38 protein-coding genes and 1 pseudogene are annotated in these 49996 nt (G+C 69.5%); 15 read left to right on the forward strand and 24 right to left on the reverse strand.

Annotated elements, in window-relative coordinates:
• The 10 genes and pseudogenes from ABD172_RS15275 to ABD172_RS00340 all read right to left on the reverse strand — a co-directional run.
• Positions 1-602 (reverse strand): annotated as a pseudogene (locus tag ABD172_RS15275) (AMP-binding protein); the annotation flags it as partial.
• Between the two features lie 48 nt (positions 603-650).
• Positions 651-1805 carry an acyl-CoA dehydrogenase family protein gene (locus ABD172_RS00300; RefSeq protein WP_344305892.1) on the reverse strand — a complete coding sequence of 385 codons (1155 nt, stop codon included), beginning with the start codon at positions 1803-1805 and terminating at the stop codon, positions 651-653.
• 35 nt (positions 1806-1840) lie between these two features.
• A complete protein-coding gene (locus ABD172_RS00305; RefSeq protein WP_344305893.1) occupies positions 1841-3727 on the reverse strand; it encodes an acyclic terpene utilization AtuA family protein in 1887 nt (628 codons plus the stop codon).
• 12 nt (positions 3728-3739) lie between these two features.
• Positions 3740-4522 (reverse strand): enoyl-CoA hydratase/isomerase family protein, encoded by a 783-nt coding sequence (locus ABD172_RS00310; RefSeq protein ID WP_344305894.1) that lies wholly within the window; start codon positions 4520-4522, stop codon positions 3740-3742.
• Complete coding sequence (locus ABD172_RS00315) at positions 4519-6642, reverse strand: ATP-binding protein (RefSeq protein ID WP_344305896.1); 2124 nt, start codon at positions 6640-6642, stop codon at positions 4519-4521. The genes ABD172_RS00310 and ABD172_RS00315 overlap by 4 nt, the downstream gene beginning before the upstream one ends.
• 7 nt (positions 6643-6649) lie before the next feature.
• The gene (locus ABD172_RS00320; protein ID WP_344305898.1) at positions 6650-8263 is read right to left on the reverse strand and encodes an acyl-CoA carboxylase subunit beta; all 1614 of its coding nucleotides are present in this window, start codon (positions 8261-8263) and stop codon (positions 6650-6652) included.
• Between the two features lie 229 nt (positions 8264-8492).
• Positions 8493-9713 carry an allantoate amidohydrolase gene (locus ABD172_RS00325; RefSeq protein WP_344305899.1) on the reverse strand — a complete coding sequence of 407 codons (1221 nt, stop codon included), beginning with the start codon at positions 9711-9713 and terminating at the stop codon, positions 8493-8495.
• Positions 9714-9795: 82 nt separating this feature from the next.
• The gene (locus ABD172_RS00330; RefSeq protein WP_344305900.1) at positions 9796-10383 is read right to left on the reverse strand and encodes a hypothetical protein; all 588 of its coding nucleotides are present in this window, start codon (positions 10381-10383) and stop codon (positions 9796-9798) included.
• A 75-nt stretch (positions 10384-10458) separates the two neighbouring features.
• The gene (locus ABD172_RS00335) at positions 10459-10770 is read right to left on the reverse strand and encodes a putative quinol monooxygenase (protein WP_344305902.1); all 312 of its coding nucleotides are present in this window, start codon (positions 10768-10770) and stop codon (positions 10459-10461) included.
• 109 nt (positions 10771-10879) lie between these two features.
• A complete protein-coding gene (locus ABD172_RS00340) occupies positions 10880-11503 on the reverse strand; it encodes a TIGR03086 family metal-binding protein (RefSeq protein WP_344305903.1) in 624 nt (207 codons plus the stop codon).
• 97 nt (positions 11504-11600) lie between these two features.
• On the opposite strand from ABD172_RS00340, the gene ABD172_RS00345 reads away from it, so the two are divergent.
• Positions 11601-12554: a helix-turn-helix domain-containing protein gene (locus ABD172_RS00345; protein WP_344305904.1), complete on the forward strand. Its 954-nt coding sequence runs from the start codon at positions 11601-11603 to the stop codon at positions 12552-12554.
• A gap of 50 nt (positions 12555-12604) precedes the next feature.
• Here ABD172_RS00345 and ABD172_RS00350 read toward each other — a convergent pair whose 3' ends face one another.
• Together ABD172_RS00350 and ABD172_RS00355 are read right to left on the reverse strand one after the other, a co-directional pair.
• Positions 12605-13144, reverse strand: coding sequence for a hypothetical protein (locus ABD172_RS00350; RefSeq protein ID WP_344305905.1), 540 nt, complete (start codon positions 13142-13144; stop codon positions 12605-12607).
• A 217-nt stretch (positions 13145-13361) separates the two neighbouring features.
• Positions 13362-13943, reverse strand: coding sequence for a bactofilin family protein (locus tag ABD172_RS00355; RefSeq protein ID WP_344305906.1), 582 nt, complete (start codon positions 13941-13943; stop codon positions 13362-13364).
• 262 nt (positions 13944-14205) lie between these two features.
• Here ABD172_RS00355 and ABD172_RS00360 point away from each other — a divergent pair, with 262 nt between their 5' ends.
• From ABD172_RS00360 to ABD172_RS00370, 3 genes are all read left to right on the forward strand, one after another.
• Complete coding sequence (locus ABD172_RS00360) at positions 14206-14745, forward strand: DUF1697 domain-containing protein (protein WP_344305907.1); 540 nt, start codon at positions 14206-14208, stop codon at positions 14743-14745.
• Positions 14742-15278 (forward strand): dihydrofolate reductase family protein, encoded by a 537-nt coding sequence (locus ABD172_RS00365; RefSeq protein ID WP_344305908.1) that lies wholly within the window; start codon positions 14742-14744, stop codon positions 15276-15278. Before ABD172_RS00360 ends, ABD172_RS00365 begins: the two co-directional genes overlap by 4 nt.
• 193 nt (positions 15279-15471) lie before the next feature.
• Positions 15472-16866 (forward strand): ArgE/DapE family deacylase, encoded by a 1395-nt coding sequence (locus ABD172_RS00370; RefSeq protein WP_344305909.1) that lies wholly within the window; start codon positions 15472-15474, stop codon positions 16864-16866.
• 177 nt (positions 16867-17043) lie between these two features.
• Here ABD172_RS00370 and ABD172_RS00375 read toward each other — a convergent pair whose 3' ends face one another.
• From ABD172_RS00375 to ABD172_RS00415, 9 genes are all read right to left on the reverse strand, one after another.
• Positions 17044-17793 (reverse strand): GntR family transcriptional regulator, encoded by a 750-nt coding sequence (locus ABD172_RS00375; protein WP_344305910.1) that lies wholly within the window; start codon positions 17791-17793, stop codon positions 17044-17046.
• A 25-nt stretch (positions 17794-17818) separates the two neighbouring features.
• Positions 17819-19504, reverse strand: coding sequence for a dipeptide ABC transporter ATP-binding protein (locus ABD172_RS00380; RefSeq protein WP_344305911.1), 1686 nt, complete (start codon positions 19502-19504; stop codon positions 17819-17821).
• 6 nt (positions 19505-19510) lie between these two features.
• The gene (locus tag ABD172_RS00385) at positions 19511-21325 is read right to left on the reverse strand and encodes a gamma-glutamyltransferase family protein (RefSeq protein ID WP_344305912.1); all 1815 of its coding nucleotides are present in this window, start codon (positions 21323-21325) and stop codon (positions 19511-19513) included.
• A 5-nt stretch (positions 21326-21330) separates the two neighbouring features.
• The gene (locus tag ABD172_RS00390; protein WP_344305913.1) at positions 21331-22323 is read right to left on the reverse strand and encodes an ABC transporter permease; all 993 of its coding nucleotides are present in this window, start codon (positions 22321-22323) and stop codon (positions 21331-21333) included.
• A complete protein-coding gene (locus ABD172_RS00395; RefSeq protein WP_344305914.1) occupies positions 22323-23282 on the reverse strand; it encodes an ABC transporter permease in 960 nt (319 codons plus the stop codon). The genes ABD172_RS00390 and ABD172_RS00395 overlap by 1 nt, the downstream gene beginning before the upstream one ends.
• On the reverse strand, positions 23279-24961 hold the full coding sequence (locus tag ABD172_RS00400) for an ABC transporter substrate-binding protein (protein WP_344305915.1): 1683 nt from the start codon (positions 24959-24961) through the stop codon (positions 23279-23281). Before ABD172_RS00400 ends, ABD172_RS00395 begins: the two co-directional genes overlap by 4 nt.
• A gap of 318 nt (positions 24962-25279) precedes the next feature.
• The gene (locus ABD172_RS00405) at positions 25280-25978 is read right to left on the reverse strand and encodes a VOC family protein (protein WP_344305917.1); all 699 of its coding nucleotides are present in this window, start codon (positions 25976-25978) and stop codon (positions 25280-25282) included.
• 49 nt (positions 25979-26027) lie between these two features.
• A complete protein-coding gene (locus ABD172_RS00410) occupies positions 26028-26723 on the reverse strand; it encodes a VOC family protein (RefSeq protein ID WP_344305918.1) in 696 nt (231 codons plus the stop codon).
• Positions 26724-26835: 112 nt separating this feature from the next.
• Positions 26836-30534 carry an efflux RND transporter permease subunit gene (locus ABD172_RS00415; RefSeq protein WP_344305919.1) on the reverse strand — a complete coding sequence of 1233 codons (3699 nt, stop codon included), beginning with the start codon at positions 30532-30534 and terminating at the stop codon, positions 26836-26838.
• A 573-nt stretch (positions 30535-31107) separates the two neighbouring features.
• Here ABD172_RS00415 and ABD172_RS00420 point away from each other — a divergent pair.
• The 7 genes from ABD172_RS00420 (at position 31108) to ABD172_RS00450 (ending at position 40125) form a co-directional block, all read left to right on the forward strand.
• Complete coding sequence (locus ABD172_RS00420) at positions 31108-32859, forward strand: TIGR04028 family ABC transporter substrate-binding protein (RefSeq protein ID WP_344305920.1); 1752 nt, start codon at positions 31108-31110, stop codon at positions 32857-32859.
• Positions 32856-33956 (forward strand): ABC transporter permease, encoded by a 1101-nt coding sequence (locus tag ABD172_RS00425; protein ID WP_344305921.1) that lies wholly within the window; start codon positions 32856-32858, stop codon positions 33954-33956. Before ABD172_RS00420 ends, ABD172_RS00425 begins: the two co-directional genes overlap by 4 nt.
• Positions 33953-34843 (forward strand): ABC transporter permease, encoded by an 891-nt coding sequence (locus ABD172_RS00430; RefSeq protein ID WP_344305922.1) that lies wholly within the window; start codon positions 33953-33955, stop codon positions 34841-34843. The genes ABD172_RS00425 and ABD172_RS00430 overlap by 4 nt, the downstream gene beginning before the upstream one ends.
• Complete coding sequence (locus ABD172_RS00435; protein WP_344305923.1) at positions 34840-36717, forward strand: dipeptide ABC transporter ATP-binding protein; 1878 nt, start codon at positions 34840-34842, stop codon at positions 36715-36717. Before ABD172_RS00430 ends, ABD172_RS00435 begins: the two co-directional genes overlap by 4 nt.
• Positions 36718-36740: 23 nt before the next feature.
• Positions 36741-37826 carry a putative FMN-dependent luciferase-like monooxygenase gene (locus ABD172_RS00440; protein WP_344305924.1) on the forward strand — a complete coding sequence of 362 codons (1086 nt, stop codon included), beginning with the start codon at positions 36741-36743 and terminating at the stop codon, positions 37824-37826.
• Positions 37827-37904: 78 nt separating this feature from the next.
• The gene (locus ABD172_RS00445) at positions 37905-39221 is read left to right on the forward strand and encodes an alkylhydroperoxidase domain protein (protein WP_344305925.1); all 1317 of its coding nucleotides are present in this window, start codon (positions 37905-37907) and stop codon (positions 39219-39221) included.
• A gap of 181 nt (positions 39222-39402) precedes the next feature.
• A complete protein-coding gene (locus tag ABD172_RS00450) occupies positions 39403-40125 on the forward strand; it encodes an SDR family NAD(P)-dependent oxidoreductase (protein ID WP_344305926.1) in 723 nt (240 codons plus the stop codon).
• A 254-nt stretch (positions 40126-40379) separates the two neighbouring features.
• Here ABD172_RS00450 and ABD172_RS00455 read toward each other — a convergent pair whose 3' ends face one another.
• Both ABD172_RS00455 and ABD172_RS00460 read right to left on the reverse strand, forming a co-directional pair.
• The gene (locus ABD172_RS00455; RefSeq protein ID WP_344305927.1) at positions 40380-41810 is read right to left on the reverse strand and encodes an MFS transporter; all 1431 of its coding nucleotides are present in this window, start codon (positions 41808-41810) and stop codon (positions 40380-40382) included.
• 881 nt (positions 41811-42691) lie between these two features.
• Positions 42692-44119 carry a DHA2 family efflux MFS transporter permease subunit gene (locus ABD172_RS00460; RefSeq protein WP_344306160.1) on the reverse strand — a complete coding sequence of 476 codons (1428 nt, stop codon included), beginning with the start codon at positions 44117-44119 and terminating at the stop codon, positions 42692-42694.
• Positions 44120-44505: 386 nt separating this feature from the next.
• Between ABD172_RS00460 and ABD172_RS00465 the strand changes: the two genes are divergently transcribed.
• The 4 genes from ABD172_RS00465 to ABD172_RS00480 all read left to right on the forward strand — a co-directional run bounded on the left by ABD172_RS00465 (position 44506) and on the right by ABD172_RS00480 (position 48306).
• The gene (locus ABD172_RS00465; RefSeq protein ID WP_344305928.1) at positions 44506-45489 is read left to right on the forward strand and encodes an aldo/keto reductase; all 984 of its coding nucleotides are present in this window, start codon (positions 44506-44508) and stop codon (positions 45487-45489) included.
• A gap of 84 nt (positions 45490-45573) precedes the next feature.
• The gene (locus ABD172_RS00470; RefSeq protein ID WP_344305929.1) at positions 45574-46020 is read left to right on the forward strand and encodes a VOC family protein; all 447 of its coding nucleotides are present in this window, start codon (positions 45574-45576) and stop codon (positions 46018-46020) included.
• A gap of 44 nt (positions 46021-46064) precedes the next feature.
• A complete protein-coding gene (locus tag ABD172_RS00475) occupies positions 46065-46961 on the forward strand; it encodes a dihydrodipicolinate synthase family protein (RefSeq protein WP_344305930.1) in 897 nt (298 codons plus the stop codon).
• A gap of 10 nt (positions 46962-46971) precedes the next feature.
• Positions 46972-48306 carry an FAD-dependent oxidoreductase gene (locus ABD172_RS00480; RefSeq protein ID WP_344305932.1) on the forward strand — a complete coding sequence of 445 codons (1335 nt, stop codon included), beginning with the start codon at positions 46972-46974 and terminating at the stop codon, positions 48304-48306.
• A 22-nt stretch (positions 48307-48328) separates the two neighbouring features.
• Here the strand turns inward: ABD172_RS00480 and ABD172_RS00485 are convergent, their stop codons facing one another.
• Positions 48329-49903 carry a SulP family inorganic anion transporter gene (locus tag ABD172_RS00485; RefSeq protein WP_425546628.1) on the reverse strand — a complete coding sequence of 525 codons (1575 nt, stop codon included), beginning with the start codon at positions 49901-49903 and terminating at the stop codon, positions 48329-48331.
• Positions 49904-49996: the final 93 nt, after the last annotated feature.

Consider the following 49996-nt stretch of genomic DNA (forward strand, 5'->3'; position numbering starts at 1 on the left):
CCGGCTCCGCTCGCCACGAGCTCTGCGAACCCCAGCACCTGGCGGTCGGTGGGCACCGGCTGGGAGGCGAGGGCCGCCTCGGCGTCCCCGGACTGCGGACCGGAGATCACGACGACGTCGGTGACCGCGGGACAGTCCGCGAGCGGCGGGACGAAGAGGCCGGCGAGCTTCGCCTCGAAGACGATGCCGCGGGACTCGGAGTGGGTGAGGACGTGGACGATCTCGTGGCTGCGCCAGCCGAGGTTGAGCGGCACCGCGACGACGCCGATCTTCGCGCACGCGTAGTAGAGGACGAGGAACTCCGCGCAGTTCTCGGTGCCGATGGCGAGCGCATCGCCCCGGGTGTAGCCCCGCCCGAGGAGCGCGTGGGCGAAGGCGCTCACCTCGTCGTTGAACTGCCGGTACGTGAGGCTGCGGTCACCGTCGACGATCGCCGGGTGGTCGGGGAAGCGGTCGGCGGTGCGGGTGAGGCTGTCGCCGACGTTGATGCGGTGGATGAGATTGGAAACGAGGTCGTCGGTGAATGTGGGAGCCGGGCCCTTGCCGGTGGCGGGGCGGTCGGCGGAGGTGCTCCCGGGTGTGGTCCTGGGACCGAACGCCATTGTTCCTCCAGTGATGGGTGTTCTTCGGGTCGGATCAGTACGAACGGTTCAGTACGAACGGGGCAGCCCGAGCGAGTGCTGGGCGACGTAGTTGAGGATCATCTCCCGGTTGATGGGGGCGATCCGCAGGAGGCGGGCGAGGCCCCAGTAGGGCATGAGACCGAACTCGGTCGCGAGGCCGTTGCCGCCGTGCATCTGGATGGTGGCGTCGATCGCATGGAGCGCGGCCTCCGCCGCGGCGTACTTCGCCATGTTCGAGGCCTCGCCCGCGGGCTGACCGGCACTGTGGAGGCTCGCGGCCTTCTGCGTCATGAGGGCGGCGAGTTCGATCTCGACCTTCGCGGCGGCGAGCGGGTGCGCGACGCCCTGGTGCGCGCCGATCGGCTGGCCCCACACATTGCGCTCATTGCCGTAACGGGACGCCTTGTCGAGGGCGAACCGGCCGATACCCACACAGATCGCCGCACCCGTGATGCGCTCGGGGTTGAGGCCGTGGAACACCTGCTTGAGCCCGTCGCCCTCGGAACCGACGAGCGCACTCGCGGGGACCCGGACGTTGTCGAAGTGGAGGATGTACTGCCACTCGGGCAGGCCGATGGAGATCGGCAACGGCGTCTTCTCGAGACCGACGGCGTCCGTGTCGACGAGGAAGAGCGACAGCTGCGCCTTGCCCGTTGCCTCGTCGACGCCGGTGCGGGTGACGACGAGGAGCGCCCCGGCGACGTCCGTGCCGGAGATGAAGTGCTTCGTCCCGGTGAGGACCCAGTCGTCGCCGTCGCGGCGGGCGGTCGTCGAGATCTTGTGCGAGTTCGAGCCGGCGTCCGGTTCCGTGATCGCGAAGACGACCTTGTCGGTGCCGGCCGCCATGGGTGGCAGCCACCGCTGCTTCTGCTCCTCGGTGCCGTATGCGCTCAGCACCTCACCGGAGATCGCGGAGGACACGAGGGTGAGGAGGAGCGGGGTCCCGGCGGCTGCGGACTCCTCGCACACGAGGGCGAGTTCCTCCATCCCGGCACCGCCCCCGCCGTACTCCTCCGGGATGTTGATGCCGATGAAGCCGTACGTGCCGAGTGCCTCCCACACCTCCTCGGTGGGTTCGCGCTTCTCCGCGCGTTCGACGTAGTAGTCCTGGCCGAACTCGGAGCAGATGTTGCGGACGGCCTCACGGAGCGCGAGGTGTTCTTCGGGAGTCGTGAAATCCATGGGTTCTCATCCGTTCGGGAGAGGGTGGGTGTGGGTCAGTCGAGCAGCGACACCGGTACGTCGACGTACCGGGAGCGGATGTATTCGCCGATCGCCTTCGCCTGCGGGTCCTGCCGGGTCGAGGAGGCGACGCCCTCGCCCAGCACACCGCGGACGACGAAATTGAGCGCGTTGAGGTTCGGCAGTTCGTAGCGGTCGACGACGAGGGGTGCGGCCTCCGGCATGAGCTCCTGGAACCGCTCCGCCGTGATCGCCTCCGCGAGCCACGCGTACTCGCGCGGGGTGCGTGTGTAGAGGCCGATGTTCCCGTTACCGCCCTTGTCGCCGGAGCGTGCCGCGCAGATCGTGCCGAGCGGGACCCTGCGGGTCTCCTCACCTGCGAAGACACCGGCCGTGGCGCCTGAACCGGCCGAGGCGCCCCCGGCCTCTGCGGAGCCCGCGCCTCCCGAGCTGGCGGCACCCGCCGAGGCGCGTGTCACCTCGGCGGCCCCCGGCACCTCCCAGGTCCGATCCGCAGGATCGACCGGGAACGACCCGGTGCGCGCCGGGTGGTCGATGACCTGCACGGTGCCGTCGGGGAGGACGACGCGGTGCTCGACCGCGGAGGCGTCGACGAGGGTGGGCCAGTAGACGCCGTAGTTGCGGGCGTCGGCGGGCGGGTTCGCCGTGTAGAAGCCCGCGTACCCGCCGAGCATGAGCGCGGTGACGGCGCTCGAGAACCGGCGGCCGACCTTCGCCCTGTCCCGGTCCTTCACGGTGACGGTGAGGCGGGCGGTGGCGAGCACCTGGTCGGGTGCGTCCTCGCGGTCGGTGCGGTCGAGGCGGACGTCGACCTCCTGGAACTGCTCCCGGCCGCCGAGTTCGGCGAACAGCATGGTCTCCGCGCGGCGGGCCTTCTCCTCGATGTCGAGGCCGGTGACGAGCATCGTCGCGGTGTTCATGAACCCGCCGTCGAGGTTCATCGCGACCTTGAGCGTGGGCGGCGGGGGTGTACCACGGGTGCCGGAGAGCCGGACCCGGTCGGGGCCCTCCTGCGTGAGCTGCAGGGTGTCGAAGTGGGCGACGACGTCGGGGTTGCCGTACTCGGGTGTCGCCGTCTCGTAGAGGAGCTGGGCGGTGACCGTGCCGATGTTGACGACGCCGCCGGTGCCCGGGTGCTTCGTGATGACACTGCTGCCGTCGGCCTCGATCTCCGCGATCGGGAAGCCCGGGTACCGGTCGTCCGGGAGGTCCTGCCACCACGAGTAGTTGCCGCCGCAGGCCTGTGCGCCGCACTCGATGACGTGCCCGGCAGCGACGGAACCGGCGAGCGCATCGAGGTCCTCGGGCGTCCAGCCGTGCCACCATGCGGCGGGACCGGTGACGAGCGAGGCGTCGGTGATGCGCGGGGTGATGACGACATCGGCGCCGGCGGCCAGGCCGGCCGCGACCCCGAAACCGCCGAGGTACGCGTTCGCGGTGATCGGGTCCGTGGCCGAGGACGAGAGCGGCTTCCCGGTGTCCATGTGGGTGAACGGGACACCCTGCTCGCGCAGCGCGGGCAGACGCGGGATGAGGTCGTCGCCCTCGACGTGGGCGACCTTCGCCCCCAGGCCGAGGCGGTCCGAGATCTCCTGGATCCGGGCCGCCAGCCCGGCCGGGTCGAGTCCGCCGGCGTTGGAGACGACCTTGATGCCCTTGTCGATGCAGGTGCCGAGCACGTCCTCCATCTGCGTGAGGAACGTCGAGGCCCAGCCGCCGCCCTTCCCCTTGTTCCGGGACTTCCAGAGGATGAGCATCGTGAGTTCGGCGAGATAGTCCCCGGTGAGGACGTCAATGGGTCCGCCGTCCACCATCTCGCGGGCGGCGGAGAGGCGATCGCCGTAGAAGCCGGAGCAATTGGCGATGCGGATGGGTCTTGTGGGGTCGGGTGTGGTGGTCATGGTTCCTCCGGTTCAGCGTCCGCTCCAGCGCGGTGCACGTTTCTCCTTGAAGGACAGGGGTCCTTCCTGGGCGTCGTCGCTCAGGTAGACGGGTTCCCATATCTCCTCGGCGACCTCGAAGGCGCGTTCCCGCGGGTGCGAGGCCATCTCGTAGACCATCCGTTTGCCGGCGGCGACGGACAGCGGTGCGTTGCGGGCGATCGTCTCCGCGAGGTCCTGGACGTGACTCACGAGGTCCGAGGCGGGGACGACGTGGTTGACGAGGCCCACCTCCCGGCACCGTTCGGCTGGCAGGGGTGCGGCGGTGAGGAGGAACTCGAGTGCGATCCGCGGGGGCACGAGCCAGGGCAGGGGTGCCGCCCACGGGGCGCCTCGGCCGACCCGCGCCTCGGTGATGCCGAAGGTCGCGTGGTCGGCGGCGACGACGAGGTCCGCGCACTGGGCGAGAAGGAACCCGCCGGCGAGCGCGACGCCGTTCACCGCGGCGATGAGCGGTTTGCCGAGGTCCATCGTGCGGCCCGGTTGCGGGATCCAGTCGGGGGCCGGGACCTTCAGCGCGGTGTCGGACATCTCCTTGAGGTCACCGCCGGCGCAGAACGCCTTCTCCCCCGAACCGGTGAGGACGACGACCTTCGCGGTGTCGTCCGCGGCCGCGTGCTCGTAGGCGGCGCGGAGTCCCTCGCGGACCGCGTGATTGAGGGCGTTGCGGGCCTCGGGGCGTTCGATCGTGATCCACGCGGCGGGACCGCGGTTCTCGTAGGTGACGACGCCCTCGAAGGTGAGGAGTTCGGTCATGACGCGGTCTCCTGTCCTTCTGCCGCGGCGTCGGCCGGGTCCTCGACGACGATGAGCAGCTGCCCGTTGTCGACCGCGGTGCCCACGGACACGGGGAGGTCGACGACGGTGCCGTCGGCGCTCGCCCGGATCGCGTGTTCCATCTTCATCGCCTCCATGACGAGGAGGACGTCGCCCTTCGTCACCTGCGCCCCGATCTCGGTCTCGACGCGGACGACGGTGCCGGGCATGGGTGCGGTGAGGGATCCGGCGCGGACGTGGGCACTCGGATCGGGGAACCGCGGGACCTCCGTGAGGAGGACCGATTCCTCGGGCAGGTCCACGACGACGCGTCCCGGTTCCGGCTTGAGGGTCTGTGTTGCCGGGCGGACGGTCGTGCGGATGCGGCGGCGCACCCCGTCGACGAGGAGGTCGACAACGGCCTCGTTCCCGGCGACGTCCGTGACCGCGAGGAGCCGGGCGTCGACGGGTTCGCCGTCGACCCGGAACAGCGGGGACCGGCCGAAGGAGTACTCGACCTCGATCTCCCGGCCGTCCGCGGTGGCGTACGACCGGCTCTGCGGCAGGGACGGGTTGCTGCGGAAACCGCTCGGGATCGTCGCGAGGGCGCGCGCCTGCGCGCGGGACGCGTGCGCGGCGGCGAGCGCCGCCGTGAGGGCCGCGAGTCGGATCCGCTCCTCGGGCACGGAGCCGAGGAGCGCCTCGGGCGTGTGTTGCTCGAGGTAGTGGGTGCTGATCTCGCCGCGCCCGTACGCCTCCTCCTCGAGGATCGCGACGAGGAGGGCGCGGTTCGTCGCGATGCCGTGGATGCGGCTGCGGCGCAGGGCCTGCGCGAGGCGCGCGGTCGCCTCGGCGCGGTTCTCGCCGGAGGCGATGACCTTGGCGATCATCGGGTCGTAGTGCGGGGAGATGAGGTCCCCGGCGGCGACGCCGGTGTCGACGCGGATGCCCGGGAGGCCCGGGATCTCGAAGGTGTGGAGGGTGCCCGCCTGCGGGAGGAATCCGTTGGCGGGGTCCTCGGCGTAGAGGCGCGCTTCGACCGCATGGCCGCGCAGCGGCGCTCCCGAGGCGAGGGCGGCGGGCAGGGGCGCGCCCTCCGCGACCTCGACCTGGAGGCGCACGAGGTCGAGTCCGGTGACGAGTTCCGTCACCGGGTGCTCCACCTGGAGGCGCGTGTTCACCTCGAGGAAGAAGAACCGGCCGTCCGGGCCGAGGAGGAACTCGACGGTGCCGGCGCCCACGTAGTCGAGGGCGGCTCCGGCGAGGACCGCGGCCTCGCCCATCCGGGCGCGGAGGTCCGCATCGAGCGCGACCGAGGGGGACTCCTCGAGAATCTTCTGGTGGCGGCGCTGGATCGAGCACTCGCGTTCGTTGAGGTGGACGACCGTGCCGTGGGTGTCGCCGAAGATCTGGATCTCGACGTGCCGGGGGTCATCGACGTAGTGCTCGAGGAACACGGTGTCGTTGCCGAACGCGGCACCGGCCTCACGGCGGGCGGAGGCGATCGCCTCGAGGAGTTCGTCCGGGTCGCGGACGACGCGCATGCCGCGGCCGCCTCCGCCGTGGCTCGCCTTCACGAGGACGGGCCAGCCGATGGCGTCGGCGATGCCCGGGATGTCCGCCTCGGGGACCCCCGTGAGGTCCTTGCCGGGGAGGACCGGGACGCCGGCGTTCTCCATGAGTTCGCGGGCGGCGAGTTTCGACCCCATGAGTTCGATCGCGCGGACCCCGGGGCCGATGAACGCGATGCCGGCCTCGGCGCAGGCGCGGGCGAAGTCGGGGTTCTCGGAGAGGAATCCGTAACCCGGGTGGATCGCATCGGCACCGGTGCGGAGGGCCGCCTCGATGACGAGGTCGCCCCCCAGGTAGGACTCCGCGGGGGTCGACCCACCGAGGGGCACGGACTCGTCGGCCTCGAGGACGAAGAGGGACTGCGCGTCGTCGTCCGAGTACACCGCGACGGTCGCGATGCCGAGGTCGCGGCAGGTGCGGAAGACACGGCGGGCGATCTCTCCGCGGTTGGCCACGAGGATCTTGCGGATCGGGGTGGTGGAACGCGGTGCCGTGGTGTCGGTGGGGTTCGGGCTGATGGTGTTCGGGCTGGTGGTGGAAGTAGTCATGTGCGCCTCACATCCTGAAGACGCCGTAGCCACGGGTGCCGGCGATGTCGTTGGAATGGATGAGGGACAGGGCGATGCCGAGGACGGATCGGGTGTCCCGGGGGTCGATGATCCCGTCGTCGAAGCCCTGACCGCTCATGGTGAGCGCGCGCTGTTCGGCCTCGACGCGGGCCTCGGTCTCCGCGCGTTGCCGGGCGTCCGCCTCCTCGTCGAAGGGACGGCCCGCTCCTTCCGCGGAGGCCTTCGCGACGATCGAGAGGACGCCAGCGAGCTGTTCGGGGCCCATGATCGCGGTCTTCGAGCTCGGCCAGGAGAAGAGGAAGCGGGGGTCGTAGGAACGACCGGACATGCCGTAGTTGCCGGCGCCGTAGGACGCACCGATGTTGAGGGTGATGTGCGGGACCTTGCTGTTCGTCACGGCGTTCACGAGTTTCGAGCCGTCCTTGACGATGCCGGCCTGCTCGTACTCGGTGCCGACCATGAACCCGGTCGTGTTCTGCAGGAAGAGGATCGGGATGTCCGACTGGTTGCACTTGAGGATGAACTCGGCTCCCTTGCGGGCCTCCTCGTTGAAGAGGACGCCGCGGGCGTTCGCGATCACGCCGATCGGGTACCCGTGGATGGAACCCCAGCCGGTGACGAGCGCGGTGCCGTAGAGCGGCTTGTGCTCCTCGAACCGGGAACCGTCGAGCACACGGGCGAGCACCTCGCGCGGATCGAAGGGGACCTTGAGGTCGACCGAGGCGATGTCGAGGAGTTCGTCCTCGTCGTACAGCGGGGGTTCGGCGAGACCGGTGGGTCCGAGTTCGGTGGGGCCGGGGCCCTTCTTTTCCCAGTGGAGGTGTTCGACGATGTCGCGGCCGAGGGAGATCGCCTCGAGTTCGTCGCGGGCGAGGTAGTCGGCCAGGCCCGTCTTCCGCGCGTGCATGTCGCCGCCGCCGAGGCTCTCGTCGTCCGCGATCTCGCCGGTCGCCATCTTCACGAGGGGCGGGCCGCCGAGGAACACCTTCGCGCCGTTCTGGACGAAGACGTTGTAGTCGGACATGCCGGGGACGTAGGCGCCGCCGGCGGTCGAGTTGCCGAACACGAGGGAGATCGTCGGGATGCCCTTCGCGGACAGGGCGCTGAGATCGTGGAAGAGGCGGCCGGCGGGGATGAAGAGCTCGACCTGTTTGCGCAGGTCGGCACCGCCGGACTCGACGAGGTTGATGACCGGGAGGCGGTTCTCCTCGGCGATCTTCATGGCCCGCAGCACCTTCTGCCACGTGTACGGGTTCATGGTGCCGCCCTTGACCGTCGGGTCGTGGGCGGTGATGACGCACTCGACGCCATTCACCACGCCGGCGCCGGTGATGACTCCCGCGCCCACGAGGTATTCGGTGCCCCAGGCGTAGACGGAGCCGAACTCGAGGAACGGGGAGTCGCGGTCGAGGAGGAGTTCGACGCGTTCGCGGGCGAGGAGTTTGCCGCGCTTCCGGTGGCGGGCGACGTACTTGTCACCCCCTCCGGCGTTCGCCTTCGCCTCCTCGGCGCGGAGTTCGGTGAGGAGTTCCTCATGGCCGGCGCGATTCTTCTGCGCCTGGTCGGAACTCGGATCGAGCGTGCTCTGCAGGACGTGCATGCGTGACCTCGTTCGGGTGGGCTGCGGCAAAAGTGCTCCTTTGCACCTCCGCTTAGTGATTCGCCGTTCACTACGGTCCACCCGTTCCGGGCACAAGTCAAGGGCCTAGTGAACATCGATTCACTAGGCCCTCGAGGAGGTTCTTCGAGCAGGGCGAGTTGTCGGCTCGAGGTGACGGTCGCTGCAGGGCGCCGGTCACTGCAGGGCGCCGGTCATTGCGCCGCGTCGGTCACTTCACCGTGAGCTCCGCAGTGAGCACGTCGGCGAGCGCGATGGCACCGAAGTCCGCATCCGCGTCCTCGGCGTACTCCTCCGGGGAGTGGGAGATCCCGGAGGGGTTGCGGACGAAGAGCATGCCAGTCGGGAGGTCCTTGGCGAGAATGCCGGCATCGTGGCCGGCACCGGACGGCAGGACGGGCGCCTCGGGAAGGACGGCCTGCATGCGAGAGGTGAGGTCGGAGTCAAAGTAGAGCGTGGGCTTGCCGGAGCCCTCGAGGGTGAAGGTGCAGCCCTCCTCGGCGGCGGCGGCTTCTCCGGCAGCACGGATCGCCTCGATGATGCCGTCGACGACGTCCTTCTCAGGGTGCCGGCAGTCGAGGGTCATGTCGACGTGGCTGGGGATGACGTTGACGCCACCGGGGTGCGCGAGGAGGCGGCCGACGGTGGCGACGCCGCCGTCCGTGGCGGCGGCCGCATCACGGACAGCCCGGACGACGGAGGCGGCAGCAACCATGGGGTCGCGGCGGAGGGAGAGCGGGGTGGCACCGGCGTGGTTGCCCTCACCCTCGACGCGCATGGTCCAGCGGCCCGAGGCGATGATCGATTCGGCGAGCGCGACGGGCTGCCCGAGGTCGATGAGGCCCCGGCCCTGTTCGACGTGGAGCTCGATGAAGGAGCCCATGAGGCCGATCATCTCCTCGTCACGCCCGAAGCGGGTGGGGTCGTAGCCGTTGGCCTTCGCGGCCTCGGCGAAGGTGATGCCGTCGAGGTCCTTGAGGTTCATGGTGGCGGCGATGTCGGCGGTGCCGTTGATGAGCTTGGATCCCAGGCAGGCCTGGCCGAAGCGCGAGCCCTCCTCCTCCGGGAACACGGCGATGACGAAGGGGCGGGCACCCGGTGCCGTGAAGTCGACTCCGCGTTCCTTCATGACGTCGTAGGCGGCGAGCGCCGAGGCGACCCCGAGCGGTCCGTCGAAGTTGCCGCCGCCGGGCACGGAGTCGAGGTGCGAGCCCGTGACGAGGGCGTTCGGTCCGGGCGTGCCGGCCCAGGCCCACATGATGCCGTTCTGGTCGGTGTGGACGTCGAGGCCGCGGGCCTGCGCCTCACCGGTGAACCATTCGCGGAGGGTGAGTTCGGCGTCGCTCCAGATGGGGCGGTAGTAGCCGCCGGACGCCGGTTCGCGGCCGATGTCCTTGATGGCGTTGAGCATCGAGGTCACGGTTGCTGCCATGGGGATCTCCTGGGGTGCGAGAAGTGCTCAGTACTGTGAGCGTCACCCTATCCCTCCGATATTTCGGACATGGGGGTGCGGGTCACCGGGCAGTGGCCGACGGGCAGCGGCGGGCAGTGGCGGGCTTCGCCAACGGTTTCGACCAGAACGACCGATTCGATTGCCGTTTCGCGAATCGGCAATTCTTTCGATCGCCCTCGGCAAATCCGTTGCCGTCTCCCCGCCGGGCCCGACCGGGAGTCAGGGGGTCGGGGTCAACGCGGGGCTCTATACCCGAGACCCGCAACTCCTCGACCGCAAATCTCTCCCGGAGCGGCGTGAAGACGGCCACCGGGTTGCCTCCGGCACGGAGCAGGACACGCGTGCCCGCACCGCCGGGGATGCGCACTCCCGTGAGCACGAGGATCTCGTCGATATCCGCACGCCGCACGACCCGCCGCGGCCGGAGCACGTACCGCAGCACGACTCGATCACGGTCGACGTGCGACTCGGCGAAGATCGGGAGGACGACCAATGCCGACCCGAGGAACAGCGCTCCGACGACTCCGATCGCGAGGATCGTGGCGGATCCGTCCCATCCTGCACCGAAGCCGCAGAAACCGAGGACTGCACAGACGATCGTGACGATTGCGGTCACGATGAGGAACACCCGTCCGGCCACGATCGACACGGCCCACATCCTAGGCAGTGTCCGCAGCCACGGTCCGGACGACGTCCGACGTGGCTGCGCGACACCCCTCACATATCAGACGAGTTGCCCCTTCGCAGGATCCCCCGAGGGAGCCGGACGGAGCATGGTGAGGACCGCCTCGCCCTCGAGGAAGGGGGTGCCGGCCTCCTTCGCGGCTTTGATCGCGTCACCGGCGGCGTGCGCGGCGAGCGCCTCTTTCGACGCCCACGACTCGATGAGGACGACCTTGTCCTTCGTGCTGTGGAAGGCGTACTTCTCGCAGCCCTCCTCCGCGTGGACCTGCGGTGCGACGGCGGTGAGTGCGGCGAGGAGCTCGTCCTTCTTGCCCTCCTTGGGCGTGTACTCGACGTGGATGACGATCGACATGAGGGGATTCCTTTCGTGCGCCTCGACAATGAGGCGCGAGCTCGGCAGGTGAAATCAGAGTGATGCACCTCACGTTACTGCCGACCGGGCTCGCGCCTTGGAACAACACTCAAGGAGTCCAGTGCGGATCACGTCCGGAGAGACCGAGGAGTCGATCGAGGACCGGCGAGTCCGCAGGTACGTCGACTGCGGGAGCGAAAGGCCTACCGGGGCCCTGGAAGTCCGGGGTGAGCATGGCAGGGGCGAAGTCGAGCGAGGCAAGAAGACCGTCCTCGGCCGGTGCCCACGGTCGGCCCGTGGCCACCGCGAGGTCCCAACCGTGCATCTGGTACTCCCAGAGGATCATCGACAGGGCCATGTCACCGGGCAGGGACGCCTCTCCGATGAACAACGGGCGGGTCGCCGCCTCGGGGAGGACATTCGTGAGGCGGCCGGCAGCCGTCCTGACCTGCTCGGCGCCGGTGCCCTCGACCGTGACGACATCGAAGTCCGAACACCGTCCGTTCGGGGACGAGAAACCATCGGCGAAGGCGGTGAGCCACCCGACGACGTGACGCCGGAGCGTGGCGGTGTCGTACTCGGTGCACGGAGTCGGATCGGTGTCGGCGGAACCGGGGATCGTCTCGAGGAGGTCGGCCAGATCTCCGAGTACGGCGTCGAGCCGGTGCGCGGTGATCGTCGATGCCTCGGACTGCTGTCGGACTGACTGATGCGGGGCTGGGTTCGTATCCATGGCTTCACGTTAGGGAAGCGGAACCCGGTCACGATTGAAGATTCGCGACATGTACGGACCGTGGTCGGAGCCCCACCGTTCCACTACCTTGGTGAACGTGTCCGCCTTCGACGACACCCGCGGGATCCTCTCACCGGCCGAGATGCGACGGCATGTCGACTTCCGGCGATTCGCTGCGCCCGCCGAGTTCGACGGTCTGCTCGACTTCTGCTGGTCGGTGGAGTGGTCGTTCGCCTCGGAGCCGGCCGAGCAACCGCGGCTCCCGGACGGGGAAGCCACCTCGCCACCGGAGAGGGCGCCTCTTTTCCACCGGCAGAGGGTCGTCTCACGTCCCGCGGTGAACATCAGCGTCGGTGTTGCACCGCCTCCGGACGTCGACGTCCCGGGACCCCATCCTCTGCGCGCCGTCGTCAATGGAGTGACGACGAAGGTACAGTCGCGATTCCTGTCCGGCACCGGGTGGAACCTCGCCGCCAAGACCACCACCGGTGGCTTCGGTGCGTGGGTCGATCGGGTCGGGGACCTCAACGATCGTGTCGTGCCGATCCACGAGGTCCTCGGCATCGAAGTCGAATCGCTGCCCCACCGAATCGCCGAAATACGAGCAGAGGTGGGAAGCGGCGCGCAGAGCAGAAGCGTGATGCTCTCCACATGCTGTTCCGTCCTCGTGGATGCACTCGGGCGGGCCCTCGAGCGCGCCGATCCGAGACGGGTCCCGATTGCACGGGAGGTCTCACGGATCGCGGACATCGCCGAACACGACCGGTCGGTCCGACGTGTGGACGAACTCGCTACGATCGCCGGCGTGACGCCTCGGACGCTGCAGAGACAGTTCGCCTCCTTCGCCGGCGTGAGCCCGACCTGGGTGATCCGGCGGTACCGGCTCCTCGATGCGGCCGAACTCGCCCGCGACGGTGCCGAGGTCGACTGGTCCGCAGTCGCAGCGGAACTCGGCTATGCCGACCAGTCCCATCTGATCCGCGAGTTCACCGCCGCCATCGGCCGGAGCCCAGCCGCTTACCTCCGCGACCAGCGCGCAATGCGCCGGTGACGATGGCCGAGGACCACAAGAGTTCAGACGGTCCCCGTGAGGAACGGGCGTTACACGATCTCGGGCTCGAACTCGCCCGGTGCGTAGTACGAGTACAAGTCAAAGGGATAGAGGCACACCGACGTCCCGGTGTCGCGCAGCGACAGCGGGTCGTCCCCGCGCAGACGATCCGCGAGTCCATCGGAGGCGAACCACTCCTCACCGTCGGACCAGAAGACCCCGGTGGCGAACGTGACGAGTGTGTCTCCGACGGGCATCGCAAGGAGGGGGTCGTCGTCATCCGTGCCGACCACGAGAGCCCGCATGTCCTCGGGCAGGCCACGGTAGAGATCCAACTGAGCGTCACCGTCGCCGGCGGAGTACAGGTTCATCGGCGAGTCATGGTCGACGAGAAGCACGAGTCTCCTTCCGTCCTCGTGGAAGAACCAGACAGCGGCGTCACCTCCGCCGTTGTCCCACGCGCAGCGAAGCCACGGGCCGTCCTCACGCGGTTCGAGGCGCACCGCCCGTGAGACGGTGGTCGCCCTCTCCCGGAGCTCCGCCTGAGAACGACCGGAGAAGAGATCATTGACGCGGGAGGGGTCGAACATGCGAGTTCCTTTCGTAGCCGTGTCGCTGGTGGACGCGACGACTCGCGACCGGCTCAATGCTATGCAGCCGCAGCCCCGGCGTTCGTACAGACGCTGTCGCGACCTCGCCACCACGTCCGTCGCCGAGGCGCCCTGCTCGTCATCGAGCAGGGCGCCTCGGCGACCGGGTTCGGGTCGACCCCGCAAGGACCGGCGGAACGCTGGCTCCTGGGCGGAATCAGCGGCGGATGACCCTGCCGGCGCCGGACTCCTCGATGTCGCCCGAGACCCGCGAGCCGGAGTACCTGTAGATATTGCCCGTGTGCTTCTCGATGGCGTTGCCGTCGACGCGTGCACTGCCGTACAGGTAGATGTGGTCGTAGCCTTCTTCTTCGACGTTCCCGTTGACCCGGGCATTGATGAGCGCGCTGCCGTTGCCCTTCTCGATCACGTTCCCGTCCACAGTGGCGCTGCCCTGGACGGTGGCGTTCCCGGTGTCGTATTCCTCGACGTTTCCTTCGACAGTGGCGTATCCGCGCACGGTGACGCCTCCTCCGGAGCTCTCGACGACATTGCCTTCGACGTAGCCACGGTTCTCGACGATGACGTTGCCGCTGCCGGTCTGTCGGACATTGCCCTTCACCGTGCCACGAAGGACGACAGTCCCATTGCGAACGGTGAGATCGCCGTCGATGGTCCGGCCGGCACTGAGGGTGTAGTTCCCGTTTCGTACCACGTCATCGGCGTGGGCGACGGCGGGTGTGAGTGTGAGGGCGAAAGCGGCGACTGCGGCGCCTGCGATCGCAGTACGGATCTTCATGATGACTCCTCGATTCCATGTCAGATGGAGCGCCTGACGCCGCCGCTGTGCGGCGACGCGTCGGATGGTGTGGAGCAAGGGCGGGAAGCCTGGGAATCCCGGGTGTCCAGGAGGTGACCCGTGACAATGTCGCAGAACTCTATGAGCCTGGTATGTGGAATTTCTCATCCGGCTCTCATGAAGGACGCTCGCGAGGACCTCGCGGCGGTGGCCTTCGCACTCCGCCGTTGACCACCGGACGCCGGTCGCCGACGATGAACCCATGACACGGTGGGTAGCACTCCTCCGCGGAGTGAACGTCGGTGGGGTCGCCGTCAGGAGCGCCGACCTCGCGGCACTCTTCCGCGAGCAGGGCTTCGGACAGGTGAAGACCGTCCTCGCGACGGGCAACGTCGTCTTCGACGCGGACACCGAGCCCGCCACCGCAGAAGCCACGGCCCTCAAATCCCTCATCGAGACCGCTCTCTCCGAGCGCTTCGGCTACGACGCGTGGATCGTTCTCGTCCCCCAGCAGGACATCGCCCGGCGCGCCTCGGCGTACCCGTTCGAACTCGACGATGCGCGGCAGCCCTACATCCTGTTCGGATCCGACGACGCCGTACTCGACGAACTGTTCGACGCCGCGCAGGCGCTCGGGTCCCCCGAGGACCGGATCGCCCGCGGAGACGGCGTCCTCTACTGGAGCCTCCCGAAGGGACGCAGCACGGACACGCCGGTCGCCAAGCTCGTGGCGAAGGCGAAGTACCGCAGCACCACGACCAACCGGAACCTCCGCACCGTCGAGAGGATCGCCTCCGCATGACCCGCTACCGCTACTTCACCGCCACCACCCTCGACGGCTTCCTCGCCGACGAGTCGGACTCCCTCGCATGGCTGTTCAAGCAGCACATCGACGAGGACGGCCCGGGCAACACCACCGCCTTCCTCACCGAGGTCGGGGCGCAGGTCATGGGCGCGTCGACCTATACCTGGGTACTCGAGCACGAGCCCACGTGGCTGCCGGAGATGCCCACTTTCGTCTTCACGCACCGCGACCTGGAACGCGCGAACGAGTACGTCTCCCTCGTCTCGGGGCCACCCACGGCGCATCGTGAGGCGTTCGAAGCCGCGGCCGGCGACCGTGACGTGTGGGTGATGGGCGGAGGCGGTCTCGCGGCGGAGTTCGCCTCGGCCGGAATGCTCCACGAGGTGGCTGTGTCGATCGCACCCGTGACACTCGGGGCGGGCAAGCCGCTGCTCGGCGGTGCCTTCGACCTCGCACTCCAGGAGTGCGACCGCAACGGCGACTTCGTCGTCGCCCGCTACGACGTCATCGGCCCGCTACGGAATCCCTGAAGCGGACCCCACGAACGCGGCCTCGGCAATAATCCCCACCGACCGCCCGTCTTTTTCACACAGGGTCTTGAAGGGGCGCTCCTCGCGGGGAAGTGTGGAGCCCGAGGCGCCACCCACCTCCCCATCCCCGGCGCCTCGGCCTTCCCCACGCTCCGACCTCAACGCTCCGAGTCCCTTCATCGAAAGCGAACCCATGAGCAGCGTCCCGAATACCGAATCCCCGGCCGCCCCGTCGGCCGGATCCCCGACCCTCACCCTCACCGACGCCCAACGACAGGCGATATTCGACGCCGTCGACGCCGCCTTCGACGAACAGCTCGCGTTCACGAAGCGCCTCGTCGACACCCCGTCCCTCCGTGAACACGAAGCGGCCGCGCAGGACCTCATCGAGGAGGCCCTCACCGCCCGCGGCATGGACGTGGACCGCTGGCTCATGGACCCGGCCGAGCTAGGCGCCCACCCCGGTGCCGGGTCCACCGACCGGGACTACTCCGAGGCGTACTGCGTCGTCGGCACGTACGAACCGGGCGCCTCGGCGACAGGGACCACCCCCGCCGAGGCGCCGGCCGGCACCGCAGGCACGGCACCCGCCGGCCGCAGCCTCATCCTCAACGGCCACATCGACGTCGTGCCTATCGGCGCGCTCGAGGAGTGGAAGCACGACCCCTTCGACGCGTACATCGAGGACGGATGGATGTACGGCCGGGGTGCCGGCGACATGAAGGCCGGAATGGTGGCCCTCCTCCATGCGTACGACGCGGTGTTCGCCGCCGGGCTCAAGCCCGCCGGGCGCATCCACATCCAGTCGGTTCCCGAGGAGGAGAGCACGGGCAACGGCGCACTCGCGACGATCCTCCGCGGCTACCTCGCGGATGCGGTGCTCATCGGCGAACCCCACTTCGGGAAGATCAATCGCGCGCAGATCGGCCTCATGTGGGTGAAGGTGCGACTCACCGGGAAAGCAGCCCACGCCTCGATCATGAAGGAGGGCTTCAACGCGATCGACGCCACCTACGCGATGATCAGCGACTTCCGGAAGCTCGAGGTCGAGTGGAACATCCGCGCGAAGGAGCACCCGCTCTACGCCGAACAGGACCACCCCATCAACTTCAACGTCGGGACCATCCGCGGCGGCGACTGGCCCTCCTCGGTGCCCGACTGGTGCGAGATGGCCGTGCGCACCGCGGTCCCGGTCGGGATGCCGGTCGAGGACGCGTGGCAGGAGATCCGTGCACGCGTCGAACTCGCGGTGAAGGAGAACCCTGGGCTCGAGGGTGCGACGGCGACCGTCGAGCGTGTCGGTTACTACGCGAACCCCTACGAACTCCCCGAGGGATCGCCGCAGGAAGTGCTCCTCAAGGAGGTGTTCCGCTCCGTCACCGGCAGCGAGATCGTCGACAAGGGCGCGACCGGGTACACGGACGCCCGCAAGTACGGCGAGTACCTCGGGATTCCGACGTTCTGCCTCGGCGCACTCGCGGAGCACGCGCACGCGCCGGGCGAACGCGTCGACGTCGACTCGATCCGCGCGACGACGAAGGTCATGGCGCTGTTCATCGCCGAGTGGTGCGGGGTGACGGAGGGGTGAAGCGCTCCGCAGCGTTGCGTTTCACGTGAAACGCGGTGCTGCGGAGCACGAGTGCAACTGACCTGTCAGGAGCGCAACTGCGCCGTCAGCAGTGCGATTTGGCACGAAACCAGCGGCTGAAATCGTGCCAATGTGCTCTGTTGATCAGCGACTTCGACGGGAACGGCATAAGCCCCGCTACTCCCCCACTCGACCCACGTGCTCAAAATACGAATCCCGCGACTTCCCCACGTGCGCCTCGACGAGGGACGCGGCACGGTCGGCCTGGCCGGCGTCGATCGCGGCGATGATGTCGCGGTGCTCGCCCCACGCCCCGATCCCGCGGTTGACGAGGTTGAGCGCGTACAACCACCGGATCTTCCCCGCGATCTGCCGCAGCAGCCCGGCGAGCGAGACCGACCCCGACAACTCCGCGATCGCATCGTGGAAGTCCGAGTTGAGCTCCGCGAGCCCCTCGACCTCACCCGAGGCGATGAGTGCATCCCCGTCGTCGAGGATCCGCGAGATCACGGCGCGCGTCCCCCACCATTCCGGGTCCGGCTGCCCCGATTCCGACTGCGCCGCCGCCCGCAACGCGGCGCGCCGGGCCATCGCCCCCTCGAGGAAGATCCGCACCGCGAACAGGTCCTCGGCGTCGTCGACCGGCGGCTCGACGACCGTCGCCCCCGCATAGGGCTTCGACTCGACGAGCCCCTCCGCCTCGAGCGCCTTGAGACATTCGCGCACGGGGATCCGCGAGACCGCGTACCGCCGGGCCAGTCCGTTCTCCGCGAGCTTCGTTCCCGCCGGCAACCGCCCGGCGAGGATGTCCCGGCGCACGAGGCGCACCAGGGTCGCCGAGGCGCCCTCGCCCGGCCGCGCCACGTCACCGAGCGACACGACGGGCTCCGCCGCCCCGTCCCGCGACTCGTCCGGCACCGACACCACAGGCCCCTCCACTCCACTCACGGCCTCATGCACCGAGCAGTTCCTTCCCCGGTACGGCCGCGATGAGGTCCTGCGTGTACTCGGCCGCGGGATGTTCGATCACCTGCTGCACGGTACCGGTCTCCACGACGCGGCCCTTCCGCATGACGACGACGTCGTGCGCGAAGTCGGCAACGACGGAGAGGTCGTGCGTGATGAAGAGGCAGCTCACACCGAGTTCGCTCTGGAGGTCCTCGAGGAGCCGGAGGATCTGGTCCTGGACGAGCACGTCGAGCGCGGAGACCGCCTCGTCGCACACGAGGAGCTGCGGTTTCGAGGCGAGCGCCCGCGCGATCGCGACACGCTGTCGCTGACCACCGGAGAGTTCGCCCGGATGCCGTTCGGCCACCGAGGCCGGGAGCGCCACCTGATCGAGGAGTTCCGTCACCCGCGCCGCACGTTCGGCGCGCGTCCCCACCCCGAACACGTCGAGGGGCTCCCGGATGATCCGGTCGATCGACCACGTCGGATTGAGCGAGGAATAGGGGTCCTGGAACACCGGCTGGGTGAACTGCCTGAGCAGTCGTCGTTCGGCCCGGGTCCGCGCCTCGCTCGGCTGCCCACCGATGAGCACGGTGCCGCTCGTCGCCTTCTCGAGGCCCAGGCAGATCTTCGCCACGGTCGACTTCCCGGACCCCGACTCTCCGATGATCGCGGTCGTCCGGCCCTCGAACGCCACGAAACTCACGTCGTCGACGGCCCTGAGCACACCCCGCTGCCCGCGCAACGGGTACTCCTTCACGAGGTTCCGCACCTCGAGGACGACCTCCGGCGAAGCAGCACCGGCGCCACCACCGGCCACTCCGGAACCGGCACCTCCGCTGCCCACACTCGCCGCACCCGAGGCGCCACCACCGGCACCCCCGGCCCGCGCCTCGGGCCCGGCCTCCTTCACCACGAGGCTCGGCGCCGCCGCGATGAGCGCCTTCGTGTACGGGTGCTGCGGGTTCCCGAGCACGTCCTTCGGTGCGCCGCGTTCGACGACGACACCGTTCTCCATCACGAGGATCGTGTCCGTCCGGTCGGCGGCGACCCCGAGGTCGTGCGTGATGAAGAGCAGCGAGGTCCCCCGGTTCTCCACGAGCGTCTGCAGGTGGTCGAGGATCTGCTTCTGGACGGTGACGTCGAGCGCCGAGGTCGGCTCGTCCGCGATGATGAGGTCCGGTTCCCCGGCGAGCGCGATCGCGATGAGGATGCGCTGGCGCATCCCGCCGGAGAACTCGTGCGGGAACTGCTTGCGGCGCCGGTCCGCCTCGGGGATCCCCGCCTCGGTCATGAGGGCGACGACCCGCTCGGTGATCCGCTCCTTCGGGACGACCCCGTAGGTGCGCAACGCATCGGCGATCTGATCGCCCACCCGCATGGTCGGATTGAGGTTCGACATGGGGTCCTGCGGGACGAGGGCGATGGCCCGCCCGCGCAGGGTCCGGTAGAGCGCCTCGTCGGCTCCGGCGAGTTCCGTTCCGCGGTACTTCACGGACCCCTGCGTCACCCGCCCGCTGCCTGCGAACAGGCCCATGACGGCGGCGATGGTGGTGGACTTGCCGGAGCCGGACTGGCCGACGATCGCGAGGCGCTCCCCGGGGGCGAGCCGGAACGTCACGTCGCTCAGGACGGGGCGGTCGTAGCTCACCTCGAGGCCGGAGACCTCGAGTACGTATTCATCGGCCATGACGATTCACCTTCCTGCTGCGTATCCCTGATTGCCGCGCGGATTGGCGGCGGCTGTGAGAAGTCCGGTCTCCGGGTCACGGGTGACGCACGAGATGCGGCCGAGTGCCCAGTCACCGGCACGGGTGACGACGTGTCCGCGTGCCTCGAGTCCGGAGATGACGTCCTCGCCGAGGCGGTCCTCGACGACGGCACCACCGGGCGTCCACGTGCGCGGCCAGAAGGAACCGGGCATCGAGGTCGTGTGGAACGCGGGCGCGTCGATCGCCTGCTGCGGCTCGTACCCGCCGACGAGGATCCGGAGGATCGCGAGGAGCTGCCACTGGTCCTGCTGGTCACCGCCGGGAGTGCCGATCGCGATGACCGGCTGCCCGTCCTTGAGAATGAGCGTCGGGGTGAGCGTGGTGCGGGGGCGCTTGCCGGGCTCGAGGTGCGAGGGGCTGTCCTTGTCGAGCCAGTTCATCTGGAGCCGGGTCCCGAGGGGGAATCCGATCTCCGGGATCACCGGGGAGGACTGCAGCCAGCCGCCGGAGGGGGTCGCGGAGATCATGTTGCCCCAGCGGTCGACGACGTCGATGTGGCACGTGTCGCCCTTGACCTCGCCGTCCTTGGAGACCGTCGGCTCGCCCACACCCATGCGGTTCAGCACCTCGGGGGTCTGCGCGTCCACCGGGAGTTCGGAGGAGAGCATCGGCAGGACGGGGTTCGGAACCCCCGGGAGCGTGCCGGGACGGAACTCGTGCGAAGCGGTGTCCCCGATGAGCGCGCGACGCTCGGCCGCGTAGTCGTCCGAGAGCAGGTACTCGAGGTCGACGTGCTCGTCACCGTAGTAGGTGTCGCGGTCGGCGAGCGCGAGCTTGAGCGCCTCGAGGATGCGGTGGGCACCGCCCTCGGTGCTCGGATCGAGTTCCTCGTCGCTGAAGCCCTCGAGGATCTTGAGCGTCTGGAGGAGCGCCGGGCCCTGACCCCACGCCTTCGTCTTCGCGATCGTGAAACCGCGGAACTCGATGGTGGCGGCGTCCTCGAACGAGGACTCGAATCCGGCGAAGTCCGCCGCGGTGATGACGCCCGCGTAATCGCCACCGTTCGAGTGGCGGTGCGGCGCGGTGACGAACGCGGCGATCGACTGCGCGACCTTCCCGGTGCGCCACTCCTCACGCGCAGCAGCGACCCGCTCGGCCCGCGTCTCCTTGCCCTCACCTGCGGCGACGAGCCCCTTGAGCACCTCGGCGTACGCGGGGTTCTTCATCACCTGGTGCGGCTGCGGCACCTCTCCCCCGGGCATCCACAGCTGGGCGGAGGTCGGCCAGTGCTCGGTGAACAGGTCCTTCACCATGCCGATGGTCTTCGCCACGCGCGGCACGATCGCGTGCCCGTTCTCCGCGTAGCCGATCGCGAACTCGAGGACGTCCGCGAGCTCCCACGTGCCGTGCTCCTCGAGGAGCTTGAGCCAGGCGTCGACGGCGGCGGGAATCGCGGCGGCGAGCGCACCGGAACCGGGGACGAGCTGCAGACCGAGGCCCGTGTAGTGGTCGATCGTCGCACCCGCCGGTGCCGGTCCCTGTCCCATCATGACGACGGGCTTCGCGGGCTCCTCGGCGGTCGCGAACACACCCGTCATGTCACCGCCGGGACCGTTGAGGTGCGGTTCGACGACGTGGAGGACGAAGGCCCCGGCGACCGCGGCGTCGAAGGCGTTGCCGCCGCGTTCGAGCACGGCCTGCGCCGAGGCGGTCGCGAGCCAGTGCGTCGACGCACTCATGCCGAACGTGCCTTCGAGGGTGGGTCGGGTGGTGAATTCGCTGGGAGCCGTGAAGCTCATGGGGATCAGCCTTTCCGGGTACTCGGGTCGAGGGCGTCCCGCAGCGCATCGCCGAACATGTTGAACGCCAGGCAGATGACGAGGATTGCGAGACCGGGCCACACCGCGCCTTCGGGTGCCCGGTAAATGTACCCCTGGGTGTCCGAGAGCATGATCCCGAGGGACGGGTTCGGCGGCTGGATCCCGAGCCCGAGGAAGGACAGCGTCGCCTCACCGAGCACGGCACCGGGAAGGATGACCGTCGCCTGGACGATGATCGCCGAGGCCGCGTTCGGCATGATGTGCAGCAGCAGGATCCGCCACAGCGGCGCGTCCGTCGCCTTCGCCGCCATGACGAAGTCGAGTTCCTTGATCCGCAGCGTCTCACCGCGGACCACCCGGATCATCGTCGGGACGGCGGCGATGCCGAGCGCGATCGCGGCGTTCTGCAGCGAGGCCCCGTTGATCGCGGTGAAACCGACCGCGAGGACGAGGAACGGGAACGCGAGCGCGACGTCGTTGAGCCGGGAGATCACCGCGTCTGCCGGCCGCCAGTACCCGGCGAGCAGCCCGAGCGGCACCCCGACGACGACCGCGAGGAGCACCGCGAGCAATCCCACCTGCAGCGATGCCCGGACCCCGAACACGAGGCGGGAGAACACGTCACGCCCGAGGTCGTCCGTCCCGAGGAGGAACCCCTCGGTGAACGGCACCTGGAACGGCAGCCGGAAGTTCACCTGCGCATAGGGGTGCGGGGCGATGACCGGCGCGAGGACCGCGACGAGGACGACGAGGAGCACGAGCACGGTGCCGATCGCCCCGGAGGGGCTGCCGAGGAGACTCCGCAGGAACGCCCGGACCCGGCCGGGCCCCGCCAGCAGCCCGGCGAGAAGGCCGGGTCGGGCCGCCGAGGTGCTGGACGCCTCGGCGGTGGTGGGCGCGGTGCCGGGCGCGGTGCCGAGCTCTGCGGAGCCGGAGGTGGAGGTGGTGGTGCCGGTCGTGGTCTCGGGAGCGGACATCAGGCCATTCCTTCCATGCGGATCCGCGGGTTCACGACGGAGTAGAGGACGTCGACCGCGAGGTTGATGACGATGTAGGCGACGGTGACGACGAGGACGACCGCCTGGATGACCGGATAGTCGCGATTGAACACCGCGTCGAGGGTCATCTGGCCGATCCCCGGGAGCGCGAAGATGCGTTCGGTGACGACCGCCCCGGAGATGAGCCCGCCGAGCTGCAGACCGACGATGGTGACGAGGACGATGAGCGAGTTCCGCAGTCCGTACCGCAGGAGCACCCGGGCGCGGGAGAGGCCCTTCGCACGGGCGGTGCGGACGTAGTCGGTGCCCATCGTCTCGATCATCGAGGCGCGGGTCTGCCGGGCGATGACCGCGGCGAGGCCCGTGCCGAGCACGATCGCCGGGAGCGTGAGGTAGTAGAGCGCCCGCAGCGGGTTCTCCGAGAACTCGACGTACCCGGAGGCGGGGAACAGTCCGAAGGTGACGGCGAGGACGACGATCGCGAGGATGCCGAACCAGAAGTTCGGGATCGACAGGCCGAGGAGGGCGAGGGCGTTCGCGAATGACTCGGGCCATTTGCCGCGGTACCGCTCGGCGACGAGGCCGAGGACGACGCCGATGACGACCGCGATGACGACCGAGTAGACGGTGAGCCAGATCGTCACCGGGAGCGCGGTCGTGAGCATCGAGAGGACCGAGGCGCCGGTCGCGTAGGAGTCGCCGAGGTCGAGGGTGAAGACGTCCCCGAGGAAGCCGAAGAACTGGACGACGAGCGGCTGGTCGAGGCCCAGCTCCGCCCGGACCGCCTCGATCTGTTCCTGCGTGGCCTCCTCTCCGGCGGCCATGAGCGCCGGGTCGCCGGGAAGGGCCCGGATCCCGAGGAAGATGAGAACCGCCGCGAGGACGAAGGTGATGGCCGCCTGGCCGAGTTTGACGAGCACGAAACGCAGCATGGTCATTCCTCTTCCTCCACGAAGGCCGCGTGGGACAGGTGGACGACGCCGTCGGCGTAGACCTGGATACCGCTCACGTCCGAGGTGTGCGCGGTGAGGGAGCGGGTGCGGTAGAGGTAGATGATCGGGTTGATCTCCTGCATCCGCTCGACGACGTCCGCGTAGCGATCGGCGCGGGTGGGGACGTCGGTGACGGCGGCGGCGGAGTCGAGGAGGTCCGAGAGTTCCTGGTCGGCCAGACCCACCCGGTTCGTCGCCGAGTCCTGGTGCACGTAGTTGTAGACGTTGTTGTGCGGGTCGACGCGGCCGGACCACCCGAACTGGGCGACCTCGTAGTTCCCGACCTCCTGGTCCGCGAGCATCGTCGTGTACTCGGTCGGGACGAGGTTGATGCGGAAGCCGGCGGGTTCGACGGAGGCCTGGAGCGCCTCGGCGTAGCGGATGGACCCCGCGGTGTTCGAGACCTTCATGTCGATCTCGAACGGCAGTTCGACACCCGTCTCCTCCATGAGGGCACGGGCCGCCTCCGGGTCGTACTCGGGGCACTTCGTGTTCTCCGGCGTCGCGAAGTACGAGGCGGGAGGCACCGGGGTGCACGCGGCCTCGTTCCAGCCGTTCGTCAGGGAGTTCACGAGCGTCTCCCGGTCGATCGCCATCGAGAGGGCCTCGCGGATCCGTGGCTCCGTCGCGAGCGGGGTGTCGAAGGGTTCGATCTCCCCGTTCCGGTTGCCCATGTTCACGTAGAGGGCCTGGTACCCGAAGGATCCGACCTGGAGCGTCTCGATCCCGTCCTCCTGCTTGAGCGCATCGAAGTCGTTCGAGCTCAGGGTGTCCGCGACCTGGATGTCGCCGGAGCGGAGGTTCGCGGCGCGCGTGTTCCCGTCGCTCATGATCCGGTAGACGATCCGGTCGAGGTGGATGTTCTCCGCGTCGTAGTAGAGGGGATCGCGTTCGACCGTGATCGAGGTCTGCGGGATGCGCTGGACGAACTTGAACGGCCCGACGCACGTGGGGTTCGTGAAGAAGTCGTCACCGAGTTCCGCGATCGCCTTCGGACTGAGGATCATGCCGGCCCGGTCCGCGAGCGAGGCGGTGAACGGGGCGAAGGTCTCCTCGAAGTCCACCCGCACCGTGTGGTCGTCGACCGCCTCCATACCGGTGATGGGGCCGAGTTCGCCGGCCCGACCCGACTCCGGGTGATTGAGGTGACGGTCGAGGGTGGTGAGGACCGCCTCGGCGTCGAAGGGTTCCCCGTCGGCGAAGACGACGCCCTCGCGCAGCGGAATGGTGGCGGATTTCCCGTCGGCGGACCAGGTGGGGAGCGCGGTCGCGAGCTGGGGGACGATCTCGCCCTCGCCGTCGATGTCGTAGAGCTTCTGGCAGATCGTCTGCATGACGTACCGCGTGTAGAGCGAGCCCGAGGTCGTGGGATCGAGCGCGTCCGGCTCCGAGGAGAGCCCCATCGTGAGGGTGCCGCCCTCGACGATCCGGTCCGGGTCCTCGGGGAGGACCGATTCCACGATGTTCGTGCGATCACCGGGGGATTCGAGCGGCTGCACGGGGATGCAGCCGGCGACGGCAAGGAGCACCGCTCCCCCGAGGGCGAGGGGCAGGAGCGCCGGACGGAGTCGACGCCGTCGGGACCGGAACTGCTCGGCGTGGGCATGCCGGGAGCGGGAACGCACAAGAACCTCCTGTGATACACATCACTCGGATCGGGTTCTTATATACAAACAGCGCGTGAACGCCCGAGGTGTATACAGCCGGTAAAACGCCTGTTTCGTCCGAGATGGCGCATGTGTCCGGGAGGAAACGGGCGGGGTGGCTGAGGCGTGCGGAGCGCGGGGCACGGCCGGTGGCAGCGGTCGCGCGAGGCACGGCCACGACAGCACCACTTTGCCCTGTCGGCAGCCGGGTGAACCGCTGCCGTCAGGGCAAAGTCGTGCGTCTGTCACCGCAGCGGTCGGACAGGGACCTGGGGACCCGACGGCCGAGGCGCCGCGTCAGTCGCCGAAGCTCACGCTGCCGGCGGGACCGCTCAGGGTGGCGCGGATCCGGTACTCGGACCCCTCGACGACCTCCGTGTCGGCGGCGCCGAGCACCTCGAGAGCGGCCCGGGTGCCCGGGACGTCGGGGGTGACGACCTCGAAGGAGTCGAAACGGATGATCCCGATGTCCGTGAGCGCCGGGTGCGTCGAGTCCATCCAGTCGATGAGGAACGGCTGCGTCCCTCCGGCCGGCAGCGGGAAACGCTGGGTGAGACGCCATTCGAGGAGCTCGCCGTCCGGGGTCGTGCGCGACATTTCCGAGGCGAAGCCGTAGTCGACCCCCGCGGCCTCGGCGGCCGCAAGGCGCTCGTCGAAGCCCTCCGGGTGGATCGCCCACGTCCGAAGGGTCATCTCTGTGAGCTTGTCGACGTCGAAGGAGTACGGGGTTCCCTCGGGCAGCGTCTGCTCCAGGTCCGGCCCGATGATCTCGAGGTACGTGAGGGCCTTCGCGCCACCGCCGCCAACAGCATCACTGCCGTCACCGGTTTCCCAGCCGGCCGGTGCGAGCCCCACGAGGTAGTTCGCGGTGCCCTTCCCGGGGTGCCGGCCACCGGCGGTCGGCACGACGCCCGTGAGTTCCGTGAAGCGACGCACTCCCTCCTCGAGGTCCGGGACGGCGAGGACGAGGTGGTCGAAGGCGGCGGGAATGCTCATGGGGATCTCCTGACGACGAACGCGCACGGTGGGTCGGGGCCAGTATGGCTCAGGTGAGGACGGTGAACTCGCCGTTCGGGCTGCGGAACGTCGCCCGCAGTCCGTGGTGGTCCCCCTCGTGCACCGGCATCACCGCGGCACCGAGGGCCGCGAGCGCGGCCCGGGTGGCCTCCACGTCCGGGGCGAGTGCCTCGAAGTCGACGAGTTCGACGAGCGGGGCATCGACGAGGGCCGGGTGCGGCGAGTCGAGCCAGTCGATGAGGAAGGGCTGGACGCCGCCGAGGGCGAGAGGGGCACGGCGGGTGAGTCGCCATTCGAGGGTGCCGCCGTCGGGCGTCGCCCGGGACATGTCGTGGACCTCGCCGAGGTCGACCCCGGCGGCGCGCGCCGAGGCGACCGTGGCGTCGAAGTCCTCCGGGTGAACGGCCCACCGCTGCAGAGTCATCCCCGTGACACCCTGCAAACGGGAGGCCGCCGACGCCGGATCCTGCTCCGGGTCCGGCCCGATGATCTCGAGGTAGGTCAGAGCATCAGCACCCCACCCTACCGGGCGGATGCGCAGGAGTGCGTTCGCGGTCCCGAGGCCCGGGTGGGAACCGCCGGGCACCGCCTCGGCACCGGAGAGTTCCGCGAACTCCGCGATCCCGGCCGCGAGGTCCGGTACCGCGATGACGAGGTGGTCGAGGGTCGGCGCGAACGGCGAACCCGCGGGGATCTGCTCGGTGGGTGTCTGTGAGTGGGCCATGTGACACACGCTACCTGCGACACCTCCGCTCCGCCGCCGGATCCGCCCGGCCGTTCCACGACTTCGCCTCGCCGGCACCCGAATGATCCACTGCCGGCGGGGCAAACTCGTGCTACTGCGCGCCGACCTCGGCCACCGGCCGCTCCTGCTCGGCTTCCCGGCGTGCCTGCTTCGCCGCCCGCTTCTCCTCCCGACGGGCGGCGAGGGTCTCCTTCCGCCGTTCGACGAGTTCGTACAGCACCGGGACGACGACGAGCGTGAGGAGCGTCGACGAGGTGAGCCCGCCGATGACGACGATCGCGAGCGGTTGCGAGATGAACAGTCCACCGCCGGTGAGTCCGAAGGCCATCGGCAGGAGCGCGAACACCGTCGCCGCCGCAGTCATGAGGATCGGCCGCAGACGCAGGCGGGTGCCGTGGAGGAGCGCGTCCTCGAGCGGCAGCCCGTCGGCGCGCAGGTGGTTCACGAGGTCGATGAGGACGATCGCGTTCGTCACGACGATGCCGATGAGCATGAGCAGACCGATGAGGGCGGGGATGCCGAGCGGGATCCCCGTGACGACGAGGAGCACGACCGCTCCCGTCGCCGCGAGCGGGATCGACGCGAGCAGCACGAGCGGCTGCACGAACGACCGGAACGTCGCGATCATCACGAGGAGCACGAGGACGATCGCGAGGAGCATCGAGATCCCGAGCTGGGTGAAGGCCTCCTGCTGGGCCGCGCTCGCACCTCCCACGGAGAAGGTCACCCCGTCGGGCAGGTCCGTGTCCGCGATCAGCTGCTGGACTCCCACGGAGACGACGCCGAGCATCTGGTCCTCGGGCGTCGCGAGGACCGTCACCTGCCGGACACCGTCGTCCCGGTTGATCGCGGCCGGCACGTTCTCCTCCGTGACTTCGGCGATGTCGCCGACCGTGACCGCCTCGCCGGTGATGTCCGGGATCGCCTCGGACTGTTCCGTGAGGCGTTCCTGGGTCGCGCGGTCCTCCGCAGCCTTCTCCTGGGCGGCGTACAGGTCGTCGACCTGTTCGTCGGCGGCCTCCACCCCGTCCTCGGCGGCGGCGACGGCCTCCTCGAGCTGCGCGATCTGCTCGGCGGCCATCTGCGCGGGATCCGGAACCGCCGGGGCGGCACTCGGATTCTGCGCCTCCTCGAGGGCGGACCGGGCCTCGTCGAGCTGCTCGCGGGCCTGTTCCGCACCGTCCTCCGCGGCCTCGATCGCCTCCTGCTGCTGTTCCTCGGCCTCCGCCTGCGCCTCCTCGGAGATCGCGTCCTGTTCCTCGGTGATCGCGTCCTGCGCCTCCTCTTGCGCGTGCGCGGTCTGCACCTGGGTGACGGGCAGCGCGAGCGCGGCGATCTCCTCGACGCTCGGATTCGAGACCTCCGGGGCGATGACGATGTTCCGTTCCTTCCCCTCGAGCGTGAGGGTGCCGATCGGGGAACCGGCGAGCGACTGGGCGACGGCGGCCCCCACCTCGGCCTGGGAGTAGCCGACCTCGGCCGCAGCGGCCCGGTCGACGGCGATCCGCACAACGGGCTGGTCGGCGGAGAGGTCGTTCGTCGCGGACTGCACGCCCTCGAGCTCCGCGACCTTCTCCGTGAGGAGGTCCGCGGCCTCGGCGAGAGCGGCCGGATCGGTGCCCGCGATCGCGATCTCGACGTCCTGCTGTCCCGTGCCGAAGCCGGCGAGCACCTCACCGGCGTCCTCGAGCCCGTCGAGCGCGGTCTGCAGGCGCGCAGTCACCTCCGCGACGTCCGCGTCCTCAACGAGCGTGACGGTGAAGGAGTTCACGGCACTGCCGGAACCGGCACTCACGGAGGTGACGGTGGACTCGACGTCCGGATCCGCCGCGATGACCTCCTCGATGAGGGCGGCCTTGTCGCTGCTCGCCGCGAGCGAGGTGCCGACGGGCAGTTCCTGCGTCACGGACACGAGGTTCTGCCCGGTGTCACCGAGGAAATCGGTGCGCAGTCCGGTCGCGAGCACACCCGTGACGAGCACGAGCACCGCGGACACCCCGAGGGTCGCCCACGGGCGGCGCAGCGCCGCCCGGATCGGGGGCATGAAGGCCCGCTGGAGCCCGTCGACGGGGTCCGCGGACTCGCCGCCGGTGCCGGGACGCAGGGGCGCCTCGGCGGTGGCGGCCGGCAGCGGCGGAAGGCCCTTCGCCGCCCGCTTCGTGTTCTTCGCGTCGATCCGCGACTGGCGCCGGGCCCGGCGTCTCTCGGCGGCGGCCTCCTGGCGTTCGATGAACGCCCGGTCCTTCGCCTCGAGCTTCGCGAGCTTCTCCGGGCTCAGCGGCCGAGGCGCCTCACGGAGGAACCAGTAGCTCACCACCGGCACGATCGTGAGGGCCACGAGGAGCGAGGCGAGGAGCGCGAGGGTCACGGTGACGGCGAAGGGGCGGAAGAGTTCGCCGACCTCGCCGGCGACGAACGCGATCGGGAGGAACACCGCGACCGTCGTGAGGGTCGAGGACGTGATGGCCCCGGCGACCTGCCGCACCGAGGCGACGATGTCGTCCGCGGTGAGTGCGCGCGTGCCCTGGCGTCGGCGGATGTTCTCGATGACGACGATCGAGTCGTCGACCACGCGACCGACCGCGATCGTGAGCGCCCCGAGTGTGAGCATGTTGAGGGTGAGGCCGCCGAGCGACAGGCCGATGAGCGCGACGAGGAGCGAGAGCGGGATCGAGATCGCCGCGACGACCGTCGACCGGAACGACGCGAGGAAGAAGAGGATGACGAGGATCGCGAACACGAGGCCGAGTCCGCCCTCGACCGCGAGGTTGTGCACCGACTGTTCGATGAACGGCGCCTGATCGAGGAGGATCGTCGTCTCCACTCCGCCGCCGAGGTCCGCCTTCACCCGGTCGATCGCCTCCGTGACCCCGTGGGAGACGTCGACGACGTTCGCCTCGGAGTCCTTGAGGACGGACACCGTGAGCGCGTCCTGGCCGTTCGCGCGGGTGATCGACTGCGACTCGACCGGTGCGAGCGACACGTACGCCACATCCCCGAGGCGCACCGTCCCGTCGGCCGTCCGCAGCGGGACGTCCGCCACGTCCTCGACCGAGGACAGGGAGGAACCGACCTCGATCGCGAGGGTCCGCTCGTCGACCGTGGTCTGCCCGCCGGGAACGACGACGCCGGCGGCCTCGAGTTCCTGGGCGACCGCGGAGACTGTGACCTCGTGCTCCTCGACGTCGTCCGGCCGGAAGCTCAGGCGCACCTCCTCCTCGACGAGCCCGCCGACCTGGACGTCGGAGACTCCGGAGACCGCCTCGAGTTCGGGAACGAGCACGTTCTCCACCCGCTCACCGAGCGCGGCGGTGTCGGCGTCGTCACCGGAAGCCTCGTCGCCGGCGGCGCTGTCGGCGATCGCGAAGACGACGACGGGCACGTCGTCGAGAGAGCTGCCGTAGGTCTCGAGCATCGCGTCCGCCGGCAACTCCGCGCGCACCCCGTCGACGGCGGTGCGGACGGCCCCGAACATCTCGTCGTAGTCCTCCGCGAAGTCCCAGGACACCATCGCGGACACCGCGCCCGAGGTGGTCGTCGTCGACACCGTGTCGACGCCCGTGATCCCGTCGAGCGCGGTCTCCAGCGGTGTCGTGACGGTCTCCTCGACGATGTCCGGCGAGGCCCCCGGAAGCGCACCCTGGACGGACACCGAGGGATAAGTTGTGTCCGGGACGAGCTCCTGGTTGAGGTTCGTCGTCGCGATGACGCCGAAGAGAGCGACGATGCCGGCCATGAGGCCGACGAGAAGACGGTTGCGCAAGCTCGTCCGGGTGAGCCAGGAGGTCATGGGAGGTCCTCGGTTCGGTGAGGCGGGAGACCTCCCCAACCTAGCGGGCGCCTCGGGCCCGGGCCCGCGGTTCCGGGAGACCGTCGGGGAAACCCCACCCCATCGGACGGAGACCCCCTCCGTGTCCTGTTCCGTGTCCTTTTGTGACATCAAAAGAGTGCCCATGTCAGGACCGGTTTGTTCGGGGTGTGTGCAGGCGCCTATTCTCGATCCGTGATCACGACCATGACTTCGCTGCGGGGCTGGCGCCGACTGCACATCGATCTCATGCTCGTCACGACCGTGAGCTGTTGAGCTCCGCCACCGGTTCCGACGACGGAACCGACCCGCGGTCGTCCGACGGGCAGCCCCGTCGCATGCCCTCGACCGAGGCAGCCCGCACGTGCCGGCTGCCGGCAGCCCGCCTGCCCCACCCGCCGCAATTCACCTGATTGTTCGATCCGCGGAACGCGTCCCCGCCGTCGGCATTGCTTGGCTGTACCCGAACGCCCCTCACCGATCGTTCGTTCCGTACGCCGGCCGACTCACATCCACCCTCCGCGGATCCGTCCACAGAAGAGGAACACCACGCCCATGACGGCACATCGTGCCCACCACCCCGGGCTCCCGCAGCACCGGGACCGGACCCCCCGCCCCGCCCCCACCGCGTACGACGTCACCCGCCGCGGTGTCCTCGGCCTCGGGGCGACGATGGCAGGACTGTTCACCCTCGCGGCCTGCACCCCGGCGGACACCGAGGTGATCGACACCGCCGCGGGCCCCGTCACCGGTGGCGTCCTCACGTACTTCGAACCGCAGACGTGGACGATGCTCTACCCGCCGGGCGTGGGCTTCTACCCCAACGGCGGCATCATGAACAACATCTCCGACCGTCTCCTGTGGCAGGACCCGGAGACCCTCGAGCTCTACCCGTGGATCGCCGAGGACCTCCCGGAGATCAACGACGAGGCCACCGAGTTCACCTTCCGCATCCGGCAGGGCGTCACCTACTCCGACGGCAGCGTGCTCGACGCCGCGAACGTCGCGAAGAACTTCGACCTCTACGGCAAGGGCGATCCCGCCCGGGCCCTCACGGTGTCGGAGCAGATCGCGAACTACGACCGGGCCGAGGTGCTCGACGACTACACCGTCCGGTTCCACTTCACCGCGCCGTCCCTCGGCTTCGTCCAGGCGGTGTCGACGATGAACCAGGGCCTGCTCGCGAACTCGACGCTCGACCTCGACTCCGAGGGCTTCGGCCCCGGCAGCGCCACCAAGATCATCACCTCCGGTCCCTTCCACATCACGGACGAGGAGATCGGCACGAAGCTCTCGGTCCGCGTCCGCGAGGACTACGACTGGGCGCCGCCGCACCTCGAACACCAGGGTCGCGCGTACCTCGACGGCATCGACTACCTCGTCAACGGCGAGTACTCGGTGCGCGTTGGCGCTCTCGTGTCCGACCAGGTCGAGGGCCTGCGCGACCTCCAGGCACCGGACGAGAAGCGCATCGAGGAGTCCGGACTCCAGGTCTTCGCGAAGGCGACGAACGGCATCAACAACGGTATGAGCTTCCGCTTCCGCCACCGCTTCCTCCAGGACATCCGGGTGCGGAAGGCGCTCATCCGGGCGATCGACCGCCAGGAGATCGTCGACAAGCTCTTCACCCCGAACTTCCCGCTCGCGAAGGGCATCATCGGTTCCAACGCGTGGGGCTACGTCGACCTCGCGGAGTACTTCGTCTACGACCCGGAGGAGGCCGAACGGCTCCTCGACGAGGCCGGGTGGACCCGTCCCGCGGGATCGAACGCGCTCCGCACGAAGGACGGGCAGACCCTCCGGATCGGTGTGAACATCGCCCTCCCGCAACCGCGCTCGCGCGAGGTCCAGACGGTCGTCCAGCAGCACCTGCGCCGGGTCGGCATCGACTGGATCATCAACGAGGGCGACCAGTCCCAGCAGACGATCAACTCCCTCGACATCGACAAGGTGAACGTCTACCACTCGATGGTCGCGCGCGCGGACTACGACAACGTCCGCTCGAACTGGCACTCCGTCAACCGCAATGCGTTCCTCAACGCGGAGACGGACACCGGCACGGACATCGCTCCCCCGGACCCCGAGGTGGACCGCCTCCTCGACTTCATGGCGTCCCGCCCGACCGACGAGGAACGCAACGAGGCCGCGATCGAGTTCCAGCGGTACCTCGCGGAGAACGCGTACGTGCTGCCGCTCTTCGAGGAACCGCAGGTCTTCGCGTTCCGTCGTTCCGTGCAGGGCTTCGAGACCGAACCCGTGGGCCGCCCGGCCTTCTACAGCACCTGGCTGGCAGGAGAGAACGCATGAACCTCAAGTACGCAGCCCTCCGTGTGGGCCAGGCCGTCCTCGTCCTCTTCATCGCCTATACGATCACCTCCATCCTCCTGCAGATCCTGCCCGGTGACGGTGTCCTCGCCCGCTACGCGGATCCCGCCCTCGGCCTGCCGCCGGAGGAGATCGAACGGATCCGGAACGAGTACGGTGCCGACGCCCCCTGGTACACGCAGTACTGGCTGGCCCTCACGAACGCCCTGCAGGGCGACTTCGGCTATTCGGTGAACTCCGGTGCCGCGGTCTCCACGCTCGTCGCGGCCGCTCTGCCCTCGACCATCCAGCTCGCCACCTGCGGCTTCCTCGCCGCCATGGTCCTCGCGATCGTCGTGGCGGTCCTCGCGACCTACGGCGGTCAGGCGTGGATCCGCCGCATCTTCGACGCGGTGCCCTCGATCTTCATCTCGGTGCCGGTCTTCTGGCTCGGCATCATCTTCGTCCAGGTGTTCTCCTTCTCCTTCGGCTGGGTGAAGGTCGTCGAACCCGGACCGGTCGAGAGCCTCATCCTCCCGACCCTCACGGTCGCGGTGCCGCTCTCGGCACCGATCGCGCAGATCCTCATCCAGTCGATCACCGACGTCCGCGCCCAGCCGTTCGTCAAGGTCACGCAGGCGAAGGGCGCGACCGAGGGGTGGATCCTCGTGAACGCGGTGGCCCGCAACTCGCTGCTCCCGGCGCTCACGATCACCGGTCTCGTGTTCGGTGAACTCGTCGCCGGCGCCGTCGTCACGGAAACCGTCTACGGCCGCAACGGCATCGGCAACCTCACCGCGCAGGCGGTCGCGAACCGCGACAACCCGGTGCTCCTCGCCGTCGTCGTCCTCGCCACGGTCGGCTATGTGATCGTCAACCTCGTCGTCGACCTCCTCTACCCGGTCATCGACGTCCGCCTGCGCGGCGCGAAGAAGACGACCCCCGCCGAGGCACCCGCCGGCTCCCCGAGCACCGGCGCCTCGGGAGACCTCGTCACCGCCGGCACGCCGGCTTCCGGCACGACGGTCTCCGGTTCCACGGTCTCCGGAACCGGATCCGCCACCACACCGTCCGACACGACCGGGGAGGCAACCCGATGACGACCGTCCTCACCTCCGATCCCACGCGCCTGCACGCCCCCGGCGCCGGTCCGGCCACCGCGGGCCGCACCTCGGCCGCTCTCGCGGGCCTCCGCCGGATCTCCCCGCTCACGTGGGTCGCCATCGCGATCCTCGCGATCGCGGTCCTCATGGCGCTCGTGCCGACGCTCTTCACGAACGAGAACCCCAACGACGGCGGCCACACGTCGGCGCTCCTCGCCCCGAGCGCAGCACACTGGTTCGGCACCGACCAGACGGGCCGCGACGTGTTCGCGCGCGTCGTGTACGGCGCCTCGCAGTCGCTGCTCGCGGCCCTCGTGGCCGTCGGCGTCGGCCTCGTCGTCGGTTCGCTCATCGGGCTCGTCGCCGGCACCCGGCGCGGGTTCGTCGACGACGTCCTCATGCGTTTCGTCGACGTCCTCCTGTCGATCCCGGGCCTGCTCCTGAGCCTCACGATCGTCATCCTCCTCGGCTTCGGCACGATCAACGCCGCGATCGCCGTGGGTGTCACCTCGATCGCCCAGTTCGCGCGCCTCACCCGCTCCGAGGCCGTCCGGATCAACACCTCGGACTTCGTCGCCGCGGCCTACGGATCCGGGGGCAACTACTGGTCGGTGCTCGCCCGCCACGTCCTGCCGAACGGCCTCAACGCCGTCCTCGCACTCGCGGTCCTCCAGATCGGCTACGCGATCCTCCAGATCTCGACCCTCGGCTTCCTCGGCTACGGCACTCCGCCGCCGACCCCCGAATGGGGCCTCATCATCGCGGAGGGCCGCAACTTCGTTGCCACCGCGTGGTGGCTCACCGTGCTCCCCGGAGCCGTCGTCATGCTCGTCGTGCTCGCCACCCACCGGATCGGCAGCGCACTCAGGGAGTTGAACTCATGAACCTGCTCACGAAGCGCCGCTCCGCCGGCGCCACCTCCTCCACCGCCGAGGCGCCCCGCGGCTCGACCTCCCGTCCCACCGAGGCGAACACGGTCGGTGCACCGACCTCCGCCGGTGCCGGCACCGGTGCGGCCACTGCTGCCCTCCTGTCCGTCGAGGACCTCGCGATCTCCTACCGGTCGAAGGCCGGCAAGACGGTCGAGGCCGTCACCGGGGTGACGCTCGAGGTGCACCCGGGTCGGATGACCGCGGTCGTCGGCGAATCCGGGTCCGGCAAGTCCTCGACGGCGAGCGCCGTCATCGGTCTGCTCGCGAAGAACACGGTGATCCCGCGGGGTTCGCTCCGCCTCGGCGCGGTCGATCTCACGAAGGCGACGAACTCCGAGTGGCGGGCGATCCGCGGCGCCCGGATCGGCTACATCCCCCAGGACCCGGGGAACTCGCTCAACCCGCTCAAGACGATCGGCGCCTCGGTCGCGGAGTCGCTGCGGATCCACAAGCGGGCCGACAGGGCACAGGCACGCGCCCGGGTGATCGAACTGCTCGAACGTGTCGGCATCGACCGGCCGGAACTGCGCGTCGACCAGTACCCGCACGAGCTCTCCGGCGGTATGCGGCAGCGTGTCCTCATCGCCTCGGCGATCGCGCTCGAACCGGACGTCATCATCGCGGACGAGCCCACCTCGGCGCTCGACGTGACGGTGCAGAAGCGCATCCTCGACCTGCTCGACGATCTGCGCCGGGACGGGGCCGGCATCCTCTTCATCACGCACGACCTCGCGGTCGCGGCGGAACGCGCCGACGAACTCGTCGTCATGCAGGCGGGGAAGGTCGTCGAGCGCGGGACCGCGGCGCAGATCTTCGAGAACCCGGAGTCCGACTACACGAAGCGCCTGCTCGCGGACGCGCCCTCGCTCGTCGATCTCACGGCGCACGCGGCACCGGCCGGTGACACCGTCCCGGCGGGTGAGGCGAACGGAACCGCTGCGGCGCAGGGCACCGGCACCGCCACCGCCACCGCCACCGCCACCGCCACCGGCCGGACGATCCTCGAGGTCACCGACCTCACGCACGTGTACGACCGGGCGGCGAACGGGGATGTCATCGGGATCGAGAACATCTCCTTCGCGGTGACGGAGGGGACGACGCACGGGATCGTCGGGGAGTCCGGATCCGGCAAGTCGACACTCGGCAAGATTCTCACCGGATTCCTCGCACCGCAGTCGGGTGCGGCGGTGCTCTCCGGGGCGGGCGGCACCGGAAAGGGCAGCACCGGAAAGGGCAGCACCGGAAAGGGCGACGCAGGCTTCGACGCCGCACGCCTCGGCCGGGGCGAGCGCAAGCCCTTCCACCAGGCCGTCCAGCTCGTCCACCAGAACCCGTACTCGGCGCTCGATCCCATGCACTCGATCGGGTACACGCTCGCCGAGCCCCTGCGGAACTTCGGCATCGGGTCGAAGGCCGATCGCACCGGCCGGATCGTCGAGGCGCTCGACCGAGTGGCACTGCCGTCGGCGCTCCTCGACCGTCGTCCGCGCGAGCTCTCCGGCGGTCAGCTGCAGCGCGTGGCGATCGCCCGCGCGCTCATCATCGAGCCGCGCCTCGTCGTCCTCGACGAGGCGGTGTCCGCGCTCGACGTCACGGTGCAGGCGCAGATCCTCCGACTCCTCGACGACCTGCAGCGCGAGCTCGGGCTCACGTACCTCTTCATCTCCCACGACCTCGCGGTCGTGCGGCAGATCGCGGACACCGTGTCCGTGCTCTCGCGCGGCCACCAGGTCGAGGCGGGTCGCACCTCCGAGGTGTACGCCCACCCGCAGCAGGAGTACACGAAGCGTCTGCTCGCCGCGATCCCGAAGCCGCGCCTGGGCTGAGGCGCAGGAGGATCGGAAGACCCATGAGGATCGGCTTCTTCACGCGTCTGCTCGAGGACGCACCTGCGCCGGACCGGTACCGGTTCGCGCTCGACCAGATCGCCCGGGCGGAGGACCTCGGTTTCGACTCCGCGTGGGTCGCGCAGCACCACTTCAGCGGGGCCGAGGGCGGTCTGCCCTCCCCGCTCGTGTTCCTTTCGCACGCGGCGGCTCGCACCCGGTCGATCCGCCTCGGGACCGGCATCATCACCCTGCCGATGGAGAACCCGGTACGCCTCGCGGAGGACGCCGCGGTGCTCGATGTGCTCAGTGGTGGGCGCCTCGAGATCGGTGTCGGCTCGGGTGGGAATCCGCAGTCCTTCCCGGCGTTCGGGACGACCTTCGAGGAGCGGCACCCGCGGTTCGACGAGAACCTCCGGGTGCTCCGGACGCTGTTCGACGGACACGAGCTCGGGACCGGGCACCGCCTGTACCCGGCGGTGAGCGGTCCGACTGCTGCGGAGGCGGGTGGCACGTCCTCCTCCCCCGCGTCCGCGCTCTCCGCCCGCATCTGGCAGGCGACGTTCTCCGCACCCGGTGCCGAGAAGGCCGGGGCGGCAGGGGACGGGCTCATGCTCTCGCGCACGCAACCGCGCCCCGACGAGGTCGCCTCCGCCGAGGCACTGCGCTCCGGGGCACCCGGGTTCTCCCTCTCCGACATCCAGCAGCCCGTCGTCGACGCCTACACCCGGGCACTGCCCGCGGGGGCGACCCCGAGGATCCTCGCGTCCCGCACCGCCTTCGCGGTCGATCCGCGGGATCGTGCCGAGGTGCTGGGACGGACGGCGGCCGTGCTCCGGGGCGTGGCGCCTCGGCTGTTCGGATTCGAGGCGGACGAACTGTCCGACGAGGAGCTGCTCCTCGCCTCGGACACGTATTTCGGCACGCCGGACGAGATCCTCGAGCGGATGGCACAGGATGCGATCCTGGGGCAGGCGACCGAGGTGTCGTTCCAGGTGCATTCGGTGCCCGCGACGCACGAGGAGACGCTGCGGTCGCTCGAACTGCTCGGGACCGAGGTCGTCCCGGTGCTGCGCTCGGAGTTCACCGCGAGCCCCGTCGCGTCCTGACGGGTCGGAGCGCGGTGTTCCCGAAGCAATGCGTTCCGGCTCCACCCCCAGTTTCATCCCCAATGGAAGGACCACACCGTGACGCTCGAGACCCGGACCACTCCGGACGTCGACATCATCAATCTGCTCGCCGGGATCCAGCCGGGTGATGCACTCGATCAGTGGCGCGACCACCGGACCCAGGCGAAGGAGAACGCGCAGAAGAGCTTCGTCGCGCTGCTCGAACCGAGCGATCCGCGTGGGTTCTCGTACGGGGAGCGGTACGCGGTCGCGACGTTCGTCGCCGGTCTCATGAGCGACGGGGCGGCCCTCGAGTTCTACTTCGAGCTGCTCGGGGACGAGTACGAGGACGAGTCCGTGCCGGCGGCGGTGACCGCGGCCGTTGCGGCGGCGGCGAAGGAGGGGCCGTACGGGGCGTACGCGCCGGCGCCGCTCGCGCCCGAGTCCGTGGCGGGCCAGGAGTACCGCGTGCCGCAGGTCGCGGCGGAGGCGCTCGGCGGGAAGCTCGTCACCGCGTTCGAGTACACGCACATGCTCGTGCTCCACCCCCGTGATGCCTCGCCGGAACGACTGCAGCCGCTGTTCGACGGCGGGTGGGACGAGGACGGCATCGTGTCGCTCGCCCAGCTCGTGTCGTTCCTGTCGTTCCAGATCCGGGTCGCCGGGGCACTCTCGGTGCTCGGCGGGCGCTCGGACGGGGTGGTGCCGGACGGTGGGCCGAGCGCTGCCGGTGGTGAGGGCTCTGCGCAGGCCGGGGCGCCTCGGGCGGACATCCCTGCGGGCGCGGTGCGGGTCATCCGCTACCCGGACCTCGATCGGCCGGAGGTGTTCCGACAGGGCGGCCTCGACTGGGTGCCGTGGATCGCGCCGCCGGCCGAGGAGGAGCTCACGGAGCGCCAGGTCGAGTCGCTCGTGAAGAAGGAGCGCACGAAGAGTGCCTACTTCCGGCTGCTCGCCCGTGATCCCGATGCCCTCGAGGCACGCACGCTCACGGACCTCGACATCTTCTTCAACTTCACCGACGGGCTGCCCTCGGCCGAGCGCGAGCTCGCGGCGACCGTCGCGAGCCGGCTCAACGGCTGCCTGTACTGCGCGTCGATCCACTCGCGCCGGGCGAACCAGGAGTCGGAGGGCCGCGAGCAGGACATCGAGCGGCTGCTCGCCGAGGGTGTGGGCGCGGACCTCGGGTCCGAGCGGTGGAACGCCGTCGCCGAGGCGGCCGTTGCCGTCACGACGACCCCCGAGTCCTTCGGCCAGGCACACGTGGACCGGCTGCGGGCCGCCGGGCTGGGCGACGGCGAGATCATCGACGTCGTCAACGGGGCCGGCTTCTTCAACTGGGCGAACCGCCTCATGCTCTCCCTCGGCGAACCGACACCGTTCAAGCTGGGGTGAGTTCCGGGGTGCAGTGAGTGCTGCGGGCCGGTGAGGCACCACTTCTGATTCGAGGGACCGTCTCTGGGCACGCCCAGGGCCGGTCCCTCGTTCCTTTCCCGGTCTCCCGTCGTGCCGCCGGTACGACAGTGGGCGCTCGCCGAGGCTTCCCCGCGCCTCGGGTTTCCGGGAGAATCGGCACATGACCTGGGATGCGATCGAACAGTCCAACCTTCCCGTCGCCGTGGTGACCGGTGGCTCGAGCGGCATCGGCGCGAGGATCGTCCGGGACCTCGCGCGTGACCACAACGTCGTGGCGGTGGGCCGGGACGCGGAACGCCTCGCCGCGGTCGCGGCGGAGGTCGAGAAGGAGGCCGAGGCAGCGCACGCTTCCGGCGAGCCGTACGGCCGCGTCCTGCCGCACGTCGTCGACCTCATGGACCTCGAGGGCCTCGAGAACGCGTTCCGGAAGGTGCCGCGGGTCGATGTCCTCGTGCACTGCGCCGCGATCGCCGAACGCTTCACCGTGGAGACCGCGAAGCCCCGCGACTGGCAGCGTCACTTCGCGACGAACGCGATCGCCCCGGCGGAGATCACCCGGGTTCTCCTCCACCGCCTGCGGGACGCCGCGGGAACGGTCGTGTTCATCGGGTCGGGCGCCTCGCGCGTGGCGACTCCCGGGCACACGGTGTACGCGGCCTCGAAGCACGCGCTCCAGGTCGTCGCGGACGGACTCCGTCAGCAGGTGACGGCCGAGGGTGTGCGGGTGTCGACGGTGGCCCCCGGCCCCACGAACACCCCGATGTCGCCGGACGCCGACCGCTTCCGCCTCGAACCGGAGACGGTCGCCCGCTCGGTCCGGCACGTCGTCGACGCCCCGGCGGATGCCCAGATCACCGAGGTATGGGTCCGCCCGCGGTACTGAACGGCGGGGTGCCGCGCCAGCCTTGCGAGCCGGGGCAGCCTTGCGTGCCGGAGTGTGGCAACGGATTCACCCAGGGAAACCGAATGCGTTGCCTTCTCGCGAAACGCCAACCCATTCGGTCGTCCTCGTGGAATCCGTTGACTTTCCACTGTGACACCGATCGCGAGCCCCGTATCCGAATATCTAGTACCAGAGCTAGACATCCACATACTCCCCGATCGGCGCGTATGTTCCCCGGTCACGCCTCGGCCCCCTCAGTCCTCGACGGCCCGTGGCCGCGCCCGCCGCTTCCGATCGCTCGGTGTGAGCACCGCGATGACGACCATCGCCACCCCGCACACCGCCGCGGCCCAGAACACGGCGCCCGAGGACGCGATCACGGTGTCGACGTCCTGCGCGTCCCCGCCTCGGGAGAGGACGATCCCGTTCGCGATCGCCCCGAGGCCGGCCGCCACGAGCGACTGCCCGATCGCCCGCGAGAACATCACCGTTCCCGAGGCGACCCCGCGTTCGGCCCACTCGACGCTCGACTGCACCCGCACCAAGCTGGGCGCCGCGACGAACCCGAGCCCGAATCCCGTGACGAGGAGGAGGCCCCCGACGACCCACGGACTCGGCCATCCCGACAGGAACGCGATCGCGACACCCGCCACCGCGACGCACACGGTGCCGCACGTGATGGCGAAGGAGAAGCCGCGCCGCAGGTAGACGCGTCCGGACAGTGCCGCCGCGACCGGCCACCCGATCGTCATCGTCGCGAGCGCCAGGCCCGCCACCAGGGGTGATACCCCGAGACTGCCCTCGAGGTACGTCGGCACGTACGCGGTGTACCCGATCATGACGCCACCCATGACGAGGTTGAGAAGTGCGGTCCAGGCGACGACCGGCCGCGTGAAGATCCACAGCGGGATGACCGGTTCCGGCGCGCGTCGTTCGACGAGGACGAAGACCCCGAGCAGCACGAAGCCGCCGGCGAACACTCCGATCGACACCGTCGACATCCACGCCCACGCGACCCCGCCCTGGAGGATCCCGAGCATGAGGAGGGTGAGCGCTGCGGTGAGGAGCACCGCGCCTCCCCAGTCGATCCGCGAGTCCCGTTTCTCCACGGTCTCCCGGTAGTTCCGCACGAGGAGCCAGGCGGCGAGCAGGCACAGCGGCACGTTGAGGAAGAAGATCCACCGCCAGATCCCCAGCTCGGAGAACACGCCACCGACCGTCGGCCCCACGACCGAGGCGATCCCCCACATGCTCGCGACGTACCCCTGGACCCTCGCCCGCTCCTCGACCGAGTAGATGTCGCCGAGCATCGTCACCGTCATCGGCATGATGGCGCCCGCACCCACTCCCTGCAGCGCCCGGAAGACGATGAGCGAGGGCATGTTCCAGGCGAACCCGCACAGCAGCGAGGCGAGGAGGAACACCCCGATCCCCCACAGGAGGACGGGCTTGCGGCCGAGCTGGTCCGCGAGTTTCGCGTGCACCGGGGTGAGGACCGCCTGCGCGAGGACGAAGATCGAGAAGATCCACGGGAACGACTCGTACCCGCCGAGGTCGTCGACGATCGAGGGGACGGCGGTCGCGACGATCGTCGCCGTCATCGCCACGAGGCAGGTCGCGACCATGATCGCGAGGAGGATCGGACCGCGCTCGCTGCGCAGACCGACGTCGGAGAGGGAGGCCATGTCCTCATCCTCCGCCCACGGTGTTTCCCACCGTTTCCGTCCGCGCGGAGTGTCCCGTTCGGGACGGGGAACCAGCCGCGATGCCACACCCGCCGAGGTGCCTCACCGTCGAGGCGCCCCTCCTCCCCGGCACCGGCCCGCCCCAGGACAACGGCCGGGGAGGAACCCACGAACGACGAACAGGACGGGAGTACGGATGGCGCATCGGCGGACGGTGGCGATCGGAGAAAAGGCGTCGATACGGTTTTCTAGGTTGAGGACTAGAAACTGAGATACAACGGTCACGATTCGGCGCTCCTGCAGAGGCCCAGGACTCGCGCCACGAGTTCCGACTGCCGAGGTCGCGATTGCCGTCGAACCCTGACGCCGAGATCGCGATCGAATGCTGCGTTTCGCGATTTTCCAGCACTGAATCGCGACCTCAACGGGAGGATCACAGGGGATCGCGACCTCAACGCATGGAGCGCAGTGAATCGTGATCTCGACCTCGTGCTGGTGCCTCTCTCGAGGAGTTCGCGAGCACTCGATCGCACTCTCTAGCCCCAACCCGATACTGCCCCAGACACGCGATACACGGATCGACTGCCGAGATCTCGATTGCCGTCGGTGGCGGGGCGGCAATCCGCACTCGCATCCGCTACTGAGATCGCGATTGCCATCGGATCCCGACGCCGAGATCGCGATCGAATGCTGCGTTTCGCGATTTTCCAGCACTGAATCGCGACCTCAACGCAAGGACCGCAGGGAATCGCAACCTGAGCGAGAGGAACGTCCGGAATCGCAACCTCGGCGGACGCTTATACAGCGGGAGCGGCCGCCACCTCTCGGTGACGGCCGCTCCCGCTGGACCGTATACGTACGGCCATCAAGACCCGACCGGCTCAGTGCCCGCCGTGGTGACCGCTCGCCTCGTCCTCCTCGGGCTTCTTCACGAAGAAGGCGAGGACGACCGGAACGAGGGCGATGCAGGCTGCGAGCGTGAACGCCGCCTGGGCACCGGGGCCACCGGCCGCAGCCGCGTCGAGCCCCTGCTGCTCACCCGCGTGCAGACGCGAGGAGTAGATGCCGATGAGCACTGCGGTACCGACTGCACCGAACACCTGCTGCAGCGTGTTGAGTGCCGCCGAACCGTGCGAGTACAGGTGCCGGTCGAGCGACCCGAGCGACGCCGAGAACAGCGGGGTGAACGACCCCGCGAGACCGAGCGACATGACGATCTGGGTGACGACGAGAAGCCAGACCGGGGTGTCGACCGAGGCGCGCGAGTACAGGAACATCGCGACAACGATCATGATCGAACCGGGCACGAGCAGCGTCTTCGGGCCGCGGGCGTCGTAGATCCGCCCCATGACCGGACCGAGCAGACCCATGAGGATCGAACCCGGGAGCAGCACGAGGCCCGCTTCCGTCGCCGGCAGTCCGAGGACGTTCTGCAGGAACAGCGGCAGGAGGGAGAAGGTGCCGAACATCGCCAGGGCGACGACCGCCATGATGGCGACCGCCACGACGAAGTTCTTCGAGGTGAAGACCCGCATGTCGAGGAGCGCATCGTTCTTCTTCTGCAGGCCGAGCTGACGCCACACGAAGAGCGCGAGGAACACGATTCCGCCGGCGATGAACGCCCAGGACAGTTCGCTCGAACCGGAGGACGACGCCGCCTCACCGCCGTGACCGCCGCCGAGCTGCGACAGCCCGAAGACGATGCCACCGAAGGCGAGCGCGGAGAGGACGATCGAGAGGACGTCGATGGGAGCGTGCGTGGTCTCGCCGAGGTTGGTCATCCACTTGATGCCGAGGGCGAGGGAGATGAGTGCGATCGGCAGGACGATGCCGAACAGCCACCGCCAACCGAGCGAGTCGAGCACGATCCCGGACATGGTCGGGCCGATCGCGGGTGCGAGGGAGATGACGAGGCCGACGCGGCCCATCATGGCGCCCCGGCGGTGCGGCGGGACGACGTTCATCATCGTCGTCATGAGCAGCGGCATCATGATGCCGGTACCGCCGGCCTGGACGATGCGACCGATGAGCAGGAGCGGGAAGCCGGGTGCCACGAGGCAGATGAGCGTTCCGAGCGAGAACGCACTCATCGCGGCGATGAACACCTGCCGGGTGGTGAACCGCTGCAGGAGGAAACCGGTCGTCGGGATGACGACGGCCATCGTGAGCATGAAGGCGCTCGTGAGCCACTGACCGAGCTCCGGCGGGATGCCGAGGGTCGCGTTGAGCTCGGGGATGGCGATCGCCATCGTGGTCTCGTTGAGGATGGCCACGAAGGCCGCCACGAGGAGCAGCCAGACGACCCGCATCGCGGCAGGGTCGATGGTGTCGGAATGCGCGTTCTGCGGACGCGACGATTGGGTTTCAGCAGTCGTCAAGGAAGGCTCCGTGCCACTGGTGGTGATCCGCCCCGGGCCAGAGGTGGGACGTGCGTCCGATGACCTCGCGGTCCCACTCACGTCGTACACGTGGGTGACCGTTCGGGTCGGGGTGTCGGACGCGCACCTCTCGCGGGCGGCAATCCAGCTTAACCGAAGCACAGCGCGGACGATTCCGGCCCTGTGAGTGAAATCGCGCGGGTTCCGGCGGAATTCACGCCCTCGTCACACTCGGGGCCCGAAGGTGCCCGGGGCTTCTTCCGAGAAACGTGACCCACCCCTCCCCCGCGGCAGCACGGCGGACCATACTGGGACGCATGAAGCAGATCCGCCTGGGAAACAGTGGCCTCCGTATCTCCGAGATCGTCCTCGGCTGCATGAGCTTCGGCGTCCCCGACGCCGGCGCGCACGCGTGGTCGATGCCCGAGGACGAGAGCCGCCCCTTCATCCGGCAGGCGCTCGAGGCCGGCATCACGACCTTCGACACCGCGGACATCTACTCCGCCGGTACCTCCGAGGAGATCGTCGGCCGGGCCCTGCGCGACTTCACGACCCGCGACGAGGTCGTCATCGCGACGAAGGTGAACGGTCGGATGGGCCCCGGCCCCAATCAGGCGGGTCTGTCCCGCGCACACATCATGAGCGCGATCGACGACAGCCTCCGACGCCTCGGCACCGACTACGTCGACCTCTATCAGATCCACCGCTGGGACCCGCGGGTCCCGATCGAGGAGACGATGGAGGCCCTCCACGACGTCGTGAAGGCGGGCAAGGCGCGGTACATCGGCGCGAGCTCGATGTGGGCGTGGCAGTTCGCGAAAGCGCAGTACACCGCGGACCTGCACGGCTGGACCCGTTTCGTCTCCATGCAGGACCAGTACAACCTCCTCCAGCGCGAGGAGGAACGGGAGATGTTGCCCTTCTGCGCGGACGAGGGAGTCGGCGTCATCCCGTGGTCGCCGCTGGCCCGCGGCCTCCTCACCCGCGACTGGGACGAGACCACCGCCCGCACGCAGACCGACGAATTCGGGAAGACGCTCTACCGCGGGCCCGGCGAGATCGAGGCGAACCGGGCGATCGTGGAGGCCGTCGCCTCCGTCGCCGAGGCGCGGGGCGTCTCCCGCGCCCAGGTCGCCCTCGCCTGGGTGCGGCAGCAGAGCGCCGTCACGGCGCCGATCGTCGGCGCGACGAAACCCCACCACATCGACGATGCGGTAGCTTCGACCGGGATCGAACTCACCGCGGAGGAGCTCTCCGCCCTCGAGTCCCCCTACACTCCTCGCCTACCCGAGGGATTCTGAACCCTCCGGGGCCCTTCGGGACAGTCCGACCCGTCTAACCCCCGACCCGTCGGATCTCCACCCACCCGTCCGGAAGGAACCGCCATGACCGCGACCGCCACCCCGTTCCTCATGTTCGAGGGCGCCGCCGAGGAGGCCATGACCTTCTACACCTCGCTCTTCGCGGACGGGGAGATCCTCTCGATCGAACGCCACACGAAGGAGTCCGCGGGCAACCTCGAGCCCGGCCAGGAGATCCCCGAGGGCATGAACGACGTCGCCGGCAAAGTGCTCCAGGGTGCCTTCCGCGTCGCCGGACAGCGCTTCTACGTCTCCGACAGCTTCGTCCAGCACGGCTTCACCTTCACCCCGTCGATCTCCGTCTTCGTCGAACTCGACGAGGAGGCCGAGGTCGACCGGATCGCGAACGCGCTCGCGGAGGGAGGCCAGTTCCTCATGCCGCTCGGCGACTACGGCTTCAGCTCCCGTTTCGCATGGGCACAGGACCGCTTCGGCATCACCTGGCAGGTGTCGCTCACCTCGGCCGCCTGACCCGTTCGCACTCCCCTCTCCCTCCCCGTCTCCGAAAGGTCCCCATGACCTCCTCACTCTTCACCGGCCTCAGCGCCTTCCCGCTCACTCCGTTCTCGGGCGAGCGGGTGGACCTGCCCGCGTTCTCCCGCCTCGTCGAACGCCTCGCCGCAGCGGGCGTCGATTCGATCGGGGCCCTCGGCTCGACGGGCTCGTACATGTACCTCTCCCGCGAGGAGCGGAAGCAGGTGGCTTCCGCGGCGGTCGCCGCCGCCGGCGACGTGCCCGTATTCGTGGGCGTCGGCACCCTGCGGACCTCCTGGACGCTCGAGGCGACGGAGGATGCGCAGGCGGCGGGCGCCCAGGCGGTGCTCGTGGCGGTCCCGACCTACCAGGCGCTGCGCGACGACGAGGTGTTCGGACTCTTCGAGGCCGTGAGCGCGGCGTCCTCCGTGCCGGTCATCGTGTACGACAACCCGGGCACCACTCACGTCACGTACAGCGAGGACCTCTACGCCGCGATCACCGCCCTCCCGCAGGTCGCCTCCGTGAAGATCCCGCCGGCGGACCCGGATCCGGCAGCGGCCGAGGCCCGGATCGACCGTCTGCGGACGGTGTGCGCACCGGGAACGGCGATCGGCATCTCCGGCGATGCGCAGGGCGCGGCCGCGCTCACCGGCGGCGCGGACCTCTGGTACACCGCGGTCGGCGGCACCCTCCCGGAGCCGATGCTCACGATCACCCGCGCCGCACAGGCCGGCGAGCGCGACCGGGCACTCGTGCTCAGCGCAGGACTCCAGCCGCTGTGGGACCTGTGCGCGCGGTACGGCGGGAGCGCCCGGGTGAGCGCGGCGATCGCCGAGGAGCTCGGCCTCGTCGGCCCCGACTGCCTCCCGGCGCCCCTCAAACCCCTCCCCGACGAGGCGCGGACCGCGATCCGCGACTTCCTCGCCGGAGTCTGAGGGCCGCGTCGTGAGTGCCTCCGCCCGCGTCCCGGCCTCGGCGACGTGCGTGATCGCCGGTGGAGGCCCCGCCGGGATGATCGCGGGCCTCCTGCTGGCCCGCGCCGGGGTCGACGTCCTCGTCCTCGAGAAACACGCGGACTTCCTCCGCGATTTCCGCGGCGACACGATCCACCCGAGCTCTTTGCAGCTCCTCGCGGACCTCGGGCTCGCGGAGGAGTTCGCGCAGCTGCCCGCGAATCACGTGACCGGGGTCGAGTTCCCTTCCGAGGACGGCACGTCCGTGCGCCTCGTCGACTTCTCCCGTCTGCGACATCCGTACCCGTACATCGCGTTCGCCCCGCAGTGGGAGTTCCTCGACCTCCTCGCACGGGCGGGTGAGCGCGAACCCCGCTTCACGCTCCTCACCGAGGTGGAGGCGACCGGGCTCGTCCGGGGCGCGCCCGGGGGCGAGGACGCCTCGACCGGCGGGGCAACCGCCGGCACGATCGTCCCCGCCGATCAGGTCACCGGTATCACGTACCGCGACCACCGCACCGGTGGGACCGGCACGATCACCGCGCGCCTCACGATCGCCGCCGACGGCCGCACCTCGGTGCTCCGGGAGGACGCGGGTCTGCCGATGATCGACATCCCCGTCGGATTCGACGTGTGGTGGTTCCGGATCCCCGCCCGGAACGCGGACGGCACTCCGATCGAGGTCGGGGAGACGCTTCTTCCCCGCTCCTCCCCCGACGGTTCGCTCTTCATCCTCATCCCCCGCGGTGACTACGTGCAGGCGGGCATGCTCATCCCCAAGGGGTCCGACGCCGCGCGCCGGGCCGAGGGCATCGAGGTGTTGCGCTCACGCGTTGCCTCGGCGGTCCCGGACCTCGCGGGGGCACTCGACTCCCTCACCCTCGAGGACGTGAAGCTGCTGAACGTGGCCGCGAACCGGGCCCGCCGGTGGTGGGTGCGCGGTTTCCTCGCGATCGGGGACGCCGCCCACGCGATGTCCCCGGTGGGCGGGGTCGGCGTGAATCTCGCGGTGCAGGACGGGGCGGCGGCCGCGAACGCGCTTGCCGAACCCCTGCGCACCGGCACGGTCCGCGACTCCGACCTCGCCCGTCTGCAACGCCGCCGCATGGTGCCGACCGTGCTCACCCAGGCAGCGCAACGCGGTCCCGCCGCACTCATCTCCGAAGCCCTGTCCGCCGGCACGGGCCTCGCACTCCCCCGCCGGGTCGCCGAGGTGTTCCGGCGGGTCCCCGCGCTCTCCGCGGTCCCGGCATACCTCGTGGGTGTGGGTGTGCGGCCCGAACGGGTCCGCCCGGCACGCGCGCACCGGGCACGCACCCGCCGCTGACCGACGCTGACCGACGGGGACTTCAGCCGAGTTCGCCGCTGAGCCTCCCGTGGCGGGCGGCGGAGTCCTCGTTCAGACCGCGGATCTCCACGTCCACGCCGTGGCGGGCGTACTTCGTCTCGATCGCGTCGAGGGCCGCGACGGTGGACGCATCCCAGACATGTGCCTCGGTGAGGTCGATGACGACCCGACGCACCGCCTCGGCGTCCCCCGCGTAGTCGAACTGCGTGGCGAGGTCGTTCGAGGAGGCGAACAGCAGCTCCCCGGTGACCCGGTAGACGCGTTCGTCGTCGGCGTCCGAGGAGTCGACCCGTTCGAGGCGGGTGAGGTGCGCGACCCGTCCGACGAAGAGCACTGAGGCGACGAGGACACCTGCGATGACGCCGTACGCGAGGTTCTCGGTGACCACCGTGACGACGACGGTGAGGACCATGACGGCGGTCTCCGACACCGGCATGCGGCTCAGGGTCGAGGGGCGAACCGAGTGCCAGTCGAAGGTGCGGAACGCCGCGACGCCGAGCACCGCGACGAGGGCCGCCATCGGGATCATCCCGAGGATCTCCCCGAGCGACAGGCACAGCACGAGGATGAAGACACCGGAGAAGAACGTCGAGATCCGGGTGCGGGCCCCGCCCTCCTTCACGTTCACGACCGTCTGCGCGATCATCGCGCATCCACCCATGCCGCCGAACGCGCCGACGACGAGGTTCGACAAGCCGAGGCCCCAGGCCTCCCGGCGCTTGTTCGAGTGGGTGTCCGTGAGGTCGTCGACGAGCTTCGCGGTCATGAGGGACTCCATCATGCCGACGAGGGCCATCGCGAGGGCGACGGGGAAGACGATCCGGAGGGTCTCGAGGTTCAGGGGGACGTCGGGCAGGAAGAGTGTCGGCAGGGAGTCCGGAAGTCCGCCGTCACCCCCGACGGTCGGGACCGTGAGACCGGCGAACACGGAGATCACGGTGAGGAGGACGACCGCGACGAGCGGTCCGGGCACCACGGTCGTGAGCTTCGGGAGGAACACGACGACGAGGATGCCGAGGACGACGAGCGGGTACACCGCCCAGGGGACGTGGAGCACGTGTTCGAGCTGCGAGAGCGCGATGAGGATCGCGAGGGCGTTGACGAATCCGACCATGACGGAGCGGGGGATGAACCGCATGAGCCGGGTGATCCCGAGGACGCCCATGAGGACCTGGAGGATCGCCATGAGGAGGACTGCGACGACGAGGTAGTCGAGCCCCTTCTCCCCCTGGGAGACGACGAGCGGTGCGGACACGAGCGCCACGGATCCCGCAGCACCCGAGGCCATCGCCGGTCGACCGCCGAGGAAGGCGATCGAGATCGCGAGGATCGCCGAGGTGAAGAGCCCCATCGCGACGGGCACCTGCGCGACGATCGAGAACGCGATCGACTCCGGGATGAGGGCGAGCGCGGTGATGAGACCGGCGAGCACCTCGGTCGTGAGTCGGCGCGGGGAACGCAATGCCTTCCGGACGGACCACGAGGAGTCCGCCTCGGGCGGGCCGGTGACGGGACGGGAGGCGGAGGGCACGGGCTGTGGGCCCGGCGCGGAGGCCGCGGGCGTGGAATCTGGCACGCATGAAACCTACCGCGGGCTCCGCTCGTGCAGAACCCACGCTCTCGGGCCCGCGCCGGACTCCTCCGCACGACGGAGCGCCCGCCGGACGGG

This window comes from Brevibacterium samyangense, assembly GCF_039529845.1.
GTDB classification, from domain to species: domain Bacteria; phylum Actinomycetota; class Actinomycetes; order Actinomycetales; family Brevibacteriaceae; genus Brevibacterium; species Brevibacterium samyangense.

Coding starts and splice junctions, on each gene's coding strand:
- ABD172_RS00415 (WP_344305919.1), bottom strand. CDS start 30,534: ATGACCTCCTGGCTCACCCGGACGAGCTTGCGCAACCGTCTTCTCGTC.
- ABD172_RS00315 (WP_344305896.1), bottom strand. CDS start 6,642: ATGACTACTTCCACCACCAGCCCGAACACCATCAGCCCGAACCCCACC.
- ABD172_RS00385 (WP_344305912.1), bottom strand. CDS start 21,325: ATGAGCTTCACGGCTCCCAGCGAATTCACCACCCGACCCACCCTCGAA.
- ABD172_RS00450 (WP_344305926.1), top strand. CDS start 39,403: ATGACCTGGGATGCGATCGAACAGTCCAACCTTCCCGTCGCCGTGGTG.
- ABD172_RS00420 (WP_344305920.1), top strand. CDS start 31,108: ATGACGGCACATCGTGCCCACCACCCCGGGCTCCCGCAGCACCGGGAC.
- ABD172_RS00405 (WP_344305917.1), bottom strand. CDS start 25,978: ATGAGCATTCCCGCCGCCTTCGACCACCTCGTCCTCGCCGTCCCGGAC.
- ABD172_RS00475 (WP_344305930.1), top strand. CDS start 46,065: ATGACCTCCTCACTCTTCACCGGCCTCAGCGCCTTCCCGCTCACTCCG.
- ABD172_RS00395 (WP_344305914.1), bottom strand. CDS start 23,282: ATGACCATGCTGCGTTTCGTGCTCGTCAAACTCGGCCAGGCGGCCATC.
- ABD172_RS00305 (WP_344305893.1), bottom strand. CDS start 3,727: ATGACCACCACACCCGACCCCACAAGACCCATCCGCATCGCCAATTGC.
- ABD172_RS00350 (WP_344305905.1), bottom strand. CDS start 13,144: ATGTTCGACCCCTCCCGCGTCAATGATCTCTTCTCCGGTCGTTCTCAG.
- ABD172_RS00325 (WP_344305899.1), bottom strand. CDS start 9,713: ATGGCAGCAACCGTGACCTCGATGCTCAACGCCATCAAGGACATCGGC.
- ABD172_RS00390 (WP_344305913.1), bottom strand. CDS start 22,323: ATGTCCGCTCCCGAGACCACGACCGGCACCACCACCTCCACCTCCGGC.
- ABD172_RS00440 (WP_344305924.1), top strand. CDS start 36,741: ATGAGGATCGGCTTCTTCACGCGTCTGCTCGAGGACGCACCTGCGCCG.
- ABD172_RS00380 (WP_344305911.1), bottom strand. CDS start 19,504: ATGGCCGATGAATACGTACTCGAGGTCTCCGGCCTCGAGGTGAGCTAC.
- ABD172_RS00355 (WP_344305906.1), bottom strand. CDS start 13,943: ATGAAGATCCGTACTGCGATCGCAGGCGCCGCAGTCGCCGCTTTCGCC.
- ABD172_RS00435 (WP_344305923.1), top strand. CDS start 34,840: ATGAACCTGCTCACGAAGCGCCGCTCCGCCGGCGCCACCTCCTCCACC.
- ABD172_RS00410 (WP_344305918.1), bottom strand. CDS start 26,723: ATGGCCCACTCACAGACACCCACCGAGCAGATCCCCGCGGGTTCGCCG.
- ABD172_RS00365 (WP_344305908.1), top strand. CDS start 14,742: ATGACCCGCTACCGCTACTTCACCGCCACCACCCTCGACGGCTTCCTC.
- ABD172_RS00360 (WP_344305907.1), top strand. CDS start 14,206: ATGACACGGTGGGTAGCACTCCTCCGCGGAGTGAACGTCGGTGGGGTC.
- ABD172_RS00455 (WP_344305927.1), bottom strand. CDS start 41,810: ATGGCCTCCCTCTCCGACGTCGGTCTGCGCAGCGAGCGCGGTCCGATC.
- ABD172_RS00465 (WP_344305928.1), top strand. CDS start 44,506: ATGAAGCAGATCCGCCTGGGAAACAGTGGCCTCCGTATCTCCGAGATC.
- ABD172_RS00460 (WP_344306160.1), bottom strand. CDS start 44,119: ATGCGGGTCGTCTGGCTGCTCCTCGTGGCGGCCTTCGTGGCCATCCTC.
- ABD172_RS00340 (WP_344305903.1), bottom strand. CDS start 11,503: ATGGATACGAACCCAGCCCCGCATCAGTCAGTCCGACAGCAGTCCGAG.
- ABD172_RS00470 (WP_344305929.1), top strand. CDS start 45,574: ATGACCGCGACCGCCACCCCGTTCCTCATGTTCGAGGGCGCCGCCGAG.
- ABD172_RS00335 (WP_344305902.1), bottom strand. CDS start 10,770: ATGTCGATCGTCATCCACGTCGAGTACACGCCCAAGGAGGGCAAGAAG.
- ABD172_RS00300 (WP_344305892.1), bottom strand. CDS start 1,805: ATGGATTTCACGACTCCCGAAGAACACCTCGCGCTCCGTGAGGCCGTC.
- ABD172_RS00370 (WP_344305909.1), top strand. CDS start 15,472: ATGAGCAGCGTCCCGAATACCGAATCCCCGGCCGCCCCGTCGGCCGGA.
- ABD172_RS00425 (WP_344305921.1), top strand. CDS start 32,856: ATGAACCTCAAGTACGCAGCCCTCCGTGTGGGCCAGGCCGTCCTCGTC.
- ABD172_RS00310 (WP_344305894.1), bottom strand. CDS start 4,522: ATGACCGAACTCCTCACCTTCGAGGGCGTCGTCACCTACGAGAACCGC.
- ABD172_RS00430 (WP_344305922.1), top strand. CDS start 33,953: ATGACGACCGTCCTCACCTCCGATCCCACGCGCCTGCACGCCCCCGGC.
- ABD172_RS00320 (WP_344305898.1), bottom strand. CDS start 8,263: ATGCACGTCCTGCAGAGCACGCTCGATCCGAGTTCCGACCAGGCGCAG.